Source organism: Virgibacillus tibetensis, assembly GCF_036026595.1.
In the GTDB taxonomy this organism is placed as follows: domain Bacteria; phylum Bacillota; class Bacilli; order Bacillales; family Amphibacillaceae; genus Virgibacillus_P; species Virgibacillus_P tibetensis.
This window is the reverse complement of the sequence record NZ_JARZFX010000004.1, coordinates 1-57,671: the sequence shown is the minus strand read 5'-3', so window position 1 is coordinate 57,671 and position 57,671 is coordinate 1. Positions and strand designations below refer to the sequence as shown.

Annotated in this window: 45 protein-coding genes, 3 pseudogenes, 1 riboswitch and 1 other annotated feature; of the genes and pseudogenes, 24 read left to right on the top strand and 24 right to left on the bottom strand. The window is 37.7% G+C overall.

Going from position 1 to position 57,671, the window contains the following annotated elements; translation table 11 throughout:
* The first annotated feature begins 295 nt into the window (after window positions 1-295).
* From QGM71_RS10260 to merA, 4 genes are all read left to right on the top strand, one after another.
* Entirely contained in the window at window positions 296-982 is a 687-nt protein-coding gene (locus QGM71_RS10260; protein WP_327607452.1) for a DUF421 domain-containing protein, read from the top strand.
* A 558-nt stretch (window positions 983-1,540) separates the two neighbouring features.
* Window positions 1,541-2,365, top strand: a complete 825-nt coding sequence (locus QGM71_RS10255) for a carbonic anhydrase (protein ID WP_327607451.1) — start codon at window positions 1,541-1,543, stop codon at window positions 2,363-2,365.
* Between the two features lie 475 nt (window positions 2,366-2,840).
* A complete protein-coding gene (gene merR, locus QGM71_RS10250; RefSeq protein WP_327607450.1) occupies window positions 2,841-3,239 on the top strand; it encodes an Hg(II)-responsive transcriptional regulator in 399 nt (132 codons plus the stop codon).
* Between the two features lie 62 nt (window positions 3,240-3,301).
* Window positions 3,302-4,912, top strand: a complete 1,611-nt coding sequence (gene merA, locus QGM71_RS10245) for a mercury(II) reductase (protein WP_407703020.1) — start codon at window positions 3,302-3,304, stop codon at window positions 4,910-4,912.
* A 177-nt stretch (window positions 4,913-5,089) separates the two neighbouring features.
* Here the strand turns inward: merA and QGM71_RS10240 are convergent.
* The 3 genes and pseudogenes from QGM71_RS10240 to rpsN all read right to left on the bottom strand — a co-directional run.
* A pseudogene (locus QGM71_RS10240) lies at window positions 5,090-5,424 on the bottom strand (SDR family NAD(P)-dependent oxidoreductase); the annotation flags it as partial.
* A gap of 31 nt (window positions 5,425-5,455) precedes the next feature.
* Window positions 5,456-6,619: an FAD/NAD(P)-binding protein gene (locus QGM71_RS10235; protein WP_327607448.1), complete on the bottom strand. Its 1,164-nt coding sequence runs from the start codon at window positions 6,617-6,619 to the stop codon at window positions 5,456-5,458.
* 75 nt (window positions 6,620-6,694) lie between these two features.
* Window positions 6,695-6,964 (bottom strand): 30S ribosomal protein S14, encoded by a 270-nt coding sequence (rpsN, locus tag QGM71_RS10230; protein ID WP_327607447.1) that lies wholly within the window; start codon window positions 6,962-6,964, stop codon window positions 6,695-6,697.
* 669 nt (window positions 6,965-7,633) lie between these two features.
* On the opposite strand from rpsN, the gene QGM71_RS10225 reads away from it, so the two are divergent.
* Entirely contained in the window at window positions 7,634-8,935 is a 1,302-nt protein-coding gene (locus tag QGM71_RS10225) for a voltage-gated chloride channel family protein (protein ID WP_327607446.1), read from the top strand.
* Between the two features lie 377 nt (window positions 8,936-9,312).
* Window positions 9,313-9,924 (top strand): DUF421 domain-containing protein, encoded by a 612-nt coding sequence (locus QGM71_RS10220; protein ID WP_327607445.1) that lies wholly within the window; start codon window positions 9,313-9,315, stop codon window positions 9,922-9,924.
* 372 nt (window positions 9,925-10,296) lie between these two features.
* Here the strand turns inward: QGM71_RS10220 and phnE (QGM71_RS10215) are convergent, their stop codons facing one another.
* The 8 genes from phnE (QGM71_RS10215) to QGM71_RS10180 form a co-directional block, all read right to left on the bottom strand.
* Window positions 10,297-11,097, bottom strand: coding sequence for a phosphonate ABC transporter, permease protein PhnE (gene phnE / locus QGM71_RS10215; protein WP_327607444.1), 801 nt, complete (start codon window positions 11,095-11,097; stop codon window positions 10,297-10,299).
* Window positions 11,094-11,936, bottom strand: coding sequence for a phosphonate ABC transporter, permease protein PhnE (phnE, locus tag QGM71_RS10210; RefSeq protein ID WP_327607443.1), 843 nt, complete (start codon window positions 11,934-11,936; stop codon window positions 11,094-11,096). The genes phnE (QGM71_RS10215) and phnE (QGM71_RS10210) overlap by 4 nt, the downstream gene beginning before the upstream one ends.
* Window positions 11,920-12,693, bottom strand: a complete 774-nt coding sequence (phnC, locus tag QGM71_RS10205; protein WP_327607442.1) for a phosphonate ABC transporter ATP-binding protein — start codon at window positions 12,691-12,693, stop codon at window positions 11,920-11,922. Before phnC ends, phnE (QGM71_RS10210) begins: the two co-directional genes overlap by 17 nt.
* A gap of 18 nt (window positions 12,694-12,711) precedes the next feature.
* Window positions 12,712-13,614, bottom strand: coding sequence for a phosphate/phosphite/phosphonate ABC transporter substrate-binding protein (gene phnD / locus QGM71_RS10200; protein WP_327607688.1), 903 nt, complete (start codon window positions 13,612-13,614; stop codon window positions 12,712-12,714).
* A 507-nt stretch (window positions 13,615-14,121) separates the two neighbouring features.
* On the bottom strand, window positions 14,122-15,393 hold the full coding sequence (locus tag QGM71_RS10195; protein WP_327607441.1) for a glutamate-5-semialdehyde dehydrogenase: 1,272 nt from the start codon (window positions 15,391-15,393) through the stop codon (window positions 14,122-14,124).
* Window position 15,394: 1 nt separating this feature from the next.
* Window positions 15,395-16,516 (bottom strand): glutamate 5-kinase, encoded by a 1,122-nt coding sequence (gene proB, locus QGM71_RS10190; RefSeq protein ID WP_327607440.1) that lies wholly within the window; start codon window positions 16,514-16,516, stop codon window positions 15,395-15,397.
* Window positions 16,517-16,767: 251 nt separating this feature from the next.
* Window positions 16,768-16,990: a binding site (T-box leader), on the bottom strand.
* Between the two features lie 381 nt (window positions 16,991-17,371).
* Window positions 17,372-18,565 carry an aminotransferase-like domain-containing protein gene (locus QGM71_RS10185; RefSeq protein WP_327607439.1) on the bottom strand — a complete coding sequence of 398 codons (1,194 nt, stop codon included), beginning with the start codon at window positions 18,563-18,565 and terminating at the stop codon, window positions 17,372-17,374.
* Between the two features lie 178 nt (window positions 18,566-18,743).
* Window positions 18,744-20,132, bottom strand: coding sequence for a YjiH family protein (locus QGM71_RS10180; protein WP_327607438.1), 1,389 nt, complete (start codon window positions 20,130-20,132; stop codon window positions 18,744-18,746).
* Between the two features lie 298 nt (window positions 20,133-20,430).
* Here QGM71_RS10180 and QGM71_RS10175 point away from each other — a divergent pair, with 298 nt between their 5' ends.
* Window positions 20,431-20,883 (top strand): DUF4871 domain-containing protein, encoded by a 453-nt coding sequence (locus QGM71_RS10175; RefSeq protein ID WP_327607437.1) that lies wholly within the window; start codon window positions 20,431-20,433, stop codon window positions 20,881-20,883.
* A gap of 169 nt (window positions 20,884-21,052) precedes the next feature.
* Here the strand turns inward: QGM71_RS10175 and QGM71_RS10170 are convergent, their stop codons facing one another.
* The 5 genes from QGM71_RS10170 to QGM71_RS10150 form a co-directional block, all read right to left on the bottom strand.
* Complete coding sequence (locus QGM71_RS10170; RefSeq protein WP_327607436.1) at window positions 21,053-22,198, bottom strand: alpha-hydroxy acid oxidase; 1,146 nt, start codon at window positions 22,196-22,198, stop codon at window positions 21,053-21,055.
* A gap of 424 nt (window positions 22,199-22,622) precedes the next feature.
* Window positions 22,623-24,146: an Eco57I restriction-modification methylase domain-containing protein gene (locus tag QGM71_RS10165; protein WP_327607435.1), complete on the bottom strand. Its 1,524-nt coding sequence runs from the start codon at window positions 24,144-24,146 to the stop codon at window positions 22,623-22,625.
* Window positions 24,147-24,305: 159 nt separating this feature from the next.
* On the bottom strand, window positions 24,306-24,965 hold the full coding sequence (locus QGM71_RS10160; RefSeq protein WP_327607434.1) for an MAE_28990/MAE_18760 family HEPN-like nuclease: 660 nt from the start codon (window positions 24,963-24,965) through the stop codon (window positions 24,306-24,308).
* A complete protein-coding gene (locus QGM71_RS10155) occupies window positions 24,955-26,073 on the bottom strand; it encodes a DUF262 domain-containing protein (RefSeq protein ID WP_327607433.1) in 1,119 nt (372 codons plus the stop codon). The genes QGM71_RS10160 and QGM71_RS10155 overlap by 11 nt, the downstream gene beginning before the upstream one ends.
* Window positions 26,074-26,260: 187 nt before the next feature.
* Window positions 26,261-27,235, bottom strand: coding sequence for an ABC transporter substrate-binding protein (locus tag QGM71_RS10150; RefSeq protein WP_327607432.1), 975 nt, complete (start codon window positions 27,233-27,235; stop codon window positions 26,261-26,263).
* A 185-nt stretch (window positions 27,236-27,420) separates the two neighbouring features.
* On the opposite strand from QGM71_RS10150, the gene QGM71_RS10145 reads away from it, so the two are divergent.
* Genes QGM71_RS10145 through QGM71_RS10135 form a run of 3 tightly spaced genes read left to right on the top strand, consistent with a single transcriptional unit; the run spans window position 27,421 to window position 30,337 of the window.
* Window positions 27,421-28,425: a FecCD family ABC transporter permease gene (locus tag QGM71_RS10145; RefSeq protein WP_327607431.1), complete on the top strand. Its 1,005-nt coding sequence runs from the start codon at window positions 27,421-27,423 to the stop codon at window positions 28,423-28,425.
* Window positions 28,422-29,483: a FecCD family ABC transporter permease gene (locus tag QGM71_RS10140; protein ID WP_327607430.1), complete on the top strand. Its 1,062-nt coding sequence runs from the start codon at window positions 28,422-28,424 to the stop codon at window positions 29,481-29,483. Before QGM71_RS10145 ends, QGM71_RS10140 begins: the two co-directional genes overlap by 4 nt.
* Window positions 29,484-29,500: 17 nt before the next feature.
* The gene (locus tag QGM71_RS10135; RefSeq protein ID WP_327607429.1) at window positions 29,501-30,337 is read left to right on the top strand and encodes an ABC transporter ATP-binding protein; all 837 of its coding nucleotides are present in this window, start codon (window positions 29,501-29,503) and stop codon (window positions 30,335-30,337) included.
* A gap of 483 nt (window positions 30,338-30,820) precedes the next feature.
* Here QGM71_RS10135 and QGM71_RS10130 read toward each other — a convergent pair whose 3' ends face one another.
* The 5 genes and pseudogenes from QGM71_RS10130 to QGM71_RS10110 all read right to left on the bottom strand — a co-directional run.
* A complete protein-coding gene (locus QGM71_RS10130; protein WP_327607428.1) occupies window positions 30,821-31,891 on the bottom strand; it encodes a hypothetical protein in 1,071 nt (356 codons plus the stop codon).
* Window positions 31,892-32,329: 438 nt separating this feature from the next.
* Entirely contained in the window at window positions 32,330-33,664 is a 1,335-nt protein-coding gene (locus QGM71_RS10125) for a right-handed parallel beta-helix repeat-containing protein (RefSeq protein WP_327607427.1), read from the bottom strand.
* A 49-nt stretch (window positions 33,665-33,713) separates the two neighbouring features.
* The gene (locus tag QGM71_RS10120) at window positions 33,714-33,869 is read right to left on the bottom strand and encodes a hypothetical protein (protein ID WP_327607426.1); all 156 of its coding nucleotides are present in this window, start codon (window positions 33,867-33,869) and stop codon (window positions 33,714-33,716) included.
* Window positions 33,870-34,010: 141 nt separating this feature from the next.
* Window positions 34,011-36,455 carry a beta-glucosidase gene (locus QGM71_RS10115; RefSeq protein ID WP_327607425.1) on the bottom strand — a complete coding sequence of 815 codons (2,445 nt, stop codon included), beginning with the start codon at window positions 36,453-36,455 and terminating at the stop codon, window positions 34,011-34,013.
* A gap of 449 nt (window positions 36,456-36,904) precedes the next feature.
* A pseudogene (locus QGM71_RS10110) lies at window positions 36,905-37,008 on the bottom strand (23S rRNA (pseudouridine(1915)-N(3))-methyltransferase RlmH); the annotation flags it as partial.
* Window positions 37,009-37,154: 146 nt separating this feature from the next.
* A riboswitch (SAM riboswitch) is annotated at window positions 37,155-37,264 on the top strand.
* Between the two features lie 102 nt (window positions 37,265-37,366).
* On the opposite strand from QGM71_RS10110, the gene QGM71_RS10105 reads away from it, so the two are divergent.
* From QGM71_RS10105 to QGM71_RS10080, 6 genes are all read left to right on the top strand, one after another.
* Window positions 37,367-38,179 (top strand): MetQ/NlpA family ABC transporter substrate-binding protein, encoded by an 813-nt coding sequence (locus tag QGM71_RS10105; RefSeq protein WP_327607424.1) that lies wholly within the window; start codon window positions 37,367-37,369, stop codon window positions 38,177-38,179.
* Between the two features lie 115 nt (window positions 38,180-38,294).
* A complete protein-coding gene (locus tag QGM71_RS10100; RefSeq protein WP_327607423.1) occupies window positions 38,295-39,308 on the top strand; it encodes a methionine ABC transporter ATP-binding protein in 1,014 nt (337 codons plus the stop codon).
* 37 nt (window positions 39,309-39,345) lie between these two features.
* Window positions 39,346-39,984: a methionine ABC transporter permease gene (locus QGM71_RS10095; RefSeq protein WP_327607687.1), complete on the top strand. Its 639-nt coding sequence runs from the start codon at window positions 39,346-39,348 to the stop codon at window positions 39,982-39,984.
* A gap of 13 nt (window positions 39,985-39,997) precedes the next feature.
* Entirely contained in the window at window positions 39,998-40,774 is a 777-nt protein-coding gene (locus tag QGM71_RS10090; RefSeq protein WP_327607422.1) for an enoyl-CoA hydratase/isomerase family protein, read from the top strand.
* Window positions 40,775-40,792: 18 nt separating this feature from the next.
* A complete protein-coding gene (locus tag QGM71_RS10085; protein ID WP_327607421.1) occupies window positions 40,793-41,935 on the top strand; it encodes an alpha-hydroxy-acid oxidizing protein in 1,143 nt (380 codons plus the stop codon).
* An 80-nt stretch (window positions 41,936-42,015) separates the two neighbouring features.
* Window positions 42,016-43,206 carry a CaiB/BaiF CoA transferase family protein gene (locus QGM71_RS10080; protein WP_327607420.1) on the top strand — a complete coding sequence of 397 codons (1,191 nt, stop codon included), beginning with the start codon at window positions 42,016-42,018 and terminating at the stop codon, window positions 43,204-43,206.
* 542 nt (window positions 43,207-43,748) lie between these two features.
* Here the strand turns inward: QGM71_RS10080 and QGM71_RS10075 are convergent.
* A pseudogene (locus tag QGM71_RS10075) lies at window positions 43,749-45,208 on the bottom strand (IS1182 family transposase).
* Between the two features lie 240 nt (window positions 45,209-45,448).
* On the opposite strand from QGM71_RS10075, the gene QGM71_RS10070 reads away from it, so the two are divergent.
* Both QGM71_RS10070 and QGM71_RS10065 read left to right on the top strand, forming a co-directional pair.
* Window positions 45,449-46,150: a hypothetical protein gene (locus QGM71_RS10070; protein ID WP_327607419.1), complete on the top strand. Its 702-nt coding sequence runs from the start codon at window positions 45,449-45,451 to the stop codon at window positions 46,148-46,150.
* A gap of 113 nt (window positions 46,151-46,263) precedes the next feature.
* On the top strand, window positions 46,264-47,205 hold the full coding sequence (locus QGM71_RS10065) for a choice-of-anchor L domain-containing protein (RefSeq protein ID WP_327607418.1): 942 nt from the start codon (window positions 46,264-46,266) through the stop codon (window positions 47,203-47,205).
* Window positions 47,206-47,669: 464 nt separating this feature from the next.
* Here the strand turns inward: QGM71_RS10065 and QGM71_RS10060 are convergent, their stop codons facing one another.
* The gene (locus tag QGM71_RS10060) at window positions 47,670-48,587 is read right to left on the bottom strand and encodes a DUF1672 family protein (protein WP_327607417.1); all 918 of its coding nucleotides are present in this window, start codon (window positions 48,585-48,587) and stop codon (window positions 47,670-47,672) included.
* Window positions 48,588-49,195: 608 nt separating this feature from the next.
* On the opposite strand from QGM71_RS10060, the gene QGM71_RS10055 reads away from it, so the two are divergent.
* Genes QGM71_RS10055 through QGM71_RS10035 form a run of 5 tightly spaced genes read left to right on the top strand, consistent with a single transcriptional unit; the run spans window position 49,196 to window position 54,191 of the window.
* Complete coding sequence (locus tag QGM71_RS10055; protein WP_327607416.1) at window positions 49,196-50,065, top strand: MurR/RpiR family transcriptional regulator; 870 nt, start codon at window positions 49,196-49,198, stop codon at window positions 50,063-50,065.
* A gap of 4 nt (window positions 50,066-50,069) precedes the next feature.
* A complete protein-coding gene (locus tag QGM71_RS10050; RefSeq protein WP_327607415.1) occupies window positions 50,070-51,206 on the top strand; it encodes an amidohydrolase in 1,137 nt (378 codons plus the stop codon).
* On the top strand, window positions 51,203-52,015 hold the full coding sequence (locus QGM71_RS10045) for a GNAT family N-acetyltransferase (protein WP_327607414.1): 813 nt from the start codon (window positions 51,203-51,205) through the stop codon (window positions 52,013-52,015). The genes QGM71_RS10050 and QGM71_RS10045 overlap by 4 nt, the downstream gene beginning before the upstream one ends.
* On the top strand, window positions 52,015-53,121 hold the full coding sequence (menC, locus tag QGM71_RS10040) for an o-succinylbenzoate synthase (RefSeq protein ID WP_327607413.1): 1,107 nt from the start codon (window positions 52,015-52,017) through the stop codon (window positions 53,119-53,121). Before QGM71_RS10045 ends, menC begins: the two co-directional genes overlap by 1 nt.
* A gap of 14 nt (window positions 53,122-53,135) precedes the next feature.
* Window positions 53,136-54,191, top strand: a complete 1,056-nt coding sequence (locus QGM71_RS10035) for a YkvI family membrane protein (RefSeq protein ID WP_327607412.1) — start codon at window positions 53,136-53,138, stop codon at window positions 54,189-54,191.
* A gap of 399 nt (window positions 54,192-54,590) precedes the next feature.
* On the opposite strand, the gene QGM71_RS10030 is transcribed toward QGM71_RS10035, so the two are convergent.
* Complete coding sequence (locus QGM71_RS10030) at window positions 54,591-56,687, bottom strand: tetratricopeptide repeat protein (RefSeq protein WP_327607411.1); 2,097 nt, start codon at window positions 56,685-56,687, stop codon at window positions 54,591-54,593.
* Between the two features lie 422 nt (window positions 56,688-57,109).
* Here QGM71_RS10030 and QGM71_RS10025 point away from each other — a divergent pair, with 422 nt between their 5' ends.
* Entirely contained in the window at window positions 57,110-57,379 is a 270-nt protein-coding gene (locus QGM71_RS10025; RefSeq protein ID WP_327607410.1) for a hypothetical protein, read from the top strand.
* Window positions 57,380-57,671: the final 292 nt, after the last annotated feature.

The window sequence follows — 57,671 nt, the reverse complement described above, 5'->3', positions numbered from 1 at the left end:
TTAGAGGTGTCACTTACCGGATTAATAGACATCGAGAGGCAATGTGCACTTCTCTTTTACTAACTGCATAAGAAATGCGGTAAATGACAGAGACCTTAACGCTAATGTATTCATATCTATCTAATATTTTAAATAGATATGGAGACTTTGAAAAAGATGTTATCTTTCAATTCATTCTATAAATAAATGAAAATCTCTTTTTATATAGTACTTTAAGTTTAAAAACATGGAAAACAGCCAAAACTAATAATTAAAAAAAGAGTTCTCTATTTTAATAGATACAGGAGAGGTTGTAATGGAACTAAGCTTTATAGAAATATCCTTAAAAGTTATAATCGGATTTTTTTTACTCTTTCTTATTACTAAAATATTAGGTAAAACCACAATAATACAATTGACTCCTTTTGACTTCGTTTCAGCTATTGTTTTATCGGAACTTTTAGGAAATGGTATATATGAACAAAAGGTAAACATCATATATATTGTCTACGCGGTATTTTTATGGGGAATTTTAATGATTTTTATGGAAAAATTATTGCTCAAATTTAAAGGAATCCGAGGTTTTCTGGAAGGAAAACCTTCTATTATTATTCGTGATGGTAAGATTGATAGATATCAATTAAAAAAAAATCGAATGAATATTAATCAATTATTAAGCTTACTAAGACAAAGTGAGATTTTTTCAATTCGTGAAGTTGCATATGCAATTTTGGAATCAAATGGTTCAATAAGTATCCTAAAGAAAAATAAATATCGAAAAGTTACAATGCAGGATTTACAATTACCTGACCAACCTGTCTTTCTTAGTACAACATTAATTATTGATGGAGAAGTTGTAGAAGACAATATAAAAGATTTAGGTTTTGATAAAAACTGGCTACATAATCAACTGGCTACAAGTGGTGTGAATAGTAGTAAAGAAGTTCTTTATGCAGATTGGTTAAACAGCGATGGTATTTATATAATACCTTACAAACCTTAATACCATAACCAACTTAGTTAATAATGCTATGTATTAGGTGGACAGCCTTTCCTAAATTTCAAAAGGATACCTGCCCTTAGCTACATTAATTGGCGGAGGAGCAGATACTATGATTTATTTAAGCAACTATTTGTGATACGGCTCACCATAATAATTTAAAGATACTAAAACACAAAAATGAGACGAGAGAAGCAAAACTCTCGTCTTTTTGTTATTTTAGCCGATTTTCCTTTATGAATTCTTCAAAGTCATTCTCTCTTTGCGATCAGAGTTTTTTTAAGTTTCTCAAATCCCTTGACTGCTAATTTTTCTTCTACTTCCTTTGAGAACTTACCGGCATTTTAGAGTACTTCAAGTTCATTAAATTGCAGGAAGGCACGAAAGGAAACAAATCAACCGGTAATAAAGTATCAAAAGCTATTTCCCATACTCCTTCTAAGGATCGATTTTTGTAGTATTTTTATACTGCTTTCTTGATTTTTCAATATTATTTCTTCAAAGATTTGATATCATATGTAGTGGAAGTGAGAAAACAATAGAAAAGGAGAAATGTCTAAATTGAATAAAAAACTGATCCTTCTCTTCTTTACTGCATTTTTTGCACTAGTTGCTTGCTCGCAACAGACAGAAAATATCACTGACTCTCCTGAATCAGATGATGAAGTACAAGAAGAACAAGAGGTTGATAGTGAACAGCTTGCTCATTGGTCTTATGAAGGAGAAACGGGACCGGAACATTGGGGAAACCTGGATCCGTCTTATGCGGCCTGTGTCGACGGAAGTGAGCAATCACCAATTAATATAGAATTTTCTCAAGTGGAAGCAAGTGAAAAATTAGAAAATATTGAAATTCAATACCAACCAGCTTCTTTTTCGCTTGTCAATAATGGTCATACTGTTCAAGCAAATGCCACTGAAAAAGGCAATAGTATAATAGCAGAAGATCAAGAATATCAACTCGTACAATTTCATTTTCACACACCAAGCGAGCATCTATTTAATGGCCAACATTTAGATATGGAATTGCATCTAGTACACCAAGATAGTAATGGCGAGTTAGCCGTACTTGGTGTGATGATTCAAGAAGGAAAAGAAAATGAAAACCTTGCAGCTGTATGGGATGACATGCCAAAGGAAGAAACAGAAAATGAGGTTCCGATAGATGAGCCTATCAACCTGCAAAACCTTCTGCCTGAAGACCAAACATCCTTCCATTACAATGGGTCACTAACGACTCCTCCGTGTACGGAAGAAGTGAAATGGATCATTTTTGAGGAGCCAATCGAAATGTCGAAGGAACAAATCGAAGCATTTCAAGAAATTTTCGAGGAAAACCATCGCCCAGTTCAGCCTTTAAACGAACGGGAAGTTATTAATAATTAATGGAAAACTCTATAAGAAGAGCGGAACTTGTTACGAAGAAGAGAAGAGGACTGTACGCTAACGGGTTCCATTACCTATCGCAAACATTAAAAATGATGTAATGTAAAATGACCATCAATTTGCAGCAAATGTGATGGTCATTTTCTGTTGGTGTAATAGTATTTTCTTTATAATATACATTAGAATTGTAGTGTAATTCGCACCCGAATTCATTTGGTAATAATAGCCAGTGTATGCCTCTATTTTGTACTACAAATTCGTATACATAAATTTATCATTAAACTGAAAATAGATTAGTTTCCGCTTGATTTCACAAGGTAATCTGAATAGTTATGTTAAAATATAAATAAATATAGATATTGTAAACGATTACACTTAAACTGGCAGAATAATTGAAGAAGAGAATATTAATATTATACTTGACTTGACCGTGTACTAAGGTACGCGGTTTATTATGTTTATAGAGGTGAATAATTTGAGTTACCAAATTAGTGTATTTGCAGAGAAATGTAGTGTAAATAAAGAGACAATTAGATATTACGAACAAAAAGCATTATTAAAAGAACCTTCCCGAACCAATGCAGGTTATAGGATATATTCGGATGATGATGTTAAGCGTGTAAAATTTATTAAAAGACTGCAAGACTTGGGATTTTCATTAAGTGAAATTTATAAATTACTTGGTGTTGTTGATAATGATGAAGTTCGTTGCGAGAATATATTTGAGTTTGTATCAATAAAGGAAATAGAAATTCAAGAACAAATTGCAGACTTAAAGCGTATTGAGTCAATGTTAAAGGATTTAAAAAGTCGATGTCCAGATCAAAAAGCAATAAATCAATGTCCTATTATTGATTCGTTAATATTTAATTGAAGATACTGTAGATTTTTTAGGAGGGAATAATAGTGAAAAATTACCGTGTTAAAATCAATGGAATGACCTGTACAGGATGTGAACAACATATTGATGCTGCATTAACCAGTATAGGTGCTACAAATATCGAAACCAGTTTTCGACGTGGCGAATCGGCATTTGAATTAACGGATGATATTAAAGCTGAACAAGTAGAATTAGCAATAACAAAAGCTAAATATCAACCTGAATATCTAAAAGAAATTCCATCCCCAAAAAATGTTGTGTTAGATCAGAAAGATGATTACGATTTACTAATAATCGGCTCAGGTGGGGCTGCCTTTTCTGCTGCTATTAAATCAGTTGAATATGGTGCAAAAGTGGGAATGATTGAACGTGAAATAATTGGAGGAACGTGTGTAAATAGTGGCTGCGTTCCATCAAAAACACTTCTAAGAGCAGGGGAAATCAATCATTTTGCAAAAGTAAATCCGTTCACAGGTTTACAAACATCTGCTGGGGAAGTCGATTTAGCCTCTTTGGTGAATCAAAAGGATGAATTAGCTAGTGAACTTCGGAATCAAAAATATATAGATTTAATTGATGAATATGGTATTGATTTAATAAAGGGTGAAGCTAAGTTTGTTGATGAAAGTACAGTTGGAGTAAATGGAGAGAAACTTTCTGCAAAACGATTTTTAATTGCAACAGGCACTTCGCCATCTATACCAACGATTTCAGGACTTAAAAAAGTGAACTATCTAACAAGTACAACACTACTCGAATTAAAAAAGGTGCCTAAGCGATTAACTGTTATTGGTTCAGGCTATATCGGATTGGAACTTGGGCAACTGTTTCATAATTTAGGTTCAGAAGTAACACTTATACAGAGAAGTGATCATCTTTTAAAAGAATATGATCCAGAAGTTTCAGAAGCCGTAGAAAAAGCTTTGACAGAACAAGGCATAAACCTTGTGAAAGGAGCAACTTATGAGCGTGTAGAGCAAGTTGAAGAGGTTAAAAAGGTTTATGTAACGGTAAATGGCAAGAAAAGAGTCGTGGAATCAGAACAATTACTTATTGCAGCAGGTAGAAAACCAAATACGGATTCTTTAAATTTAAATGAAGCAGGGGTTAAAGTCGGAAAAAGAAACGAAATCCTGATAAATGATTATGCTAGAACAAGTAACGAGAAGATTTATGCAGCAGGAGATGTAACATTAGGACCTCAATTCGTATATGTAGCAGCCTATGAAGGTGGCATTGTTGCTGATAATGCGATTGGTGGGTTAAATAAAAAATTAGATTTATCCGTTGTTCCTGCTGTCACGTTTATAAATCCATCAATTGCAACAGTTGGTTTAACAGAAGAAGAAGCAAAAGAACAAGGCTATGAAGTAAAAACATCTGTATTATCTTTAGATGCTGTTCCAAGAGCATTAGTAAACCGTGAAACGACAGGTTTATTTAAGATGGTTGCTGATGTCAAAACATTAAAAGTTCTCGGAGTTCATGTTGTATCTGAAAATGCAGGTGATGTGATTTATGTAGCGACACTAGCAGTTAAGTTTGGTTTAACTGTGGAGGATTTAAAAGATAGCCTTGCACCATATTTAACAATGGCAGAAGGATTAAGACTAACTGCTCTTACATTTGATAAAGATGTTTCGAAGTTATCTTGTTGTGCAGGATAAATGTAGAAATATACTTAAACTATCGAACCCCTTCTTTAGCATAACAAGGAGATCGTCAATACGTCGGTCTTATTTTACTAATGGATCAGGTTAGTACGTAGTGATTGTACACTATTTAAAGAATAATAAAAAAAGGCAAACTCTATAAAATAAAGTTTTCCCTTTATCAAATACTGGTTATTTTGTATTCGTAAATCCGCCATCAATACGAATGACTTCGCCATTGATATACTGAGCTGGGCTAGTCAACAAAAATGTTACTAATTCAGCCACTTCTTCTGCGGTACCTAAACGTTTTTGCGGAATGCCACCTACTGCATTTTCCTTCATGCTGGGTTGTCGTCATAGAATTTTTTAACCATAGAAGTTTCTGTTGGACCTGGAGCAATCGCATTCACATGCAATCCATCTTTTGCATATTCAACAACAAAACTTTTCGTCATACCAACAATACCGTGTTTGGTTGCAGAGTACGTTACAACGGAATCTTGTCCGATCACACCTGCACTAGATTGTTATTATTGGCAGCCTGGCACCCTATTACTAAGCTAAAGCCACTAATTTAGCAGCTACCTTCCTAGCACCCGCAATATTACGGGCAACTGGACCAACCTCGAGCTCCGCCAATGCACCAGAAACATACAAGCCTGCCTTCCATTCCAATTGCTTATTTATTATCGGAAACCCACATGCTGCACATGGTAATTTTTCATTTGAAATCAATTTATTAACTAATTGATTTTCCGGTATCCTAGCCTGTGAACCAGTAGCTAACCAAATACAGGAGAACTTCTGTGAGTCAATTTTCTCAAAAGATAAATGAATCTTACCGCGACAATAAGAAGCAGTTCTTACTTCATCGTCGATAACTACTAATTGATTATTCGCTTGGCATTTTCTTAATTTTAAAAACATGTTTCGTGGAATTGAACCTCGATTTCGAGCCTGATTAATAATTGACCGACGTTTATTAAAATTTAATACTTTATTGTACTTTGATAAAAATTTGGGACCTAACCAGCCCGGATCACTGTCAAAATCATGAACTCTATACGGATGTCTCTTTACTAGCGTCACTTGGTCCTTTGTTATAGCACATAACTTTACTGCCAAATGCGCTGCTGAGATTCCTCCACCGATGATACAAATATTACCGTCTTTTCGATCTACTTCTGTCTGTTCCTCAAAAATATGTTTTAGCTTATTTGGCGCTTTTTTTCGAACTGAAAGAGCCCAGTCAGGAAAAGCAGGCTGTTCATTCACACCAAGTGCCAGGACCACATATTTCGTTTCAAAGAAGTCATTTTGATTAGCATTTACGCGCCAACCACCATGAAAAGAAGTAATGTCTCTCACTTCCCCTTGATGCCAGACATCCTGTATGGATAATGAATTTAATAATTCATGACAGTGTTCATTGAAGAAGTCTAATTGTGGACGTTTATATCGCCCAAGAAAGGTGGTACCCCCATCCTTCTTGTTAGCATAATCCTGCAAGCTGAATGGGTATTGATCGATATGGTGAACAGATGGCGAGCGAAGAAAATCCATGCCGATTTTACTTGTGATCATCGACCACTTATGTAGTGGTTTTTCATAACGATCAATAATTAACAGCTCACTCGGATCTACCTTACCACTCTTTAATAAATGAACTGCGATTGTGCATCCATGAATACCTCCGCCAACAATAATCCATTTATACACCAGTTTTCCCTCCTTAATTGACTTCACTTGCTGCTTTAGAAAAAGTAACCTACTACTAAATATGAAATCGAATACTTACCAGCTCGATTTCTTCACACCGGGAATTTGCCCTTTATGTGCATATTCTCTTAACGCAATTCGTGACATGCCAAATTTACGTAAATAGCCTCTTGGTCTTCCGGTAATTTCACAACGATTTTTCAATCTTGTTGGAGAAGAATCTCTTGGAAGCTTTCGTAAAGCTTCATAGTCTCCTTTTTCTTTTAATTCTCTCCTGATCTCTGCATACTTCTCAACCATTGCCTGACGTTTTTTCTCTTTTGCTATTTTTGATTTCTTAGCCATTACAAAGCCTCCTATTAAATAGTAATCATTACGATTCACAAGTCAAAAAAATAACTGCTGTTCTTCAGATTGTTTGCATTTTATAATCTCTTAACCACAAAGATAAACACCTCGCAAATCGTAACCATTACGTTTTGTTATAATTATACCCCTTTTACACTTTATTTGTAAATAGTAACCATTACTATTTATTCTTTGGATTATCCATTTAGTTTATAAAACCATCTTTGGATTTATGAGTTGCTTTTAAAAAATACAGCTATGTGATTTTTTTCTACATGAGTAAATTTCCATGGCTAAAGAAGATCCGATAATTATATTCCTGGCCATGTATCCTTTATAGAACTTTGGATACATCTCTCCTCCACACTGTTCGTAGCTGAATCTTGGAGGAGTAGTTGGATCTTCTCCATCGGTCAAATCAAATCCTTCAACTACGTTATACGGCTTCTTCCTCATGACACATTAAGCAATGATAGTTGACGTATGTCTTCTTCGGCCGTAAGTGACCCTTTTTTTCTTCTTTCCTTTTTTGCGTCGCTTGTTGGAATGCCTGTGTAATAATGTGCTTTCATAATTAGCTATTCACTTTTTATTTTAATAATTTCAATTCGATAGGCAACAATAAAATCGAATTTCCCAAAAGAAAGAATAGAGGTGAATTGGTAAATGCTGTTAAAGTATAAAAACTTTTTTTCAGTTCTGGGTCAATGGATTATCTTTGGAAGCATAATTGGTATAGTTGTCGGCTCAACAACCAATTTCCTTTTAGAGACAAACGATTATCTGGGAGATGATATACGATCAAAAAGAGATTGGCTTATCTTCCTTCTCCCCTTGGGGGGAATTATCATAGGATACATATATATGAACTACGGAAAGGTAGTTTTGAATTATACTTTGAATGACATTGCTGATCAAAATAATCTGGTGATCGACTCCGTTCATGGGAAAAAAGAGGTGCCGCGGAGAATGGGGCCTATCGTCTATTTCGCTACATTTATCACAGTCCTTTTTGGAGGTTCAACTGGAAGAGAAGGTGCAGCTGTCCAAATGGGAGGAAGTGTAGCTGCTGCGGTCAACAAATTTTTCAAGATAAACATATTCGACAAAAAAATTTTAATGATGAGCGGGATAAGTGCTGGTTTTGGTGCTGCCTTTGGAGCACCCATGACAGGTGCTGTTTTTGGCATGGAAATGACAGCATTGGGAAAACTGAAATTTGAAGCACTTGTTCCTTGTCTTACGGCAAGCTTTGTTGGTCACTATGTAACTACAGCAGCTTGGGGACATGAACACGAAGAATTTATAATACAAACCGTACCGGAAATATCTATTAATACATTTATAATCGTTATTCTTCTATCAGTCATATTTAGTCTAATAAGTGTTTTATACTGTCAGTTGAGACATGGGATAGAAAAATTCTCTGAAAAAATTTTCAAGAAAAACCATATGAAAAGGGCCTTTTTTGGAGGAATTGTCATTGTAGTACTAACTTTAATTGTTGGTTCACAAGATTACAATGGCCGAGGATTAGATATTTTAGAACAATCTTTTGTAGAAGACGTTCCACCCTTTGCTTTCCTGGCCAAGCTAATATTTACAGCAGTAACTCTTGGTACTGGCTTTGTTGGCGGTGAAGCCATACCTTTATTTTTCATTGGAGCAACATTAGGCAATTCCTTACACACATTCATCGATTTACCTATGTCATTTCTCGCTGCATTAGGATTAATCGCTGTTTTTTGTGCAGGGGCTAATACCCCTATAGCAGCTTTCCTGCTGGCAATGGAGATGTTTGACGGAAAAGGGTTAGAGTACTTTTTTGTTGCTTGTATAGTCAGCTATCTATTCTCAGGACATCATGGACTATGGCCTTCTCAAAAAATTTATGAGCCAAAGAGCAGGTTATATAATATCCCTCGCGCGGAAACGATTGAAAATGTTGAAAAATACAAAAAACCTTAGCAAATTAGACTTAACAAAGGCGCAAGCGCCCGTTTAGGGACGTACGGACTGGACTGAGCCGCAGGAGATAAAGGAAACACGGCGACCGCAGGAAGCCGATGTTGACTTATCGTACGGAGGTGAAGGAAGTCTCGCTAGTCCCTGGGAGCTGCAGCCGGACGTGACTGTTTAAGTGTAAGAATTAATTGCAGCCAAAATTTTATACTCTTCCTATTTCTTAACACAGCAATATGCTGCTATTTATTGCTCTAGTTATATAAAGAAACTTCACTAAAGAATAAAGTAAAGGATTTCATCCACAATAAACACTAGATATTAAACCAGAAAGAATCAACTGTAACTATATTTTTAGCAACATTTGAAAAGAGGGGATCCTATTGGATTTACACTTCATATGGAAAGCTGTTGTCATCGTGATAGGAGGAGTCCTGATCTTACGATTAGCTGGAAGAAAATCAATCTCACAGCTTACTGTTGCTCAGACTGTCATGATGATAGCTGTTGGATCATTAATTATTCAACCTGTTGGTGATAGGAACATTTGGATTACCATGTTGATTACATTTTTAATGGTAGCTACACTTCTTTTTATTGAGTTTATCGTTGTGAAATCGAATACGCTTGAAACTTTAATTTATGGGAAAGGACTTCTAGTAGTTGAAAACGGCCAAATTAATGAAAGCAATTTAAAGAAGCTGCGGTTAACGGTTGATATGCTTGAAGTACGAATGAGACAACAAAACATTCAGCATTTTACTGATTTAAAATGGGCTACAATAGAAGCGAACGGTCAGTTAGGATATATGTTAAAGTCTGATAAACAATACGCTACTAAAGAGGATATTCAGATGCTGAAATCGCTGATTGAATCAAATCAATCTAATCCTCCAAATGAAACATCAAAAACTAAAGCAAGTGTGTCAGATAACATATTTACTGAGGTTAAAAATAGAAAGCATAAAGAAAAACCAAAAGAGAATTTGGATTAACAGTAATAATAAGAAATTCCAACTAAGCATGATGTTTTACGTTCTTGATTTAGGAGGAGAATTACTAGTTCGGCTGCATCTTTTCTCGAGGGACAAACAAGAAAACGTAATCTCTTGTTTTCCTTAGGGTGTCTGTTCCTTAGCGAATTTTGTCATACTTTATTGAAAAATTTTAGTGTGTGCATTATTGCTGTAACTTGGAACTAAAAAGCTTACTACCCTTCACTGAAACTTTTAGTATTTTTTCTGCTAATATAATTACTAAGTCGTATTCTAAGGCCAATGGGTCAGTCCCCCGCTCCACTATGCTTTAACATGGTGGGGGACTGACCGTTTATTTTGAACAAGTGGCTGTAATTCGGCATCCTTCTATTATTTAGTAGCTCTTATTGTTGCCAAATCGGCACGTTGTTTAAGGAATCTCGTAAAATATTCAGCCCCGAGTACCATGATAAACATGACGATAGTGATCCCTAGCATCTCATTATAGGCTATCATTCGCGAGGCACGAATCAATTCCCAGCCAATTCCTCCTGCGCCAACTACCCCTAATACAGTTGCATAACGCAGATTTATATCAAATCGGAACACGGACCATGAAATAAAAATACTCGAAATAGTAGGAAGAACTCCCTGCATGACTACTTGAATGGGACTTCCTCCTGTAGCTCTAATCGCATCAATGACCCGTTGATCAATCTCTTCAATCGCCTCTGCGTATACTTTAACAAGCATTCCAACACTATTTACTGCCAACGCTAAAATACCGGGTGTAGGCCCCAGTCCAACAGCTATGATGAATAAAAGCGCCCAAATAAGTGCAGGGACAGCCCGTACAAATGCTGCCAATGCTTTTACGAGATAACTGATGGAAATATGGGGTGTCATATTTCTCGCGGCAAAAAAAGCTAATAGTATGGAAAATATGATCCCCCATAACGTGCCCATAACAGCAATTTGCAATGATTCTATCGCGGCGCCAGCTATGTTGATCGGATCATCAATGACTGGGGGAAACATATTATCCAGTAATCTTTGCGTCCGGGAAAAAATGTTTGCGAGTTTTTCTGGAGCAATATCCAATTGAAGTAGACTGATCATAAAAAAAATAAGCGCCAAGCTCCAAAAGATTCCCCGAGATAGGTTATTATTCTTCTTATTCATTTTACTCATATAATCTTCTCCCGCAACTTCGCTGTAATAAATTCAACGACTAAGATAAGCGCGAAAATCGCCAGTATTCCAACAGACGCTTGTTGATACTGGAATAAACTGATGCTTCCTTCCAGTGCAAAGCCAATTCCACCTGCTCCAACCACTCCAAGGACAGATGCTTCACGAATATTTAAATCCATTTTATACAAAGACCAGCCGACAAAGCCTGGTTTGAATTGTGGCCATACAGCTTGACCGATCACTTGGAACCAATTTGCTCCTGTCGCTCTTACAGCGTTGACTTGATTTTCATCAATTTCTTCCAATAAATCTGCAAAGGCTTTGCCAAGAATACCGATTCCGGATAATCCTAATGCCAGTGTCCCCGCGAGAGGTCCCAGTCCAATGGCCGCCACTAATAAGATTCCCCATACCATCGCGGGAATGGAACGCAAAAATGCGATGAACGAACGGCTCACTAAAGCAACTGCCGGATGAACAGTTGTGTTTTTTGCTGCCATTAGCCCAAAAAACAACGAGAACGTAACGGAAAATAAAAGTCCAACATAGCTCATATATAATGTTTCTAATATAGGCCCCACAAAAGAAGGAATTGTAGTAAAATCCGGTGGCAATAAATCCTGAAAAATGAAAATAGCCATATTTGAAAAGCCGGAAAATAGGTCCATTATATGAAATTTTGTACCAACCCAAGACCAAATGACAAGGATGGCAAGAATTCCGAGTATGAAATAACGATTGTATAATAAACTGCGTTTCCTGCTTTTGTACGCTTCATATTGTAGTTGCTGTTTGTTTGATTGTTGCTGTAAAGCTTCTTCAAGAGGTAAGTTCATTCACTAACCCCCGTTGATCATAAATCTCATTAATTCTCTGTTCATTCAGTTCATTTGGCTTCCCGTCAAATACGACTTCTCCTGCTTTAATTCCTATAATACGACTAGCAAATCGTTTCGCAACATCCACTTGATGCAGGTTGACGATCGTCGTAATCCCGTCTTCTTCGCTAATGTTTTTTAAATAATTCATCACGTTAGAAGAAGATGATGGGTCTAGGCTTGCTATCGGTTCATCTGCTAGGATAAGAGCGGGCTTTTGGGCAATGGCTCTTGCAATACCAACACGCTGCTGTTGCCCGCCACTTAGTTCATCCGCTCGTTTAAACGCATGATCCTCCAGCCCAACACGCCGGAGAATCGCCAAAGCTTCTTTAACATCTTCTTCTGAAAATTTGCCGAAAGCTCCTTTTAAAGAAGACATGTATCCAAGTCTTCCATGCAGTACATTTCGAACGGTAGTGGACCGTTTAATCAAGTTAAAATCTTGAAAAATCATCCCAATTTGTCTGCGTACCAACAGTAATTTCTTCCCTTTTACGTTTGTAATCTGTTCGTTCTGAAAGATAACTTCACCGGAACTTGACTGATTTAGTCTATTAATCGACCTTAAAAATGTACTTTTGCCCGCTCCACTTGGTCCAATAATGGAAACCAGTTCCCCTTTGTTGAATGTAAGTGTAATATTTTTTAATGCTTCCGTACCATCAGGATATACTTTCTTTAAATTACGTGTCTCCAAAAAAATATCTGTCATGGATATTCCCCTCAGTAATTAATTTAGCAATTCTTCTGGACTCATACCCAGGTTTTCAGCAGTTCGGCGGACAACATCGTATGCCTCATCTTCTATCGGATAAAAACCATTAATTCCTCTTTCTTCAAAATAATGTTCGTCTTCATAGGAATAATAAAATTCGCGAATTGCTTCTTTTAAATCTTCTGGAAGGTCAGAGCGATAAGCATCCGGACCACGTGGAATATCATCTGATGAATGGATAATTCTAAAATCATTTTCATCAATTTGCCCTTGAGCAATCATAGCATCCATCACATCCGTAGCGATTGCAGCTCCATCCACATCCCCATTAATGACGGACAAAATGGATGCATCATGACTTCCGGAAAAAGAAACATTACCAAAGAAAGCGTCTACCTCTTCATTCGTTATCCCAATTTCATCAATAACAGCAGAACGAGGGAAAATATGTCCCGAGGTTGATGCTGGATCGACAAATAAGAAATCTTTACCTTCTAAATCAGCAAGCTCCTGTACATCAGAATCAGCTGGCACAATGAAAGCACTTTGATAAGAAATTTCATCTTCACTTTCTGCACCAATTGCAAATACTTCCGCACCGCTTCTTTCATTTGCCAATATATAAGCAAATGGACCAAAAAACGCAATATCTACATGTTCATTCTTTAGTCCTTCAATGACACCATTATAATTCGTACCCATAAATACTTCTATATCAACTTCTAATTCTTCACTTAATTCTTCAGCAAACTGTTCCACTCGTGGCGATACAGAAGTTTGATCCTCGGAAGGTACTACACCTATAACAAGTTCATCCGGCCAATCCGCTGAAGAAGACGCTTCACTTTCCCCATCTCCACATGCTGCCAGTAAAAAAACCAATAATATAGTAATTAAAATAAACAAATATTTTCTCATATCCACTAAGTTCCTCCCTGTTATTTTCTATTTACAAGGTTATTATAACTCTCAAATGTTTATATAGTATTAAATCAGTGTAAATATTTGGTAAATTTTCTATTTATGTTTTTTAATATTACGAAATAAAAGATCTTTATATATGCAATATAATAAAAATTGAAATTCAGAAAAAACTCCGCTTGATGGCCCAACAAAAATTTTTTTATGAATGGCAAGCATTTTTAGATCAACCATCTATTATAAAAGTCGCTAAACGCGATTCTAAGATGCATCGCTGTTGATCTGGCTCTATTCCATAATTGAGTAGTTCTATTAGTGGCTTGAGACAAACGATTATCTAGGAGAAGATATACGATCAACATTCTCCTCTCGATTCCCTTCAGCATCCTTTTCCCATTCAAAAAAACCTGAGCCTCTAATCACTGAGCTCAGGTTTTATCTATGCTTATTTCTACTTCCTGCTACGATAGAAAAGGAGCTAATGGCCACATTAACACGTAGAGACTACTTTACTTGCCCTTTTCCCTTAATGATATATTTAGTTGAGGTTAAGGCGGTTAAACCCATTGGTCCACGAGCATGGAGTTTTTGTGTACTTATCCCAATTTCAGCTCCGAATCCAAATTCAAATCCGTCAGTGAATCTTGTTGAGGCATTGTGATAGATGGCTGCAGCATCAATTTCATTGAAAAATTGTTCTACATTTTCCACCGTCCGGGAAATTATCGCCTCTGAGTGTTTTGTTCCATAACGATTAATATGTGCAATGGCCTCATCATTGTTACCGACTACCTTTAATGCCAATTCCAGATCTAAATACTCCGTTCCCCAATCTGCTTCAGTAGCAGGAATGACATCCATTCCCACTTTTTGTACCGTTTCATCCCCATGAATACGCACTTCTTTCTCTCGTAAAGCGGTATATAAATCTTGTAAATGCTTGGATGCCCACTTCCGATGGATAAGAATCGTTTCACAAGCATTACATACAGATGGACGTTGTGTTTTGGCATTGATCGCTATATCAATCGCCATTTTCGGATCAGCTGTTTCATCAATATATACATGACAATTCCCTGCACCCGTTTCTAATACTGGAACGGTCGAGTTTTGCACAACCGTTTGAATCAGCTTTGCACCACCACGAGGAATTAACACATCGAGATATTGATTCAATTTGAACATTTCAGAGGCCGTTTTTCGGCTTGTGTCTTCAAGCAATTGCACAGACTCAATAGGTAGTTTACTCAATTCAAGCGCATGCTGGATAACCTTTACAATTGCTATATTGGAATTGATTGCTGTTGAACTCCCACGAAGCAATACCGCATTACCTGTTTTTAAACAAAGACTTGATGCATCAACTGTCACATTCGGCCTAGCTTCATAAATCATGCCAACTACCCCAAGCGGTACTCGGATTTGTGAGATATTAAGTTCGTTCGGAGGTTCCCATTCCTCTAACAATTCGCCAGTGGGATCTTTCAGTTTTGTTAACTGAATAAGCGCTTCGGACATGTCTCGTAATCGTTGGTCATTTAATTTTAAGCGATCAAGCAAAGCGTCAGTCATTCCATTTTCTTTTCCAGCTCTTATGTCTTTCTCATTTTCTGCTAAAATAAATGCCTGTTCTTTGATAAGCTGTTCTGCCATCATTAGAAGTGCTTTATTTTTTTGTTCAGTCGTCGCTTTTGCTAATAAAGAAGCGGCTGCTTTAGCCTTTTTCCCTTTTTGAATTAACTCCCTACTTTGGCTTGCTTGAACGATTTCACTCATCCTACCTTCTCCTCTCAATTTGGCTGACCCAATGATCCCTATGGATTACCACTCTGTGATGACTGTTAGTTATAACCATAGCTTCTGTACTTGATAATCCTTTAATTTCCAATAATTGTTCTGAAGAGAAATTCACTTTCCCTTTGCCGATAATGTTTCCATTTATGTTCACAACCTCAACGACATCATCGGTAGTAAAGTTCCCATAAATGTTTGTCACACCAGCCGGAAGAAGACTTTTCCCTTGCCTTAAGATCGCACCTACTGCACCTTGATCAACTTCAATTTTTCCACTAGGAATGGAATGTAGTGCTAACCATTGCTTCGACGCTTTCACACTAGCTTGAGAAGTACTTCCAATATAGGTTCCATCCCCTTTTCCAACAAGAATATCGACCAATTTTTCATTCCCTGTACCGGATCCAATAAATACTTTTACACCCAAATCCAGCGCCGTTCGTGCTGCCTCTACTTTTGATTTCATTCCACCGGTACCAATCTTCGTACCCGTTCCAGAAGCACCACTTACTAATTCATCATTAATTTCATGAAGAAAGTCATACTTTATCGCATTCGGATTTGTTCGTGGGTTTTGATTATAGATTCCATTGATATCCGTCAAGATCATTAAAAAATCCGCTTGAACGAGGCCACTCACTAGCGCCGATAGCATATCATTATCCCCAAAGGTTAATTCTTCTACAGACACCGAATCATTTTCATTAATAATCGGCAGGACATTACATTTTAAAAGCTCAGATAATGTGACATTTGCATTATGATATTGATCTTTATGCAAGAAATTATGCCTCGTCAACAGTAATTGTGCCGCCACAATGCCATGCCTTTCTTTAAATTCTTCCGTATACCCTCTGATTAATAATCCTTGGCCAACGGCTGCAGCTGCTTGCTTGCCAGCAATGGTGGTAGGACGAGATGAATAGCCTAGATCAGCAAAGCCTGTTGCAACGGCTCCGGACGAAATGAGAATAACTTCATGCCCAAGCTTCTTTAATCGTGCAAGAGCATCAACATGCTCACACATCTTCTCACTACAAAGTCCACCATTACTATTTGTCAAAGAACTACTCCCTATTTTGACAACAATTCTTTTCTTCTTCACTATTCATTCACCATCCATTTTTATAACAAAAGCGCAAGCGCCCGTTTATCACCGTATGCGCTGGACGGACCCGTATGAGATAAAGGAAACACGATGAGCGTAGCTGAATCGATGTTGACTTATCGCAAGAAGGAGCCGGAAGCGCACTAGGTGATGGGCGCTAGAGCTGGACATCGCTTTTGCTGACATAGAACTTATCCAGCCAAAAATTTTATACTTCTATTTGATAAAAAAAGCCCTTCCATCCTTGTAATAAGGACGGAAGAGCTTTGTCTCCGTGGTACCACCTTCATTGATATTAGATTTATTCTAATATCCACTTAAAAATCCTTTAACGCAGGAAATCGGTTAGGTTTTGCCTAACAGTTCAAGGGATAGGTTCAATAGCATTTAAGGTGTGTAAAATCTTTCAGCCGATGAATTTTACTCTCTTTTACCTGATAACTATTTACTAGTCCCTATCATTACTTTTTTATATAAATTTAAATCCTTAAAGATTTATCTACAGTTAATATTAGAAACATTATGAACGGGATTTCGTTCTGTGTCAATACTTTTTTAATTTTCCCATTAATAAACAGGTAATACCGTTACTATTTAGCATGAACAAAAGCGCAAGCGCCCGTTTAGGGACGTACGGACTGCCCCCGCGCATCGCGGGTGGGTCGACGTAGTCGCTCAGGAGCGGCGGAGTTAGTCGATCTTCCACTGCCGCAGGAGATTCACTCCAGAGTATAAGATTCACTTAGACTACTTTCTTAACTATAATATTCACGAAGATGGAATAAATGTATGATGAAAAAACACATTTAATTATGGTATGGTTCACCGCACTTGTCATACTTGGTATAAATACTACGAAAGGATTAATTTTATAACTTTACTGAGTTTCTGAATTCCTTCTACTATCTCTTTTTGGTCAGCGTAACTAAATGATAGACGAAGGTACTCTGCTCCATCCTGCTGATTTAAGAAAAAATGTTTACCCGGGATATAGGAGACACCTTCATCGAGAGCCTGAGTTAAAAATTCCGACGTATCAACACCAACAATTTTGACCCACACAAAGTAACCACCTTCTGGAACATACCACGAGACTGATTTGGGCATGTGTTGTTCCAATGCAGAAAGTAAGACGTTACACTTTTCTTGGTACGTTTCTCTTAAGGTTTTGAGCCTTTCCTCTAAGTCAGTTCTTTCTAAAAAGGAAGCCATTGTTGCCTGGGCAAACGGATGGTCTAAATCTTTTTTAAACCAAGCCAAAGCGGTAATAAATTCGGTTGTTGCAGTTATCCATCCGATTCGCATTCCCGGTGCTACTACCTTGGATAAAGAACCAACATGTAGAACACGTCCTTCGTTGTCCATTGCTTTTAACGGAACTGAGTGTGTTTGAAAGTATAATTCCCCATAAGCATCGTCTTCTATGATAAGAAAATCATACTTGGCAGCAAGTTCCAACACATGTTTCCGACGATCCATTGTCATCGTTGTACCTGTTGGATTTTGAAAAGTTGGGATTGTATATAAAATACGAGGAAGCGGGAACCCTTTTCTTTTCCTTTCTGCTAGAATCTCTTCTAATTTATTTGTTTGCAGTCCGTACTCATCCACTGGAATACTAATAAAGTGCTTCGTATAGTTTTGGAATACTTCTAATGCTTCCATATACGTTGGCGATTCTACGGCAACGACTGTTTTATTATCCACTAAAATGCGGGCAATTAGATCGATCGCCTGACATGCACCAGATGTAATTAAGAGTTCATCTTCTGAAGCACGGATACCACGTCGTAACAACCTCGCTTGTAGCTGTTCCTTTAGCTTTGCCATTTTAGGGCTTCCAATATAATGCAACGGTAAATCCTTCTCTTCTTCAAGCAGGCGCATAACTGCTGCTTGAAGCTGCTCAACTGGGATAAGATTAGGTGCCGGGAATCCAGAACTTAAACGTATACAACCATCCGGGAGTGTTGGCATCCATTCGCCCGGTGGATCATTCTTAAGAGCGGTTTTCGTGTCTTCAGAAAGAAAAGATTCCATATTCATTTCTATCATTCACCTTTCCATTATGTTTTGCTGTTATTGTTATATACAGATTAACTATTTTTATTAAAATAACAAATAGAAAGCATTGGTAGGTACCAATGCTTTCTGGTCTTATATTAATTTTTTTTATTTAAACTTCCAAGTTACCATCTTCTAATTCACTTTTACTAAATTACATTTAAAAAAATAATAGATGTGCCATTAATGCAGCAATTGGCAACGTAATGATTGTTCTTTGTAGAAATATAATAAATAGTTCTACAAATGAAACTGGGATTTTTGATTTTATTAATAGAATACCAATTTCAGACATGTATATTAACTGGGATAAGGACATTACACCTATAACAAATCGTGTAAGTTCTGACTCAATCCCACTTCCAACTACAGCAGGTAAAAACATATCTGCAAAACCAACAAGCATAGCAGGTGCAGCAGCTTGAGCCTCTGGGATTTGCAGTAACTGAAGGAATGGTACAAAAGGATAAGATAGGATATTAAATATTGGAGTAAACTCCGCAATAACAAGTGCTACCGTTCCTAACGCCATCACCAATGGTATTAAAGCGAACCAAATATCGATTACATTTTGTACCCCGCTTTTTATTACACTGGAATAACTCTTAACTTGGTCTGCTTTTTCAACAGCCTTTTTAACTCCCCATCGGAAACTAGATACTCCTTCTGGCACAACTTCATCTATTTGTTTCCCTACCGGCTCGTAATACGTATTTTTCTTTAACGAAAGAGGCGGGATCCTTGGACAAATAATAGCAGCAATTACTCCTGTTACAATTACGCTAAAATAAAACTGGATAAACATATGGTCAATATTTAAAAACCTTGCAATAATAAGGCTAAACGCAATCGAAGCAATAGAAAAGTTCGTTGCAACAACAGATGCTTCACGTTTTGTATAATAACCAGCTTCATATTGTTGTGTCGTTAATAATACCCCCACTGTTCCACTTCCCATCCATGATACTAAAGCGTCAATGGAGGAACGTCCAGGTAATTTAAATAAAGGAACCATTACTTTACGTACCAATGTTCCGATAAAATCCATCAACCCAAATTGAAGTAAAAGAGGCATAAATAAACAAGCAAATAAAAACCAAACCATTAATACCGGAATTAAATCATATAGTACTACTCCACCCGTAGCACTCGACCAAATAAATTCAGGACCTATTTGATTCAATGTAATAATAGCAAATAATGCGCCAATACATCTTAATAGTAACCAGAATAGCGTGATATCAAATAAACTAGTTAAAAATGTACTCTTTTTAACTGCTTCTATTGTTGTAAATTTAACGATCAAGCTACCAACTGCAGAAATACAGAGGACAATTGTCATAAATAAAGGAATATAATCAGCTATGGCACCCTGTAAACCATCCGCTAAAACTCCTAGTCCGATTGTTACTTTTCCATTCACAGAAATAGGGACTAAAAATAGCAAAACTCCAATTAATGACGGAAGCAAAAAGCCCATATATTGTTTTGCTGTAAACTCTTTTTTGTCAGTAACTTCTTTTACCTGTTGTGGCTTTTCAATTCCCATGTTGAATCTCTCCAACTTCTTTATATTTTAAATAGATTTTGTTGATCGTATTATCCCTACTTAATTAGACAGCTAATAATATATCATAAATATGCATAATTATGCAATGGTATATTTTATCTCCCTTTGTGTAATTTGCCTTCAGATTGATTCATAATTGAATATTGTTTTAGTACCTTTAAAAGATAAAATACAAATTATATTTTTATATTTTTTGAAGAGGAAACGAAGAATTTGTGCTAAATTAAAGTAAATTTATAAATTGCTAATTATTTAAGAAAATAAAGGAGGAGTTTTTTTGAGAAGAAAAATATTGATACTGATTGTATTTAGTATTGTTTTTTTGATGGTGGTGTCTTGTAAATCAGAAGAAATGAATAAAGAAGAAAAATGGGAAGATACTAGTACAGTTTTTTCGAGTGATTACGGTGAAATGTTTGGAAAAGAAGGTAGTATTGGAATAATTGGTATGAAAACAATTACAGAAAGAGGACAAAAGTGGATGTGGCATTTTTGGGGAGCGGAAGATATATCCTACAAAGAATGGGAAGTAAAAGCATTTAAACAAGGCGAAGAAGGAGCGATAGATCCAATAAATTCCAAAGATGAAATGTTATCCCCTCGTGGCAATGAAATTTACGGACACGCTCGTTCAACAGTATTGTTTCCATCATCAGGACTTTGGAAGATACAAGTTTATATTGATGGAGAATATTTTGATGAAATTATCGTTGATATTAATCAAGAATGATAAGGACAGAAATAAAAAACAATGAAAAACGCTTGGAGAATGGGTTTGTCGAATAAGTGTGTAATTTGACTCTAGTTCTTTGACACGTAAATAGAGTACTTTCAGGAGAGCATCCTCGTTAGGGAATGCTCCTTTTTTGGTTGGATCATTATTTAATGCTAGATTTAACCTACACTCTTGCAATTTTTAATTGGCGTAGTTCTTTTACATCTTTAACACCGGACAACATCATAGAAGTTTGAAGGTCCTGAAGGAAATTAGCTAAAAATTGTCCTACCCCTTTTTCGCCACCTGCAGCTAAGCTATAGACGTATGGACGGCCAACCAAGACAGCATCAGCCCCAAGAGCTAGCACCTTTAAGGCATCAATCCCTCTTCGAATCCCACTATCAAATAATACAGGAATTTGACTATCTACAACCTTTACGATTTCAGGTAGAGCATCAATGCTAGAAATAACACCATCTAATTGCCTTCCACCATGATTTGAAACAATAATTCCATCAACTCCATATTCAATAGCCAGAAGAGCATCTTCTGGATGTAAAATCCCTTTTAAAACGAGTGGCAATGACGTTCTTTTTTTCAACTCTTTGACATGCTCCCAATTTAAAGCTGGATAATTGATATTATCTATAATACCCTGAACTATAGTGCGTGAATTAACCTTTTCTAATGTTGATAAGAATACAGGATCTGATTCAAAGTTTCCTTGACCGTAGCCTAGTGCTAATGGTGAAAATCGATGACGCATGTCTTTTTCTCTATAACCTAGTGTAATAGTGTCTATCGTTAATACAATTGCTTTATAGCCTGCTTCTTCAGCTCGTTTCACCATATTAAAGGAAATTTCCTCGTTGGTGGACCAATATAATTGAAACCATTTAGAACTATCACTTGTAGCTTGAGCTACATCTTCAATTGAATAACTCGAAACAGTACTTTGTATAAACGGAACCTTATATTTAGCTGCTGCCCGAGCAACAGCCAGATCCCCCTGCTCATCAGCTAACTTTAAAACACCAACTGGTGCAAGTAATAGTGGCGTAGGGTATGTTTGTCCAAAAATAGTTACACTCGTATCCAATTTGGATACATCATTTAATAATCTCGGGGTAATTGAATATTTCTTAAATGCATCGGCATTGTTCCTTACTGTCTCCTCACCACCGGCACCTGAAGCGATATAACTAAAAGCAGGAGTAGACATAGCTTGTTTGGCTGCACTTTCTATTTCCTCGAAACTAATTGGAGAATCTTCCTCTATATCAATAGATTGAACGACATTATCATTACTTTTAAAAGAATTAGACATCCCTTGATCATCCCTTAAATATTTATTCATGAATATTACTAAAAATAAGTTTACCATTTTCTTATCTACCAAAAAAGAAAATCACCGTATGTTTTTCCCCCAGAAGCCTAATTTACCAACTTATTCATAAAATTAAAATGCGTATCCATACATTAACATGCTTTTTTAACTTTATTAAACTTTTAACCAGAGGGGTTAGAATTTCTGTGGATATATTATAGCAATCAAACAAGGAACCGTTAAGTGGAAAAATTAAGAAAAACCCTTTCTTACCTTCCTATTTTACGCTTAATTATGATACGGTTCACCGTGATGTATCTATCTGAGGAACAAGGAAGTTGGTAATAACTATATATTCTACTTTCAACCTAATCATAATTTAATAATTAAATAAAGAATAGTTAAAAAGAGAAACAACATTAATTCATTGTTTCTCTTTTTTGAAAAGTATTGTATCAATTATATTATCAATTTCAGCTTGACTTGGGAGAAATCCTTCATAAGCTCTGCCTAATCTTAATAAATTACTTATAGAGGGATATTTTAATAATTTTAGATCAGCTATATTTACTTGTGTATTTCCACTAAATGTTCTAAAATAAAAATTTACTAGTGACGAGTTTAAATACAAAGAAAGTCCTTTCGCAATCTCGATATTTTTTATTCCATTCTTTGTAATATGATAATAATTTGTTTTGTTATCAAATCCTACTCTAGTATTACAAATTAAGTCACTGTTATATACCGCTGCAACAATCCTCTTTTTTTCCTCCATAGAACTGAATCTTTTTACTAAAACGTAAACTCCAGAAGATCTTAAGTTTTTTATATTACTTTTATCTTCAATTAGAAAAGGTGGTTTTTTTCCTTTTAAAGGCCACCTTATTAATCCTTTATAAAAATTCTCCGGATAAATAATAGGAACTGAAAAAGGAGTCCTATCAAATGATAACAACCCTTCCTTTTCACGAAAATCAACTATGGGACCTGTTGATACGTTTATATTTAAATCTTCTAAAGTATATGGTAATTGATGCATTTTTTCGACTACCTCTATACTATCATCCTTAATTATTCGTATGATTTTGTCAGTGTCATCCGGAAAGACTATGTTGTCATAACGTTTTTTTATCCTCTCCATGCAAGTTAAATTATTATCTATACTCTCTATAATTTCAACTCTATCATTAAACTTTTGTTTATTCTTAGAAACATACATTATTATTGCTTCTTGTAAGATATCATCATAAAAAATATCTTTTCGAGAATTAAAGTTGTGAATCTTTTCTAATTTTACGTTGTTTGAAAGAAATTTTCTATATGATTTAAAATACTGCCCATTACAGAAACTACGAGGAGTAATACAAACTAACTGACCCTTATCTTTTAATAAATTTATTGACAGCAAAACAAAGGCAGCATAATAATTAGGTACATCAATTCCAATTTCACTTAATATTTTTTTATGATAAGACTCTGTATTTAATTTCTTATATGGTGGATTCAAACTAATGTAATCAAATTTTTTCTTTAACTCATCCTCTTTCATTCCTCTTACATACTCGAGAATAAAATCACTATTAATGATTTCAAATTCGACTTCTATATTATATTTTTTGCATAAAGCTTTACATATTTCTAAATTATTTTCTAAAACAGAAATTAGTTCTGAATCTATTTCAAACAGAGTACAGTGAATTTTATTAGGACGATTTTTCCAATTACAAACATTTGCAATAAATGCAATTGTTAAGTTTCCAATACCAACACCTGGATCCAAAAAGTTGATTACTTCTCTTTTAGTCTCTTTAAGCATTGAGCTCATATAAGATGCAATTATCATTGGAGTAAAAAATTGTTCATTCTTTCCTTTATTTATGCTTTCTATTCTTTTAATATTAAAATCAGTAGCTCTTGTGTCAAACTGTTCAAAGAAACTCTTAATCATCGTTTTACCTCCGTAAAACATATTATATCCATTCTTTAAGAAGTTTGAAACAATAAGTGACTAAATAAATAAGCTTACATGTTATACCTCCATGAATGTAAGCATTAGTGTCAGAAAACATTTAGATAAGTATTAAATTTTATATAATATTGACTATTCTTATAGTTGCTTTAAATGTGCCTTTGTCTCGGCAGCATCAATGATTTGAAGTTTAAAATCTTCCATGATGGATAGTACTTGTGAATAAACCTCGGAAAAATTATACTCTGAATCATTATAGTTTTCTCCGTGTACTATTTCATGTCGATATTTTAACATCTCATTATCTATATAGTTTTTCTTGGTCTCATAGATATTTTCTAGGCCAATACTTTGTAATATTTCCTCAAACAATTCGTAGTTTAGATTAGAATCTGTATTTATTATCCTTTTAAAAGGAGCGTCAATAAACTTTACAAAAAATACTTGTTCTTGGATACTCTCTATCTTTTTTAATAATTTAGTATGAACTGAGTTTTTTAGAGACTCTCCACTCTTCTTAACATCACTTCTTATCTTAAATGCAATAAAATTTTCTTTTAAGTCCTTATTTTTGATTTTTTGTCCACATACGTATACAACATAGTAATTAGCTACACTTCGAATAAACCCTTCCCAATGAGCACATAGTAATGCAATTCCGCTTCTTACAAGTGTTTTTTTAGAAAGTGCAATATTATTTTTCTCAATAGCCATTTTCAATTGCAATAATTCCTTTTTTCTCCATGAAAAGTCTCTATCTATTCTCTCTTCGAGGTTTTCTATATCTTTAATTTTCATTTGTAAATAAGTCTCTTGACAATATAGTTAACTCTCGGAATCTTGCAATGGGTCTTTTACCGCGTGTTGTAGCATGCATAAATCGATCATCATTAGGTATTTCTTTAATTAAATCTACCAATCTCTCCTTGTCCTCCCATAAATCAATGTTTTCACTCAAACCAATTATCGTTGCTTCATACATGCTAAGTGAAAATCCACCTTCAAATGTGTTCTTTTCTTTATTAAATTTTTTAAAAGATTTTTCTTCTAATATCGCGTTTAAAAGTTCTATTGCATTAATAAAATCTTCACTATAACGCTTTAAATCAGCATTATTTGACTCCATCAAATTTATTAGTTCTTCAGTTAAATAGTTTCCAATATCATCTTGTAGATTTATATTTTCGATATTCACTGAACGTCCTATTAAATATCTTACGATTAATTCCTTATCATACTGTTCTTGAAGGTTTCTAGATGATAAAGATGTCACAGTTTTAAAAGTGTTGTCTTCTGATAGTTCATTAACTATTTTAAAGTATTCAGGATTAACCATAAGCATTAGGCAATTTCTAACTTCCTGATCTGTTAATTGTGAACTGTTGGTATTTAACCTCTGAAACATCTCGTATTTAGCCTGGGGATTTGCAGTACTATCAATAATAATAATATCTAATTTACTTCTTTTAATCTTTCTTCTTATGTCGGCGCTAAAGCTGTTAGTCACGTCTGATTTGTTGTCCCACCATTTGCCTTCAATAGAAGGTAAAAATTTAGTTTTCACCATATTGCTAGGTGAGTATAATTCATCCTCATCCTTTTTCTTTAAAATTCCCATGAATTCTAAAATTGTGCTGATTCTTTGAAGCCCATCAATAACATCCCATTTTCCTGATGCCTCTTGCGCAACAAAAATGGGAGGAATTGGAATACCTAATATAATTGATTCAATTAAATCCGACTTTTGATTTATACTCCATCTAAAATATCTTTGATATTCCGGGAAAATATCTAAATCTCCGTCTTTGTATAAATTCGCTATCTCTCCTATGGACATACTATAAGAATCAGTTTTTATTTCATTAGCACTTTTCTCTATTTCTTTTTCTAAACTTTCCAAACTCATTAGAATCACCTCAAATTTGATTTATTCTTATTATGCCATATTGTGGAAGTTTTTTTAAGTCTTTAAATTTTATAACCTCATTTACTTATGATACGGTTCGCCGTAATGTATCTAAATGAGAATTATTTGCCTGTTTTAAAATAAAAATATCCCTCACTATTTAAGTAAAGGACATTTTAGTAATATTTTATTTAAGTATTTTGCTTTCTAAATCATCTAGCATTAGATTTGCAGCAATAACACCACCAGCTGTATTCCAAATGACATCATCCACTTTATAAGCATTTCCACTGTCTACAACAGGTAACTGCTTGAATAATGGATCTTCCAACCATTCTTGTTCTACTTTTGACCCTTCACCATCACCTGTTTCATATGTGAAATAGAAAAGGATGTCACCGTCCATCTCTGGAATCATTTCTTTTGTTGCTCCCATAATAGCAAATTCATCAACATCTTGTGATTCAGGACGTGCAAATCCGATTTCGTCAAGGATCACACCAGAAAACGAATCTTTTTGGTAAATCCGAACATCCCCACCTAAGAAACGGATCATAGAAATTTCTAAATCTAGTAATTCTCCCGCCTGCTCTTGAATACTTGCAATGCGATCGGCGTAATCATCTAGTACTTGTTGCCCTTCTTCTTTTTTGTTTAAAGCTTCTGCATAAAGCTCAAAGTTAACTTTCCAATTTCCATGAAGAGATTCTGCAAATACAGTTGGTGCAATAGCATTTAATTGTTCATACACATCCTCTTGACGCATTTTATTACCGATAATTAAGTCTGGTTGAAGAGCTGCAATCGCTTCTAAATTTGGTTCAGATTCAGTTCCGACTTCTTGGACTCCATCCATTTGCTCGCTAATATGCTCATACCAAGGGTCTCCAGTCCAAGACGAAACCGCTCCAACTGGTGTTACGCCTAATGCTAAAAATGCCTCAGTTCCTTCGTTCGTTAATATAACGACCTTTTCTGGCGCTTTCTCAATTTCGGTAGTTCCCATTGCATGTTCAACTGTGTATGAAGCTGTTTCAGCTTCTACATCAGCTTCAGACGTTTCAGTATTAGTTTCTTCTGTATTAGTACCGCATGCAACTAAAGCTACAATAAATGCAAACATAAGTAATAAAGTCATGAATTTCTTTGATTTGTTTAGCATATGATTCCTCCGTATATTATTGTAATTGATAATAAATATCATTCTCAATTAATATAATAAAATTAGTTTCACAGGATGTCAACACGTAATCGAAAATGATTCTCATTGTCATTGACAACCGTTCTCGCTTGAAATAGACTTAAAGTTAGAAAAAATTAAGACAGTGGAATTTAAGGAGTCACATCATGTTATTAAAAACAACCCCAGCAAAAGTCTTCGGGCTCTTAGTAGGGATATTTTTCTTTCTATTATTCATTTGTGTAAGTATTGTTTATGGCTATACAGATACTTCATGGAAACTAGCAATTGAAGCATATACAAACTTTGATGGTTCAAATGAACATCTAATTATCCAAACCGTAAGGATGCCAAGAGCGTTGATTGCAGCTGCTGTTGGCGCAAGCTTAGGTATTGCTGGTGCTCTAATGCAGGCTTTAACGAAAAATCCATTGGCAGATCCAAAAATATTTGGAATTGATGCTGGGGCAAGTTTTTTTATTGTGTTTTCTGTTTCCTTTTTTGCTGTTACATCATTAGATACATTTATTTGGATTGCCTTTGCCGGTGCAGCAGTCGCAGCAATTACAGTTTATTCAATTGGCTCCCTAGGCCAAGGTGGATTGACTCCAATGAAATTTACATTAGCAGGTGCTGCCATTTGGGCTTTATTCTCTCCCCTAACTCAAGGAATTCTTGTATTAAATGAAAAAGCATTAGAAGAAGTTTTATTTTGGATGGCTGGCTCGGTACAAGGGAGAAAATTGGAATACTTGCAAGCAGTCTTACCATATATGACTATCGCTTGGATCGGCTCATTACTCATCGCTCGTCGCATTAACCTTTTGTCTATGGGGGAAGATGTCGCCAAGGGGCTTGGTCAACGAACGGGAGTTACTAAATTATGTGCTGCTATTATTATTATTTTACTAGCTGGCGGATCGGTTTCGATAGCTGGTCCAATAGGTTTTGTTGGAATTATGGTCCCTCATATTTCTCGTTTTCTAGTAGGGATTGACCATCGCTGGTTGATTCCTTATTGTGCAATCATTGGAGGTTGTTTGTTGCTTGGGGCCGATATTACGGCGCGTTATGTAATTATGCCACAAGAGGTGCCTGTAGGTGTAATGACTGCGATAATCGGGACCCCGTTTTTCATTTACATTGCACGTAAGGGGTTGGCTAAGTCGTGAAGTCTAAAAACTATATCCCACTGCGCTTTGGCAGAAAAAATATATCTTTTTTAATTCATCGTAAAAGTTTAGTCGTTATTTTTGTGCTTTTATCTTTGACTGTTTTAATTGCACTTATTAGCGCCGGTTTGGGTGATATGAAAATAAGTCCGGTGAATGTGATAAAGGCCTGGTTTGGTTATGGGGACAATCTAGAAAAGATCGTTGTTAATTCGTTTCGACTGCCGAGAATTATTGTTGCGATCCTAGTAGGAATATCATTAGCCATCTCAGGTGCAATCTTACAAGGGATCATTCGAAATCCATTAGCTTCTCCGGACATTATCGGCATTACAGGAGGAGCTGCTGTTGCAGTTGTATGCTTTTTAGCGGTCTTTAGTGATGAAAACAACTCTCTAATAGTAAGCATAAAGTGGATGCCTTTAGCTGCCTTTATAGGAGCTGTAGGAATCGCCTTACTGATTTATTTATTAGCATGGAAAAATGGTGTATCCCCCATTACGTTAGTTTTAATTGGGATTGGATTATCAGCATTAACTCAGGCATTAACAACATTATTTATGATATTAGGACCAATTTATCGTGCAAGCCAGGCTAACATCTGGCTTACAGGGTCCATTTATGGGGCGAGTTGGCAAAATGTTTCGATCCTGTTACCTTGGACGATCTGCTTAATTATCTTACTTGCAATGGTGATTAGACATTTAAATGTTCAACAGTTAGGTGATTCCATAGCTACCGGAATAGGTAGTACAGTTGGCAGGTACCGAGTGCTCTTCCTTCTTATTAGTACAGGGTTTGCAGCAGGAGGCGTTGCGTTTGCAGGTGGAATTGGTTTTGTAGGCTTACTCGCCCCACATATTTCCAGGAAGATGGTAGGTTCTTCCTTTGGAGCGCTTATTCCCGTTTCGGCATTCGTAGGCGCTATTCTAGTAATGGTGGCCGATTTAATAGGAAGAGTATTATTTGGACCGAACGAGATTCCTGCTGGAGTTTTTACGGCAGTTATTGGTGCTCCATATTTTATTTTCTTATTGTATAAGTATAGAAATTTATAGAGGAACGGAGTGGTGTTATGAGTCTTGAAACGTCATCATTAACGCTTGGCTATGGAGAGTCGATTATTATAGAAGAACTTAATGTAAAAATTCCTAAAGGCGAGATTACTGTCTTTATTGGAGGAAATGGTTGTGGGAAATCGACGTTATTACGTTCACTGGCTCGTTTATTAGAACCACAGGCAGGGTCTGTTGTTCTTAATGGAGCTTCTATTGAAAAAATGAAAACAAAAGAGATTGCTAAACAATTATCTATTCTCCCGCAAGGTCCTGAAGCGCCTGAAGGATTAACGGTTATACAGCTTGTGAAACAAGGGCGTTATCCGTACCAAAGCTGGCTAAAGCAGTGGTCTAAAGAAGATGAACAAAAGGTGCATGAGGCGTTAAAGGTAACTCAGATGTTAGATCTAGCTGAAAGACAGGTCGACTCTCTTTCTGGTGGACAAAGACAAAGAGCCTGGATTGCAATGACGTTAGCTCAAGATACAGATACAATCCTTCTAGATGAACCGACAACTTACTTAGACATGACGCATCAAATTGAAATTCTCGATTTACTGTTTGAGTTAAACGAAAGAGAAAATCGAACTATTGTTATGGTATTACATGATATAAACTTAGCTTGCCGCTATGCTCATAATATAGTAGCTATTCAAAATAAAACGGTTTACGCACAAGGAAAACCGGAAAATGTGATTACGTGTAACTTGGTGAAAGAAGTGTTTCGTATGGATTGCCAGGTAACGACTGACCCTATTTTTGGTACACCTTTATGTATTCCATATGGTAAAGGACGATGTTTACTAAATAAAGCAGGTGAAGGCAGTGGCAAAAGAACAATTGGAATTGTCTGAACAATAAAGTTTACACTTTTGGTACAATTCTGCTATTGCCTTTTGCGTCATCCAAACTGTTTTATTTCCTAACCGTACATCTATTTTTGTATTCCCTTCTTCTGTTTGATAGATTAGGATGTCAGTTTCATTTTGCATTGTCATCACTCCCTTTAAAACAATTTAACTTGCTACCTTCTAAGCTTTCTACTATGTACTATTATACCATTTAAACATTGGATAACTTAATGAAAAGAGAACGTTTATTCCTATTACTGGCAATTTCATCTTTTGGTATAAAAACAAACCCCTTCAAACTTGTTCAAGAGTTCTAAGGGGCTGTATTTTATTATTTAATTTGTTCTAATACGGTTTTACATAACTCCATTTCTACTCTTTGTTTTACCACTATTTATGATACAGTACACCGTAATGTATCTAAATGAGGTTATCATAACCATTTAGGAAATATATTTAATCGTATACAAACGATTAATTACTGCGTTATGGAAGGAATCTTTCACCGTTTTTATCCAGTGAATTTGTGGTTCTCGTTAACACATCAGTCCCGCTTATTAACTCTATAGAATCTACATCAAACATATGTCCCTCATAAAATTCAAATTCGCCAAAATTAATTTTAGTCAAAAGTTCGTACTGTTCATTTTCTGTCAAAGCCCCAAAGTCAGTTGTCAAAGTTCCATCCAAATAATATGTATATTCTCTACGATCTGAAATTGCTGCGGGCGTTTGGAAGACCTCCGTATCTTTTATATAAAACTTTCCACCCTCTAAATAGTTGATTAATCCAATTTGCTCAAAATGTTCATACAAAGAGCTTAAGTATCTCTCTTCCAGTCCTGCAAAATATTCACTTGTTTCATCATCATCAATTTCTTGGCTGTTCACTTCTGATTCATCTAAATCATTATCTCCTATCGATATTTGGTCACTAGTACTCAATTGATAATTTGATTCGTCTACGCTAGGCATTTCAGGTACTTCAATATCCCTTAATACTCCCCAATGTTTATCAATATACCAAACAGTATCTCCATCTAGTTTATATAGTTCTAGATCAATGTTTCCTACATCTCCGATACCACTGACATAACCAGTAACCCAAACTACTCTCATTTTCCCTACAGGTTTATCATAATCTGCTATATTATCAATTATGTTATCAGAAGAAATTTCAATCTCAGTAATTTCCCAATCATCAGGATCTATTTGCCGCTTCGCCATTTCCTGTTCAACTAAAATCTCTGCTATTTCTATCGGCTCATACCTATCACTAATAGGTTGACTACTGTCAATAGATTCATTTTTCATTACTTCTTCATGAAGTACTTGCTCTTCATCATTAGATGTTACAAATTTTTCATGATCCAAGTTATTATTTATTATAGTAATCAACAAACTACCACATACCAGAATCAAGCTAATGATAAGTAGACTAACTGTACTTGGAGTAATGACTTTAGTTTTTCTTAATGCTTTGTAAATAGCTAATAAAAAAGAAATAATAAAAACAGCTAATCCAGCTACTAACAATATTAACCATAGGTTTTCCATTTTTAGTCTCCCTACTATACAGTTGTAAAAGTAAAATACACATTAAGTAATAGGTGTTTTTACCTGTGTCAACTATATCATAAAACTTTTAATTCTTATAAATCGTTCCTCTAACTCTATAAAAATACTTGCTTTGCTTATGGTACGGTTGACCGTAATTTTTTAAGAGGCAAAAAAAATAAGCATTGGAATTATATCCAATGCCATTATGTTATTCAAAAATTCTCTAACGAAGGATCATTTGTAGAATATTACACCGTTGCACCCATTTATTCGAAATAAATAATAGGAGTAACATTCGTAATTCGACTAACCCCTAGAACCCCTACTTCCCTATTTATGCTATCTAGAATTAGGCAATAAGTCTATTCCTTGTCAACAACTACTCCTGAATATTAAGGGTATTTCTATATCTTGCTAGTACCTAGGGTTACATAATTACCGCTGGGCCGACCGGCTCACCTCGATCCCATCGGCCACCTTTAGCTCAGATCCATCGATGCCATCCACGACATTTTCAATCATACTGAGTTTCTCCCCAGCATCGATCCTGATGCCGTTGGCCGCCTGCCGAATGACGTTGGACTCCATCCTAATGCCTGTGGGGATTCCTTTGCCCCGTCCGTCAGTACCGCGGTCATCACGGAGTCTGATAGACCAGAACCCATTAGTCCCTCCCGTGATGTGATTACCAAGCAACTTTGTACCTGGTGCATTGCGGATCTCAATACCAGCCTTGGAATCCACCCCAGCGGTGATCTTGTTGTCCTCGATTAGGGTGTCAGGAGTTCCCAGGATAACAAGGATTCCTTGACGGTTTCCAATCAGGTTGTTGGAGTGCACCCAGTTTCCAGGTCCTGAGGCATCGTGCTTGTGCTTGGATCCACCAGAATTACCCAGTGCGATGCCGGCCTGTTGACTACCAATGACGGTGTTGTCCCGGATCTCATTCAGGTATTCACCCTCGCCGTGAAGGTCAATGGCGTCGAGGTGGCTGCCAACGATGGTGTTTTCCGCCACGAGATTGTTGTGTGTGGGGAACTGCAGCAGAATAGCGTGTCGCAGATGCCTACCATCGAAGGTATTGCTTACGACGACATTATGCCGTGAATCGTTGGCGGCATTCGGGTCATGCTGATCAACTGAACCCTCGATAGCGATCCCATAGCCCTTTCCACCGGGACCAACGGCAGTTGCCTCACTGATGTGATTTCCAGAGATGGTCACTTCACGGCTGGCCTTGACGGAGATACCGTGACGCTCGAACCTGCGGATGCTCAGATTCTCCACCAGAACTTGAGAACTCGACATCCCTTCATGAGCTCCAAGGTAGACGCCATACATCGGTCCGCCACCCTCGTCTCCGTCGTCAGGGTCATCACCGAGTGGTCCCTCATGATGGGAGGTGATGGTAAAGTCCGCAATGATGACATCGTGGACGCCAGAACCGCGGATCACTCGGCTGTTATCCTCGCCGTCGAGGGAGGTCAGCAGTACAGTATTCTCCGGACCTTCGCCGCGCAAGTCCACGCCGCTTTGTAATACGATGTTAGCCGACTCGTCGGCCGGGTCAGTAGAACGCAGGTTATACGTGCCAGCTGGCAGCACGACCTCGTCTCCCGGTTCCGCCGCATCAAGTGCCGCCCGGATGGCTGCTGCATCGTCTTGTGAATCTGGTTCTGGATCTGCCCCAAAGTCCGTGACGTCCAGGGTCCTACCAATTACAGAACCTGGCGTCGGAACCTCGATTGGCTCGCCAGACCGGTCTACCAAGCCAGGATCCTGCCAGTCGCCACGCTCGGGCGGGGCGGGTTCCACGGCATCATCGCTTTCGATAGGCCCGCTGGATTCCTCGGTGCAAGCAGTCAAGAGGATCACCAGTCCAAGGATCACCCACCACGAATGTACTGAACCACGCCTGCTGTTCCGAACGGATTCCTTTTTCAAACTTCTCACGTCCTTCCTTGACTCCTTTCATTCTCTCGTCCCCTATGAGGGCACTCGAGAAAAAGCAGTAAGCCCGCGAGTCTCGGCTTGATTCACCGAGCCCGCGGGCTCACTACATTCGGGGTGCCTGACGAACCATATCGGGTCGCCGACGTCATCCCATGGCCTGGGTTTATTTACGGGAGTTCCCCTTACCCTTGGCCTTGCTATTGTCCTTGCTGAGTTTCAACGGAACGTCTTTTTCTAACAAAGTATCTGCAGAGGAACCACCGACATGCACGCGGTATTTTCCGTCAGCAGTTTCCCACTCACCGTCAGCCCAGTTCGCTAAGTTGTCCGGTTCTTCCGGAACAAAATAGGAGAACGGGTGGTTAGAGTCAGCATGGTTAATCTGTAGAGTCACTCGCTCACTCTCACCAGGATCAAGCTCAACCTTTTCGAAGTTGACGAGTCGCTTAGCCGGCTGCCCCGCCTCATCCGGAAGTGTTAGGTAGACCTGTGCCGCTTCTTTCCCGGCAACGTCACCAGTGTTTGTAATCGTGAAGGACACTTCAATTCCAGATAATGATCCTTTGTTGCCTTTACCTTCACCGCGAAGCTTCTTCACCTTGAGGTCGTCATACTCGAAGGTCGTGTACGACAATCCATATCCGAATGGGAAGAGCGGCTCCTCGTCGTTACCCTCGTACCAGCGGTAGCCCATCTCAAGGCCCTCTGTATACTGAGCAATCAGCTGATCAGAACCGTCGCCGTATGGACCTGGTCCACCTACCTTACCAGTGTCTTGACGAGTTCCTGGGTACTGCTCCTCAGTCTCATAGGCAGCCTCACGCTCAGTTGCACCAAACGTCATTGGAAGCTTACCGGAAGGATTAACCTTACCGTAGAGTAGGTTAGCGACGGCATTGCCATCCTCCATACCTGGGAACCACGCCTGAAGGACTGCAGGGACTTCATCCAACCATGGCATAAGCACCGTACCGGAGGTCTTCAGCACTACAGCGGTATTCTCCGCATTCGCTTCCAGAACCGCATCGATTAACGGCTCTTGTTCCACCCAGTCTTCTCGGTCACCGTGCTCATCAATGTCGATAGCTGGGAAGCCTAGTGTGTCGCGATCCGCAGTCTCATGCGGGTTGTCACCAATCATAAGTAGCACAACATCGGACTCAGCCGCTAGTTCTGCCGCAGCCTCAGGGTCACGGCCATCGTTATAAGTCACTTCGTTGTCATAACCAAGCTCCTCGATAACATTCTCTAAACCTTCCTGTGGTGTGACCGTATAAGGGGTCACTACGTTGTCATTGTTGTCTCGAATGGAGCGCGGAGACATCTTGGCCTCACCTGCAAACCATTCGACGCCGATTAATGCAATTGACTTCTTCTCGCCGTCAAGTGGCAGGAAGCCGTCATCGTTCTTCAATAGTACGGACCCTTCCTCTGCCATCTTACGTGCGCTAGCACCGTTAACCATCGGATCGACGATCTCAGGTAAGAACTTATCGAATGGCTCGTCCATGTGGTTAAACTCAATCATCTTGATGTACCTCGGGCGAAGCAGATTGTCGATATCATCCTCGGTCACCAACTCTGAGTCAAGTGCCTCCTGAACCTTCTCCTGGGTGTAATACTGTGGTGCCCAGTCAAGCTCAACATTTGTACCCGCCTTGATAGCAGCCACCGTGTCGTGAATTGCGCGACGGTCACTCATGACGTAACCATCGAAGCCCCAGTTGTCCCTTAGGGCATTTTGAAGCAGTTCAGAACTGTCACAGGCATAGGTGCCGTTAACATCCGGGAACGAACACATTACAGAAGCCGGATCAGCATCCTTAACGGTCATCTCGAATGGCAGCATGTACAGCTCGTTCATGGCCTGTGAGGGAACTTGGACACCCATCGTCCATCGCTCAGTCTCCTGCTCATTGCCTGCCAGGTGCTTGAGCTGTGCCTGGACACCTTGGCCCTGGATGCCCTTAACCTGCTCAGTCGCCAAGATACCAGTTAGGTATGGGTCCTCACTGAAGTACTCATAGTTCCGGCCATTGTACGGGTGACGCACAAGGTTCATGCCCGGTCCGAGCATCACGTGATGTGCGAAGGCCCGTGTCTCCTCGCCGAGGATTCGGCCGGCCTCATAATTCAACTCGTGGTTGAAGGTCGCGCCCATAGCCAGGGTAGACGGTAGTCCCGTTGCCTCTGGGTCATTGCCACACGATCCGCCCTTTACACCCGTACCACCATTGGTCATGCGGATTGTGGGAATGCCCAGTTCCTCAATCCCACGGATTTGTCGGCCGGTGTCCTGCCACTCACACTCCGGCAGGGTACCCTGGGGAGCAAATTCGCCGTTCATATACTTGCTACTACCACCCCTGTCGATAACGACCGTCTCACCGGTGTCGTTCTCATTGAAGCGTGAAATAGCGATTTGCTGGATCTTCTGTTCCATCGTCATCTCATCAAGAAGCAGCTCCGTGCGCTCTTCAGCAGAGAGCTCGGTGTTCATCCAAGGGAGATCTCCTTCTGTTCCATTGCCCATCGCACTTACAGAATTTACTAACGAGGACATGAAAATAGTTGCAATCATAAAAATAGAAATAATTCGTTTTGTCATGTTGTTCTCTCCTTCTAGTTGTCTATTAGTCTCGAAATAATTCTTTTTACAATCTTAACGCCTCCCTTTTCTACAGGTCTCCTAATATACAGAAAAACTATTACGGTTTCATGTACGATTCATAACAATTAAGTAACAAATACTACAAAAATTGCACTGCTCCTAAAGTCACAAAAATCATTCAATTACTGTAGTAGAAATGTTTTCCAAATAACCAATCAAAATGAATAAATTAAAACAAACTATAATTGGGAAACGAACAAAGAAAATGCTCAATCACAGTAAAATCTAGTCTACTTTTAAAAAGTCTAATTTCCTTTATATGCTCTTTGGAAATCGGACTTTTTATCTGGCAAAATTGTACTCATCTAATCGCTAACGTCCTTCTTAAATAGAACTCATTGCTTAGGCAATCACTCCATCATTCATTTCTTTGATAATAACCTCATTTACTTATGGTGTGGTTCGCCCCCCTCATTATCCGAAACGCCCGATAAACCTGCTCCAACAAGATTAATCGCATTACTTGATGTGGAAAGGTCATTTTTTGAAAATGACAATGCTAAGATTCGCGCGCCTTCTTTTTGTTTTACTTCCACCCTAATTGAAAAACAATTAAAAAAAATGATTGACACCAGGATGTTATTGTATTAATGTTGTTAATTAAGGAAATCAACAGAAGATAATTAAATAGCGTATCTCTTATCAAGAGTAGCTGAGGGACTGGCCCGATGAAGCTCGGCAACCATCTATGTTCGCATAGAAAGGTGCTAAATCCTGCAAAACGTAATTGTTTTGGAAGATAAGAGAGGAATTTGTATACCTATACATTTCAGCCTCTCTTTCTAAAAGAGAGGCTTTTTATATTATCAAAAAGTATTCCTATTACATACAAATTTGGAGGAATGAACATGAAGAAAATAGGTTTTATTTTATTAGCTTTATTATTGGCAGTAGTAATTACAGGGTGCGGATCTGATGAAGCGAGTGGTCAATTAAATGATAAAAAACTACTTGTCGGAGTAACTGCTGGCCCACATGAACAAATTGTCGAGAAAGTTGCCGAAGTAGCAGCAGCTGATGGACTTGAAATTGAATTGAAGGTTTTCTCTGACTTTATCCTACCTAACAGTACATTAGAAGAAGGTCAATTGGATGCAAACGCCTATCAACATCAGCCATTCTTAGATCAATTTAATGAAGATCATGAAACAAATTTAGTTCCAGTTGGAAAAACAATTTTAAATCCAATGGGTATTTACTCAGAAAAATATACGAATATGGATGACCTACCAGATGGTGCAAGAATTGGCTTACCAAATGACCCAACGAATGGTTCAAGAACCCTCTATATTTTAGAAGAAGCTGGCTATATTACGTTAGCAGATGACAATAAGGAATTAGCTTCCATTCATGATGTTGTTGATAATCCAAGGAACTTTGAATTTATCGAACTAGACGCCGCACAAATTACCAAACAATTAGGCGAGGTGGACGCGGCATCTGTTAACACGAGCTTTGCAATTGCTGCTGGTCTAAACCCAGTCGAAGATGCGATTCTATTGGAGTCTACTAGTTCACCTTATACAAATTACATTGTCGTTCGCGAGGAAAATCAAGATGATCCTGTCGTAGAAAAGTTAGTCAAAGCTTATCAATCTGAGGAAGTGAAACAATTTATCGAAGAAGAGTTTCGTGGATCAGTGCTTATTGCATGGGAGTAAGCTCATTTCGACAAGATAAATTATCGGGACAAAAGAAGGTATAGGTTCTAAAAACTTATACTTTCTTTCTATTTAAAATAAACCGACTCATTTTTCATAGAAGGGAAAATAGAGCATGATACGATTAGAACAAGTTTCAAAGTCATTTGAATCAAAAAAAGGTGTTATAAATGCAGTTAATGATGTGAACCTCCACGTTAAAAAAGGCGAGATTCACGGTGTAATTGGTTATAGTGGTGCTGGGAAAAGTACATTAATTCGTTGTGTGAATTTACTTGAGAGACCTACTACTGGAAAAGTATTTATTGGTGATAAAGAAGCCACCTCCCTTCCACTCGAGCAATTACGCGAAACAAGAAAAAGAATTGGTATGATTTTTCAGGGATTCAATCTATTAAAAACAGCAACGGTCTACGATAATATCGCCATCCCACTTAAACTACTTGGATTCAGCAAGTCTGAGACAACGCTTCGGGTTGAAAAGTATTTAACCATTGTCGGTTTGGCTGATAAACATCAATCCTATCCAAATCAATTATCTGGAGGTCAAAAACAGCGTGTTGCGATTGCAAGGGCCTTGGCACAAGAGCCAGAAATTTTACTTAGTGATGAAGCAACCAGTGCGTTAGACCCGGAAACAACGGATTCGATTTTAGATTTACTTTTAAAAATTAATCAAGATCTCGGTATAACGATTTTATTAATCACTCATGAAATGCATGTCATTCAAAAAGTCTGTGACCAAGTTTATGTCATGGAAGATGGTTATATTGTTGAGCAAGGTTCGACAATTGATCTATTTACAAAACCACAAAATGAAACAACGATGAAGTTTTTAAATACAATTGCTCAACGTAAACTATCACCATCATTAATTAAACAGTTAAATCTCTCCGGTACAGTGACAAGGTTGACTTTTGTCGGTGAGACGACTGGAGAGCCAATCCTTGCACAAGTTAGTCAAAAGTTTAAAGTGAAACCAAATATTTTAACAGCAAATATATTTGAATTAAAAAACGATATTGTCGGCAATTTGGTCATCCATTTGCTTGGAGAGCCATCTGAGGTAGAAGCTGCAGTAAGCTTCATGCTAGATCAAGGTGTCGGTTTAGAGGGATTGGAGGGCTAACCCAGTGAATAATTTGAATGCGTTTATTACAAAATGGATGCCAATTGTTGGGCAATCAATTATTGAGACTTTCCAAATGGTTACTATTTCCATGTTTTTTGCAATTTTGATCGGTATCCCTTTAGGAATATTACTTGTGCTAACGCGGCCAGGTCAGTCTTTGGAAAATAAATGGACCTATCAAATTTTGAATTTAGTTATCAATATTTTACGTTCAATACCGTTTATCATTCTATTAATCTTCATTTTGCCTTTTACAAAATTAATTGCTGGTACAACAATTGGTGTGCAAGGTGTAATTGTTCCACTTGTTATTTACACAGCACCATATCTAGCTAGATTAATTGAATCTTCCTTATTGGATGTTGATAATGGTGTATTAGAAGCATATAAAGCAATGGGAATTAAAACAAGACATATCATCTGGAATGTCCTACTCCGCGAAGCTCGCCCGTCACTTGTGCTCGCTTTAACCATTACAACTGTCAGTTTAATTGGTGCTACGGCAATGGCTGGACTTGTCGGAGCTGGTGGACTTGGGGATTTAGCCTATCGTTTTGGTCACTTGCGCTATGAAGTGGACGTTTTATATATCACCGTTGCTATTTTAATCATTTTAGTTCAAAGCATTCAGTCGATTGGAAATCGCTTATCCGCTCGTCTGAAAAAAGACTGACAGGAGGCTTATCATGTCAAACGAATTGTATATAAAAAGGGACGGGGCCATTGCCACTTTAATTTTTAATCGTCCAGAAAAAAAGAATTCATTTAATTTAGCCATGTATCACCATCTTTCTACGTTGATGGATGAACTTGAGCAAGATTCAAGTATAAAAGTATTAATTGTTCGCGGTGTGGATGAAACAGCCTTTTCAGCTGGAGCCGATATTAGTGAATTCCTCGAGGTCCGCTTTCATGCCGAAAAAGCAAAGGAATATAATGACATCGCTCTCGGTGCCATTGAAAAATTATATCGCTTTTCAAAGCCAACGATTGCATTAATTCGCAAACTAGCGATCGGTGGCGGTCTTGAATTTGCAAATTCATGTGATTTCCGATTTGCCTCTACAGGTAGTAAACTTGGCATCACAGCTGCTAATGTTGGGATTATCTACAATTTAACAAGCACGAAACGACTGTATAATCTTATTGGTCCATCAAAAACAAAAGAACTCCTTTACACGGCAAAGCTTATTAGCGCAGAGGAAGGGCGAGATATCGGATTAATTGATTATGTATACGCAGGCGATGAGATTGAAAAAGCCTGTTTAGACTTTGCAACTAAAATTATCGAAAAATCATCTGTCTCCAACATTGGGATTAAACAAGTCATTCAAGCAATAGTTGATGGTGCTAATGAAGAGGATGAACAAATTAGAAATGTCATTTTAGACTCATTCAGCTCCGATGATTATCAAGAAGGCATTCAAGCATTCTTAGAAAAAAGAAAACCAAACTTTTCATGAAAGGAAGCAACCAAAGATATGGATACAACTAAAAGTAATGATGTCTTCCTACAAAATATTAGCTCAGATGAATATTTTCCAGTGCCTTTTGAGGAATTAGAAGAAGCGGCTAAACAAAAAATCGACGCCTCTGCGTTCGGCTATATCCAATCGGGTGCAGGAGGAGAAGAGACATTAAGAAAAAACAACACATCTTTTTCAAAGTACTCCATTGTCCCTACATTTTTAAAAGATGTTTCAAAGTTAGATACAAGCATTACCTTATTTGGACGTACGTATCCTTATCCGCTACTATTAGCCCCAGTGGGAATGTTAAAATTAGCTGATGAAGCAGCTGATATTGCAGTTGCAAAAGCAGCAGCTGCACATCAAATTCCTTTTATCCAAAGTACGGTTTCCAGCTATTCAATCGAGGAGATAACTGCTGCAACTGGTGATAGTCCAAAATGGTTTCAATTATATTGGTCTAATCATAGGGAAACAGCTTTTAATATGGTTAAGCGTGCGGAAAAAGCTGGTTACGAAGCAATTGTTTTAACAATTGATACCTTTTCGCTTGGTTGGAGGGAGACAGACCTGAAAAATCGGTTCTCACCCCTTATGCAAGGTTTTGGAAAAGCAAACTATGAAACAGATGACGTTTTTCTAGCTTCACTTCCTAATCAACAACCAGAGTCGGTCATTCAAGGAATTAAAGACAACATCAATCATCCTTCATTGAATTGGGATGATATTAGAGAACTGAAGAAGCGAACAACTTTACCAGTTTTATTAAAAGGGATTCTTCACCCCGAAGATGCTTTGCAAGCGACCCGGCATGGTGTCGATGGTATTATTATTTCCAATCATGGTGGTAGACAATTGGATGGCGTAATCTCAAGTATTGATGCTCTTCCTGAAATTGCAGCCATCATTGACGGAAAAATACCTGTGTTGCTGGATAGCGGGATTCGCCGTGGATCAGATGTCGTCAAGGCGATCGCTCTTGGGGCAGATGCCGTTCTCTTGGGCAGACCCTTTGTCTATAGCTTAGCTGTTGGCGGTGAAACTGGCGTGAGAAACTATTTAGCCAATTTCAAGCAAGATGTTCAAGCATCAACGACACTTTCTGGCGCTGCTACTATGCAAGATCTTCGAGATTTGACGATTACTCGTACATAGTTAGACAAACTAAGTACTCAGTTTAGAAGTCAAGGAAATTAAGATTGATTTAAAGAAATACTTCAGAGGTGGAAGACAAAATGATACAAGCATTGCATGGAATGAAAGTAATTGATTTGTCTCAAGTATTAGCTGGTCCTTATTGTACGATGGTGCTTGGAGACATGGGAGCAGACATAATCAAGGTAGAGAAATTCCCCACGGGTGATACCACTCGAACAATGGGACCATATATAGACAACGAAAGCTATATGTATATGATGGTCAATCGAAATAAGCGCGGTATGTGTCTTGACTTAAAAAGTAAGGAAGGACGGCAAATTTTAATTGACTTAATTAAAACAGCAGATGTATTTGTGGAAAACTATCGACCTGGTGTGATGAAAAAGCTGGGAATTGATTATGAAACCCTAAAGGAAGTCAATCCCGCACTCATCTATTGTTCGATTTCAGGGTATGGTCAAACTGGCCCTTCCAGCAAAAAAGGCGGATTTGACATTATGGCTCAAGGTATGTCGGGTTTGATGGACATGACCGGTGAAAAAGATGGGAAACCAGTTAAGGTGGGCATTGCAATTCATGATATTGCCGCAGCTCAAACTGCTGTTCAGTCGATATTATCTGCCTATATTTACCGATTAAAAAGTGGAAAAGGACAATATATCGATGTGTCGCTTGTCGATTCAGGTCTTGCTTGGACCGTGTGGGAGGCCGCCGCTTATTTCGGTAAAGGTGACGTGGCAAAACGGAATGGTACAGCACATAGAGCATCAGCACCTTACCAAGGTTATGAAACAAAAGACGGCTTCATTTTAATTGGTGCGGCTAACCAAAAGCTATGGGAGACCTTTTGCATAGATGTAATGGATAAACCGGAATGGATCAAGGACCCACGCTATATTACAAATAGCCACCGTGCTCAACATGTGGACGATTTGGAAATTGAAATAGAAGAAATATTAAAAGAGGAGAACTCAAAGCACTGGCTTGGGCTACTTGAACAATACGGGATCCCCTCTGGTCCGATCTATTCATACGATCAAACATTAAATGATCCACATATTCAAGCACGTGAGATGGTACTTCAATACGAACATCCCATTGGTGGATTAATGCAAACATTGGGATTTCCTGCTAAGCTCTCTGAAACTCCAGGTCAATTAACAAAAGCTGCCCCATTAATTGGTCAGCACAATCAAGAAGTATTAAAAGAACTCGGCTACTCCAGCAAGGACATTGACCAGTTGAAAGAAAAGACCGTTATAACGTAAGAGAAAATCCCGTTCACCCTGGTTGAACGGGGTTTCATTTTAGGTTGTTTTTGCTTAGATTATTGCTATTTATCCCGCAGCCCGTATAACAACTTTTCCCCATCACTATATTCGCTGGACTAAGCTTAAGCTGTTCGCTAACAATATCATCTAAGACTCACATAAACAGGTGGACAGATATAATTCATTAGAATATATATATCTTACTTATGATACGGTTCACCATAGTTATTTAAGAGGCAAAAAACAGCATTGGAAAATAACTACCAATGCTGCTTTTTAGTTACTCTATTATCTCATATGGCGGTTGGACAACGGTGGTCAGGGTCGAGATAGGTCTTAAAGAATTGATATTATACGGGTTTTGGGTGGGTGGTGTGTAAAAATTGTGTAAAAATATTTCTAACAATTTTAAAAAAACTATCCTTAAATACGAGGCCACTGAAAAACTTAAGTTTATTAACTTTAAACCAAATTCAAATAAAAAAGGCAATTTACCGTCCATATTTTGGTGGTAAATTGCCTTTTTTCCTATTCTTTTTTTACTCTTTTTCATTCATTAATTTTAGTATACGCTTGAGATTGACTGCGAATATCGCTGTGGCCCCTTGAATTTCCATGCTAAATAGACCCGCGGATGTTGCCGTTTCATACCCGTGTCTATGTTTTAATTCACTATTTTTCGCCTCAATTTTATAACGCAAACGCGTAAGCTCTTTAAACTCTTCACTGTTCTGGAATGTTTCCTGGTCCTTATGTTCAGTGGATTTTATTGAAACAGAATATGTTTTACTTTTTGCGCCTTCTTTATAACAGCCGTCACGGAAAGGACATACTTTACATTTATTAATATCAAAATAATATGTAAGTGTTTGGTTTCTGCCTTGACCTTTTTTCCCTATCCGTGCTTTACGTATTGCCATGTGACCAGCCTTACAAACATACATGCCTGCATCTTTATTAAATTCAAATTCATCTTCTTTTGAACGTCCACCTTGTGTAATTTGTGGGTGTAGTTTAGATATAAGTTGAACTTTTTCTTTTTTTGCGTACTGGATATTATCTTTTTCTGAGTATGCTGTATCCCCAATGATTCTATTTACTTTCATTCCTGTTTTTTTACTTTTTTCAATTAATTCTTTTAAGTATTTCCCATCACTTTTTTCGCCAGTAGTCACAACCGCAGCAGTAATAATCCGTTCATCAATCATCGCTAGGTGTGTTTTAAATCCAAAGAAAGAAGAGTCCGCTGTTTTGTGTCCAAGCCGTGCATCTGGATCGTTGGAAAAATTTAGTTGTTCTGTATAATCCTCTACCACTTCTCTTAGTAGATTTAATTTTTCTTTCACAGCAGGAATCACGGCAATTTCTGGTTCTGTTTCAATAACAGTGATGACTTGATGGCAATAATTCAATTCATCATTTACTTCGTTAGAAGTTGTTTTCGGCGAGAATTTCTCTTTCATGGATTCATCTATTTGATATACTGCTTTCCGAACATTTTTTGATTTCTCTTGTAAGAACTCTTTAGGTGATTTTTGGTTATAACGTGCTTTTGTATGTGTGGCATCCACGATAATTGAATTACTTTTAATGATTTCTTTTTCGAGTGCAACCTCTACGGTTTTCCCAATGAGCATATCTAATAAACCCACATCTTGCAGACGAAGTTTGCGAAATTTCGTTAGAGAACTCGGATTAATCACTGAATCCTCTGGAGCAATATCAAGAAAATATTTAAACGACATATCATATTTGGAGCGTTCCACAACATTTACATTGACAGATCATAAATGGACTTAAGTAATAGATATTTGAACATACGGATAGGCGGAACTGCGTTACGACCATTATCTGGACAATATTTTGTTTTCAATTCTTCAAGAATGAATGTAAAATCTACAAGCTCCTTAATTTTTCGAAGCATATTATCTTTTGGCACAACAATATCGTATAAAGCCATATATGGGCTGAGATTTAAAGATTCTTGATTTTGGATCATTTGGACACCACCTACAAACGTTTAATATCATTATTATATAGTAAAAAGGCAGTTGAAAGTTCAATTACAGAACTTTCAACTGCCTAATTAAAAATATGAGACTTTTTCAGTGGCCTCCATGTTTCCCCATGTTTGTCCAAAATTCATACCTTTTACCTAGTAAATTTAAGTGACTTAATATTGTAAATAAAGTAATATAGTTATTGTATTAAGTGATTCCTATTTTTACCACTGGAGGAGGTGAGACTTATAATTAAAAGGGTACTGTTCTTCATTATTCTTTGTATTGTTTCTTTTAGCGTCCTTGTTGCCTGCTCCTTATTGGAATTTAGACAACCTCATTCACCTCAAGAGCCTGTTGATCTCGAAGCCTCTATGGAATTGGTATTGAAGGCTGCGAAAAAACACCCAGAAATAGATTTTACACCTGAAAATGTAACACTAGCAGGAAGTATTCGTCCACCTACTATCCTTAGCGATGTCCAATTTATGTATGTCCGAAGTGAGTTAGGACATACAGAGAACAGTCCTTTTGCAGTTACCCCAGATGGCTCTGTTTTCAAGTTACCAGAGGAGTTCCATCTGCTTTTGAGGAAAAAAGAGCTTATTTTTAACGATCATACAGAAGTAGAGGAAATAGTGGAGTTTTATTTGCAATTTGATATTAAAATGCCTAGTCAAGACAAACACATCATACTTAATGCGATTGTAGACATTCCAGGTATCGAAAAGAACCTAAACTTACTAGAGGAATTAAAGGAAATTATACACACAATGAAGGTGCATAAAAAAGATACAGAATGGATAGTGGAATTTTTTACATGGCAAGCAGTTGGCGGTGTGGTATTTCACTGGGAAGTCCAAGTGAAAGATGGTGATTTCACGATTATAAAGAAAGATCAGCTTGAAACAAATGTCGGTGAGTACATAATGATAGAATGACTTATTACTTCCTGCTTCCTTACTAAATATTTCTATTATGAATGGAATCTCAATATAATTTATCGTTTTTTCTATAATAGAATCATATTTTCAAAGACATTAGGGGGAGTAAAATGAAAATTAAAAAGAGTGCAGTAGTGTTTTCCGTTATTGTGATGTTATTTTTTCCATTATTACCGGGTTATTCACTGCCATATGCAGAAAACATTGATACTACTAGTGGAGAGGAAAAACAAGAGAAGGCGGGTTACCAAGAAGAACGTATATCTTCTGAACCGGCAGTTATCTCTATGTTCAGCTTTGGTGATAACACAGCTTTGGCAAATGATCTTATTGATGCCATTTCCAAACCAGATTTAAAGGATCGAATTGTAAGTACAACTTATGAAGGAAATCCAGATCAAGCTGCGGTAATGCAAACTTCCCTTCAGGAATTTCCGAGAAGTGGAAATCAATATGTTGTTTTAAGCACGGGAAGAGCAAGTAATATCGCTGGAGTAGCGAATACGTTTAGTTCTGTTGATATGGGCGGAGTACATATTCCCGGTGGTAGCCCAGACGGATATAATGCGAATGATGTGGCAACGTTAACTGTCCGCTTAGATCTCACTGACCTTACCACAGATCCTGAGCCACGTCTGGTGTTCCGCTATAAATTTATGTCAGAAGAACCACCTAGTTTTTGGGGAAGTCAATTCCAAGATTATTTTACTGCATGGGTGAAGGATTCTGAAGGTAATAGGTTAGAAAACATTGCACTTTTACCTAACGGAAACCCATTTACAATTGATAACGCACGACCTTATATGAATCAAGTTCAAGGTACATCGCAATCTCCTATTGCACCGTTTCCTAGTCCAAATGACGTAGTTTATAATGCAACAACAGGTATTCATACTACGCATCTTGATTTAACGGATCTAATCGGTCAGGAGATTGAGCTTGAATTTCAAATTGGGGATGTTGGTGATTCGGTTTATGATAGTGCGATAAGTCTCATATGCATATCGTGCAGCAAACCCGGATGGCAACAAAGCGGGGTTAATCGTTACTGACTTTACCTCTGGATTTTTCACTGCTACACTATTTGCGAGGGCACCGCCTAATGAGTTGCCGCATACATAGGAGATTTCATGCCCGCTTTTTGCAAGTTCCGCCTGCATTTGTAAAAAATATTCATTTGCTGCTCGCAATTGGGGAGGAGTTGGCTCATTTAATAGCCGCACATTTGTCTTCAAATCTTGCATTCCGTATTCTGCATGTACATTTGTACCAACAAAGGTAATAATAAACTCCCCCGTGTTGACATTCTGTAAAGTTAAAGCGTCCAGGCCAGTGGGGTGGTCGTAGTTGGTGTGGACTACTCTGAAAGTTGAATCATTGGAACGAATTCTATCTCCCGTACGGCGTTCTAAGTAAGCGTATAATCCAGCTAATTGAACAAGTTCCTGGTCGGTTGTAGTATTGATATCAATTTGCTGCAAAAAAAGATTTTCCATAAACTGACCTCCATTAAAGCCTAGTTTCGAATTATAGGTACAATATTGCCTTCTGTTAACGTATTTTCTTTATGTCCTATCCCTGAAAATTTATTTATGTTGTTATCATGTAAAGAAACTGTATAAGCACCTCTTGGAAAGACATCTAAGTTTTTAATGTCTTCGACGAGTTGTTTAAAGATCTCTTCGTCTGGATCCATACCTGGCTCCTTCATATACAAGTCAATAACAAAAGAAAAATTTTCAGCTTCATAACTGCTCTTATCAAAGTGTTCTTTCAGTTCTGTCATGGAAATTTTCGGGTTATTGAAGTAGATGTCCATCATACCTTCAAACTCATCTATCAAAGACATTGTTTGAATAAAATAATAAGGTGTTGTGTAACCTGAGCTCATTACATTATTTATTGCATCCTCACGTAATCCAATGACGGGAAATTGAGTCGTGAATTCGTCAAAATATTGATCAAGTGCCGCAAATTCTTCATTCATAATCATCGCTACTAATCCTCCAAAGAGAGCTTGTTCTACCTGCATCTCAACTGTCCAAATATCTTCAGGAAAGATCATTTCTTCTTCAGCATCGACAGGAATCATTACAAAGGTGTGGAATTTGGGTTCGTTGAGTGATTCTACAAAGGCCATAATTCCATGTTTTGCTCCGACAGCATTATGAACAATTACTTCTGTTTTAAACTCATCAAGGAAAAAATTTTGTGTTGCTTCGGCAATCTCCTCAAATTTCTTTTTTGCGATAGGATCGTTTGTTTGGCCATCAGGTAAATCCTTTTCTTCCCCTGTATAATCATTCACACTGACATATGTTTCTCGGGCATGTTGTTCTTCCGGTGTTTCCGTTATTTCATCCATTACTTCACATCCTCCAATCAAGAGTGGTGCTATTAAAAAGATTACTTGTATAATTGATTTTAATTTCATGTCGTATCCTCCTGAACCATTTGAGTCTTAAATAACCCTCCATGTGCAACTCTACCCATTAGCATTAGTTTAACTGATAATAGTAAAAATTTGGAGTAAATCATTACATATATATCCATAAAAGAAAAAATAGGAGTTTGGTAGGAGAAGGATGGGGAAGAGAGGAGACGGTTCTCTTGCTTCTTTAGTGTCGCTAAACATGAACCAAGAACCTACCCTGTACATTCTCCATAGCTCCCGTTACTCTCCGCAAATTTAACGTTGTCACCGTGACGAATTATCAACGGATGCTGGAGAGTCTTGTATAGTAATTTTTAGCGACTGTGACATCCTGTTGCCGTACTTTATCGTTTCTCCATGAAGTTAGACCCATGTTTTCTGGTTATATGATTAGGGAGTGCAGTACATAACCTATTCCCCTGTCCTTCAGCTAAATAAATTCAGAAACCGATATAGTCACACTCTATCGGTTTTTCTTACTTATAAGTAGTTTGGGACAATCAGGTACGGCTTTTTTTTCTGAAAATTGCTTGTTCTCCTATTTAATTTATGTTAAGGTATTAAAAAGTTTAAACTTCTTTTTAAATAAATTAAAGGAGAGACTTATTTTGGAGGATACGCAAACAATTAAAGACATGATTGAAATGCATTTTAATACATTATCAAAGAAGCAACAAAAAGTTGCACGTTTTGTGTTAAATAATCCGACTTTTGTGGGAACGCATTCGGCAGCTGAAGTTGGAGAGAAGGCTGGTACAAGTGAAACAACGGTTATCCGCTTCTGTTACACGCTTGGACTCAAGGGCTTTGCACAGCTGCAAAAAGAAATTACTCTTTTTGTATTTAATCAAACTACAGTCAGTACGCTTGGTAATTACCTTTCCTCTAAAAGAGAACTTTTTAATGACCAAAGCCTGATTGAAAAGGCAATGGGGGAAGATATCTCCAAAATTAACAGAATTGTTGAACATATTGACAGGAAATTATTTCACGAGGCAGCACATAAATTACATGAAGCACAAAGCATCTATATTATTGGAGCGGGTGCATCACAGTTTCCTGCCGAGTGGCTACATTTTACGTTGAATATACTTCGGCCAAACGTTTCACTTATTCAAACAGAAACGCCAGAATTAATTCGGACACTGCAGAAAATAGATGAAGAATCTATAGTTATCGTGATATCTCAACATCGTTACTTTAAAGAACCCATTCAAATAGCTGAATTACTTCACGGACGGGGTATACCAGTGCTCGCGATTACAGATTCCAAACTAGCACCAATTCAAAAGCATTGTTCCTATTCTTTTATATTGGAACAAACAGAGAAATCAACGATTGATCTAATGCCAGCACTTCTTTCCTTTCTCAATGTATTAGTAACGGGAATGATGGCATTTGATCCAACCTATTACAACAAGCAACGCGTGAATTACGATGATTATAATAATAGTTTTATTGCAGAAAAATGGAGTTGAAAAAATGACAGAACAACAATTAGCAGAACGATTACAACCAATCTTTGAGCATTTGCATCAGAATCCAGAAGAAAGCTGGAATGAAGTAGAAACAACTGCGTATCTTGTAAAGCTTCTCCAAGAAGAAGGCTTACAACCCCAAACCTTTGAAAATATGACCGGATTGTATGTAGACATTGGAAAAGGTACTCCTAAAGTTGGATTCAGAACCGATATAGATGCCCTTTGGCAAGAAGTTGATGGAACATTCCGAGCAAATCATTCCTGTGGGCATGATGGCCATATGACAGTTGCACTTGGCGCCATTCTTTTATTGAAAGAATTAGAGCCTACACTACCAGGAGCAATTCGTATCATTTTCCAACCAGCCGAAGAAAAGGCACAAGGAGCAAAATTACTTGTGGAAAAAGGTGTAGTAGATTCCCTGCAATTTTTATTCGGGGCACATGTCCGACCACTCATCGAATTACAAGACGGGACATACGCACCAGCATTACATCACGGAGCAGCGAAGCTTTTTGCTGGGAAAATTGATGGGATGGAAGCACATGGAGCACGACCGGAGCAGGGTGTGAACGCGATCGAAGTAGCAGCTGCACTGATTGATGGGCTCAAGCGAATTTGGATTAGCCCTTCAGAGTCAGCCTCTATCAAAATGACGCAAATACAAGCAGGTGGTACGGCAACCAATATCATTCCAGGCAGTGCAACATTTAGTATTGATGCCCGTGCTCAAACGAACGAAACAATGGAAGCTTTGACAAATGGTTTTGAAAAAGTAGTAAAAGCTGTCGGTACGCTATATGGTATTTCGATTGATTACCAAGTAGATGCTCATATTGCTGCAGCCCAGGTTGATGACACAGCAAAAGACATTATGAAGCAAGCAATTATCGACGTAACAGGTAATGAAAAATGCGCACCAGAAGTAGTGACACCCGGTGGCGAGGATTTCCATTTTTACACCTATTCTAAACCACAGCTTCAAACTACGATGCTTGGCCTTGGTTGTGGTGTTACACCAGGACTCCACCACCCAAAAATGACATTTAATCATAACCGTCTACCAACTGGGGCAAAAATAATAGCACAGGCACTCGTGCTCGCATTACAAGAAGTAGAAGAAAGAGAAGACTCATGATCGAAAGTCGAGAGCTAAAAACGATGGACGAAATGGAACAAATAAAAGGGCTGGAACAGAAAGTTTGGGGAATTAACACCATCCCTACACATCAAACGCTAACAGCAGTTAAAAATGGCGGAATTATGGTTGGTGCTTATGACGTGAAGCAATTGGTTGGCTTTAGCTATGGATTTGCAGGTTTTCATAATGGAAAAAGCTATTTATGCTCTCATATGCTTGGGGTTGACGACGCCTACCGTTCAAAAGGCATCGGTGAAATGCTTAAGCAAAAACAACGTGAAATAGCGATAGAAAAAGGTTATGACATGATGAAATGGACATACGATCCACTAGAAACACGTAATGCTTATCTAAATTTAACCAAACTGAATGGTATTTGTGATACCTATATTGAAAATTGTTATGGTGAGATGCAGGACGGTTTCAATAAAGGCCTCCCATCCGATCGCTTTGAAATCCATTGGCATTTAACAAGCCCACATGTAGTTGAAAAACAGTTACCAAATATAGAAAGCGCAGTGAGCTTAAGTACATTAACATTTAATAAAGCAGGATTGCCTGTCTTTGTTGCTGGCGAGAAAACCGAACTAACAGAGCATGCCTATTCCATGGCTGTCCCAAAGGATTTTCAAGGATTAAAAGCAGCAAGCCAAGAGCTGGCGATGGACTGGAGATTACAAACACGCAAGCAATTCCAAAACCTTTTTAAAGCAGGATATGTGGCCGTTCATTTAGAGCCCTATGAAGACTATGGTGAATACATTTTTGTAAAAAAAGATACAGTAGAACTTGGAGGAAAACAATAATGAAAATCACAGAAATTACAATCCGTCATTTACAAATGAAGCTAAAAGCTCCATTCACTACAAGCTTTGGAACCTTTACAACGAAGGAATTTTTATTACTGGAAGCGAAAGATGAAGCTGGTACCGTTGGTTGGGGTGAATCTGTGGCATTTAACGCACCATGGTATAACGAAGAAACACTGCAAACAAACTGGCATATGCTGGAGGATTTTTTAATTCCTCTTATTTTAAATAAAGAATTAAACCATCCAGATGAAGTGAATGAAATTTTTGCTCCAATTCGTAAAAATAACATGGCAAAATCAACGCTTGAGGGCGCTGTTTGGGATATTTACGCACAACAAACAAATCAATCACTCGCCAAAGCCTTGGGTGGAACGAAGGACAAAATTGAAGTTGGAATCAGTATTGGAATACAAGAGTCTATTGAAGCGTTAGTAGCATTAGTAGATGGCTATGTGAAGGAAGGCTATAAGCGCATTAAAGTGAAAATCAAGCCAGGCTGGGACGTGGACGTTATGCGCACATTACGTGAAAATTTCCCAAATGTAGCAATTATGGCTGATGCAAACTCGGCTTATAGCTTAGAAGACATTGACCTCTTAAAACAACTAGATGCATTTGACCTGACGATGATTGAACAACCATTAGCATCGGATGATATTATCGATCATGCACAGCTGCAAAAGGAACTAAAAACGCCAATTTGTTTGGACGAAAGTATTCATTCTCTAGAGGATGCACGAAAAGCCGTTGAGCTAGGAAGTACAAAAATTATTAATATCAAGATTGGTCGTGTCGGAGGGTTAACTGAAGCGAAGAAAATCCATGATTATTGCGAAGCAAATGGCATTCCAGTTTGGTGTGGTGGCATGCTGGAATCAGGTGTTGGTCGCTCCCATAATGTCGCTTTAACAACATTATCAAACTTTATTTTACCCGGAGATACAGCTGGTTCAAGTCGCTACTGGGAAAATGATATTATCGTTCCTGAAGTTGTCGCTACAGACGGTTATATTGATGTTCCACAAACAACAGGCATTGGTTATGAAGTAGACCGGGAAGCAGTTGAAGCTTATACCATAGCTAAGAAAGATTACAAATAAGGGAGATTGTCCACATGAAAAAGAGTTTTCAAATAGGTAGTGCCTTTGTCGGACTAATTATTGGAGCTGGATTTGCCTCAGGGCAAGAAGTAATGCAATACTTCACTAGCTTTGGTATTTGGGGAACGGCTGGAGGAATTCTTGCTACCATTCTATTCATCTATTTAGGATACACATTTGCACAGCTAGGAACAGACCTACAAGCAACATCACATAAAGGAGTTATTTACCATATTGGTGGCCGTTATATCGGAGCAATATTAGATATCTTAATTACATTTTTCTTATTTGGTGTAGCGGTTGTTATGTTTGCAGGCTCTGGGTCAACATTTGATCAAATGTTCGGCATCGATACTAGAGTAGGGAGTATCATCATGGTAACACTCACCATTCTTACTCTATTATTAAATACGAAAAAAATTATTAGTATCATTGCAATGATAACACCTTATTTAATCACTATTATTTTTATCATTTTAATCTATTCTATCTTTACAATGGATCTATCATTTGCTGAAGCTGACGCCCTAGCAAAAGAACAAGTTTCTGCTACAGGCAACTGGGTTCTAGGTGCTTTTCTTTATGTGTCCTATAATCTAGCAGCCGGTGCAGCATTATTAATTGTGATGAGTGGAGGCGTTAAAGACCGTAAAGTTGCTGGCATGGGTGGTATTCTTGGTGGCGCCATGCTAGGAGGACTGATTATCCTGATTCATATTGGGATGTTAGTAAAAATTGATGTGGTAGCTGGTGCTGACATGCCAACACTAGAACTCGCAAACCAGATCCATCCAGCTGTCGGCATATTAATGGCGATTGCGCTGCTCTGTATGATGTATAATACGGCAGTAGGTATGTTCTATTCCTTTACCGTACGGTTCATCGCACCTGATAGTAAATTATATAAACCAGCCGTAGTTGTTATCGGGTTACTTGGTTTTGTCTTAAGTCTTGCAGGATTTACTACACTTGTTGGAAAAGTATATTCAACAATGGGCTACTTAGGATTTGCGTTAATTATCGCAGCTGTTATCGCATGGATAAAAAAAGGAAAAGCCAAGTATCAGTAAATTTTAACTGAATTTAAAGATATGATTCCCACATTTGTGATGGGAATCATATCTTTTTTAGTGAATTCCATTCAGTTTCTTCCGGTATGGATGTTCATTGTTGCACTATTAACGATCCATAAATAATGCAGGGGTTAATTGACCTGGACATAGATGGTATTATGACAGATCGACTGGAAGAAGGCGGGTAGTTGTCCATACCGATAAACTTCTTTCTATATAAGCTTACGTTGTTACTGTCTTACCTGTTTGAAATGATTTTTAAAAATTTGGTATAAGTGGTGAACAAGTCCAATAAACCCTATCAGCCATGCTTATGGCTGGTCAAATCTGTTTTGGGGTTAATCCCTTACTGCGTTAAAGCGTTAACGCGGCAGGGGCCATCCTGGGCTCCTACATCTAACTGATTGTATTCATTAACTCATACTGGCATAGTCTCAACTCAAACAAGGTCAATGGGTCGCGATAGATTTCTGGTTTTTCGTGCATCTTTTGTAATGAATACGTATGTCTTTCAATATCCGATTCAACCTTCTCTGTTTCACGATTCAATACATCTAGCGGATTCGAGAAGAACCTGCTAACGTCCCACTCTATTGACCCCTCAAATAATTCCAATTGCTGCATGAAAGGGGTTATGATATCCTTTGCTGTTTGACTATAGTCCTCATTTTCAATATAGCTTTTATATTTACTGTGGAGCATTTCGTTATTCTTAGAAATGGAACCGATTAGCTTGCCCGCCCCTTTTAAAAATAGCTGGGATGGTGTATTACGCAGCAAAATATTTATCTTCTCAGAGCGCAGCAATCCACGGGATATCCGTTCCAAGTCTCTTTGCCAATCATCCAGCACTTTAAAGTCACCCTGCAGGACAATCCTTTCTTCGTTAAATTGTTTATTAAGCGGCTGGCTTAATTCGTTACATGCTACCTGATGTTCCTGGAATTCCCTTTTACAATCTTCAATCCATTGCTGTACCGTATGTTTAATGTCATTATGGACATAATTTTTCATAAAGACGGCAATGCGCCTATTCATTTCTTCATTTAGGTCTTCATGAATCTTGGAAAAATCACTGTCCTCCTGAACATATCCAGAACATTTTTGTAATAGTTTAGGCAGTTCAGTCAACACACGTTGCGTTAAGGAATTTTTTACCTTACGAAACGAAGCTGTCATGACATCGGCCGTTTCTTGCTCCATATCTCCTATCTGTTGATGAATATTCTGCAAGCTAGTCAGTAACCCTTCATTCCAATTGATATCTTCCTCTATGCCTTTTTCCAATTCTACTCTTTGTTCCAAAAGAAACTCTATCGAAACTTTAATCACTTCCCGGATTCTTGACGGACTCGCTGCATCCATATTGTAGTCCGTTAGCACAGGCCTTGTAATCTCAGTTAAATCTTCTAACAATCCTTCTCCTTTTGCCCATGTTTTAATAGAATCCAAAAGCTTGATCCCATCTTTTCTGCCATTTTGATTCGATTTTGAGTTTTCAAATTGGTATTCCGCTTTGCTAATCAGCCCAGCATCAAGCATAGAAGGGAAGGTTTCATCCCATGCAAGTATGGCAGTGGAAGAAATCAAAGCATCCGATTCAGAAGTTACGTCTAACCAGTTCGTTAGATGGTTCTGCATCAAATCAGAGATGTCCCTGATTAAAAATCGACCGCTAATTAAGCCGAAGTAAGATTCTTGATATAAGACTGGAAGCTTCTTCCACACATAAGGTGGTTCATCATGATAATCCAAAAGAAGCCGGTTAATGACGCTTAGCCACTCTAAATAATAGGTACTTTGCCTATAGCTATTCCATAATACCTCTGTAACGTTTTCAAATCGGTCACGATCAATTTCCAGTATATTTACCAGCAAATTATTAAAACAGCCTGGCCTATAGTCAACGGTTAACCCTTTTCGAACATATCCTGATAACACATCAAACCAATATAAAGATTTTGTTCGTATTGCCTCCCCAACTGCTAGTTCAACTGCATTATCCCAATCGTTAATATCCTCTAAATAAGTCTGGGCTATCTCTGTTATACGGGAATAATCGGGATTTAACCTAACAGCTTCCTTTATCGCACGAACTGCCTTTTCCTGATTGCCTTGTTGTACATACAGAGAAAACAGCTGCAATAGAACTTCCGATTTCAAAGCAAGTGATGGAGTGTCAACTTTCCAATAAATCCCTTCTGCTTCTTCCAATAATCCTAATTCCAAGTGGGCATCTGCTATATTTTTCTGTGCCCATGGAATAAACTCCTCTTCTAAAGGCTGCTGCCATTTGAAAATTGCCGCTTCGTAATCATTATTCAAGAAATAAACTTCCCCTTGGGCGAAGCGAATAGAAGATAAGTTAGGCTGCTGTTTTTGCATTTCTTCTATGTACATTTCACCCAATATCTTGACTGGGTGGCCTTGTTTGTTTTCATCTATAATCATTTGATAATAGGATTTATTGATTCGTTCATTCTCCGTTGTCACGATAATCCCTCACATTCTATTTTTTCATAACTCTATGAATCCTGATTACTTCAATATACATCTATTATTATTCATATCACACTTGTACCATTCGTGAATTAGCGTTATTTACGTTTACATTAGAAAGTTCACTTATATATTATTCGGTTGAAACCTCTAATTTATGAGGATGTAGGCACCACTCTAGACCGCAGGACCACAGAGGAAAAAATACTGGTCTGCTGTTTAAAAAAAGACTCCATTACAATAAGTATCTATACTGTTTTACCCTGCCATCCGAATTTATAACATTTTGGCTGTAAATAAAATATAGATTAGTCGGTTCTAGATCTGGACCTTAGACTTATGAAAGTGGAAGAACGGTTAATGTTAACGCACAAAGAAACTTTCATACTTATTCAACTTCTGCTTTGGGTACTATTATGGGAGGATTTGCTGCAGCAGCACTTGGTTTAGCAACAGGTGGTACTATGGCGCTAGGTATAGGAGTGGGTATGGCATACGCATATGCTAGTAATTCTGCGTACCCTACCAACGTGGGTAAGTCTAATATAACGACCTGGAGAAAAGGTAGTTATCCCACTTCTGATAAAAGGGTATGGTCTTCTGATTATGCAGTTCATAATGGATACGAACGTGCTCTAGGAGTAACTGAAACATTTTATACTAGATGTCTTGCATGTGGCGCATAATCGTTCGGTAATTATACCAAAAGCCATCAAATCTATTATTAAATATAGATTTGGTGGCTATTTTTGGAATAACATGTGGTTCAATTTTTAATTAACATATACAAATACAAGTGATTGGCTATAGAAGCTGGATTGCATTATACAACATTTTAACTCTTATCTAAAAAGTAAAACTTATATCTTAGATGTAGATTGTTAATAAATCTCATGGAGACAGAGGTACAACCCATTCTAATGAATCAAAATGAGGTTATAAAATGTATTGAAATACTTCTTTCAACAGTTCCCTCTT

What these genes read in the sequence shown, in the direction of transcription:
- QGM71_RS10130 (WP_327607428.1), bottom strand. Translation starts at nt 31,891, where the DNA reads ATGGAAAACCTATGGTTAATATTGTTAGTAGCTGGATTAGCTGTTTTT.
- QGM71_RS10195 (WP_327607441.1), bottom strand. Translation starts at nt 15,393, where the DNA reads ATGAGTGAAATCGTTCAAGCAAGCCAAAGTAGGGAGTTAATTCAAAAA.
- QGM71_RS10065 (WP_327607418.1), top strand. Translation starts at nt 46,264, where the DNA reads ATGAAAATTAAAAAGAGTGCAGTAGTGTTTTCCGTTATTGTGATGTTA.
- QGM71_RS10035 (WP_327607412.1), top strand. Translation starts at nt 53,136, where the DNA reads ATGAAAAAGAGTTTTCAAATAGGTAGTGCCTTTGTCGGACTAATTATT.
- QGM71_RS10185 (WP_327607439.1), bottom strand. Translation starts at nt 18,565, where the DNA reads ATGAATATGGAATCTTTTCTTTCTGAAGACACGAAAACCGCTCTTAAG.
- QGM71_RS10180 (WP_327607438.1), bottom strand. Translation starts at nt 20,132, where the DNA reads ATGGGAATTGAAAAGCCACAACAGGTAAAAGAAGTTACTGACAAAAAA.
- phnD (WP_327607688.1), bottom strand. Translation starts at nt 13,614, where the DNA reads ATGAGAAAATATTTGTTTATTTTAATTACTATATTATTGGTTTTTTTA.
- QGM71_RS10135 (WP_327607429.1), top strand. Translation starts at nt 29,501, where the DNA reads ATGAGTCTTGAAACGTCATCATTAACGCTTGGCTATGGAGAGTCGATT.
- phnE (WP_327607443.1), bottom strand. Translation starts at nt 11,936, where the DNA reads ATGAACTTACCTCTTGAAGAAGCTTTACAGCAACAATCAAACAAACAG.
- QGM71_RS10080 (WP_327607420.1), top strand. Translation starts at nt 42,016, where the DNA reads ATGATACAAGCATTGCATGGAATGAAAGTAATTGATTTGTCTCAAGTA.
- rpsN (WP_327607447.1), bottom strand. Translation starts at nt 6,964, where the DNA reads ATGGCTAAGAAATCAAAAATAGCAAAAGAGAAAAAACGTCAGGCAATG.
- QGM71_RS10090 (WP_327607422.1), top strand. Translation starts at nt 39,998, where the DNA reads ATGTCAAACGAATTGTATATAAAAAGGGACGGGGCCATTGCCACTTTA.
- QGM71_RS10045 (WP_327607414.1), top strand. Translation starts at nt 51,203, where the DNA reads ATGATCGAAAGTCGAGAGCTAAAAACGATGGACGAAATGGAACAAATA.
- QGM71_RS10100 (WP_327607423.1), top strand. Translation starts at nt 38,295, where the DNA reads ATGATACGATTAGAACAAGTTTCAAAGTCATTTGAATCAAAAAAAGGT.
- QGM71_RS10145 (WP_327607431.1), top strand. Translation starts at nt 27,421, where the DNA reads ATGTTATTAAAAACAACCCCAGCAAAAGTCTTCGGGCTCTTAGTAGGG.
- QGM71_RS10120 (WP_327607426.1), bottom strand. Translation starts at nt 33,869, where the DNA reads ATGAAAGGAGTCAAGGAAGGACGTGAGAAGTTTGAAAAAGGAATCCGT.
- QGM71_RS10225 (WP_327607446.1), top strand. Translation starts at nt 7,634, where the DNA reads ATGCTGTTAAAGTATAAAAACTTTTTTTCAGTTCTGGGTCAATGGATT.
- QGM71_RS10260 (WP_327607452.1), top strand. Translation starts at nt 296, where the DNA reads ATGGAACTAAGCTTTATAGAAATATCCTTAAAAGTTATAATCGGATTT.
- QGM71_RS10085 (WP_327607421.1), top strand. Translation starts at nt 40,793, where the DNA reads ATGGATACAACTAAAAGTAATGATGTCTTCCTACAAAATATTAGCTCA.
- QGM71_RS10060 (WP_327607417.1), bottom strand. Translation starts at nt 48,587, where the DNA reads ATGAAATTAAAATCAATTATACAAGTAATCTTTTTAATAGCACCACTC.
- QGM71_RS10115 (WP_327607425.1), bottom strand. Translation starts at nt 36,455, where the DNA reads ATGACAAAACGAATTATTTCTATTTTTATGATTGCAACTATTTTCATG.
- QGM71_RS10025 (WP_327607410.1), top strand. Translation starts at nt 57,110, where the DNA reads ATGGGAGGATTTGCTGCAGCAGCACTTGGTTTAGCAACAGGTGGTACT.
- menC (WP_327607413.1), top strand. Translation starts at nt 52,015, where the DNA reads ATGAAAATCACAGAAATTACAATCCGTCATTTACAAATGAAGCTAAAA.
- merA (WP_407703020.1), top strand. Translation starts at nt 3,302, where the DNA reads ATGACCTGTACAGGATGTGAACAACATATTGATGCTGCATTAACCAGT.
- QGM71_RS10050 (WP_327607415.1), top strand. Translation starts at nt 50,070, where the DNA reads ATGACAGAACAACAATTAGCAGAACGATTACAACCAATCTTTGAGCAT.
- QGM71_RS10170 (WP_327607436.1), bottom strand. Translation starts at nt 22,198, where the DNA reads ATGTCTAATTCTTTTAAAAGTAATGATAATGTCGTTCAATCTATTGAT.
- QGM71_RS10105 (WP_327607424.1), top strand. Translation starts at nt 37,367, where the DNA reads ATGAAGAAAATAGGTTTTATTTTATTAGCTTTATTATTGGCAGTAGTA.
- QGM71_RS10155 (WP_327607433.1), bottom strand. Translation starts at nt 26,073, where the DNA reads ATGAGTTTGGAAAGTTTAGAAAAAGAAATAGAGAAAAGTGCTAATGAA.
- QGM71_RS10165 (WP_327607435.1), bottom strand. Translation starts at nt 24,146, where the DNA reads ATGATTAAGAGTTTCTTTGAACAGTTTGACACAAGAGCTACTGATTTT.
- phnE (WP_327607444.1), bottom strand. Translation starts at nt 11,097, where the DNA reads ATGAGTAAAATGAATAAGAAGAATAATAACCTATCTCGGGGAATCTTT.
- QGM71_RS10160 (WP_327607434.1), bottom strand. Translation starts at nt 24,965, where the DNA reads ATGAAAATTAAAGATATAGAAAACCTCGAAGAGAGAATAGATAGAGAC.
- phnC (WP_327607442.1), bottom strand. Translation starts at nt 12,693, where the DNA reads ATGACAGATATTTTTTTGGAGACACGTAATTTAAAGAAAGTATATCCT.
- QGM71_RS10150 (WP_327607432.1), bottom strand. Translation starts at nt 27,235, where the DNA reads ATGCTAAACAAATCAAAGAAATTCATGACTTTATTACTTATGTTTGCA.
- QGM71_RS10095 (WP_327607687.1), top strand. Translation starts at nt 39,346, where the DNA reads ATGCCAATTGTTGGGCAATCAATTATTGAGACTTTCCAAATGGTTACT.